This is a genomic window from Taylorella equigenitalis ATCC 35865 (assembly GCF_000276685.1).
Taxonomy (GTDB): Bacteria; Pseudomonadota; Gammaproteobacteria; order Burkholderiales; family Burkholderiaceae_B; genus Taylorella; species Taylorella equigenitalis.
Map to the genome: position 1 here is coordinate 1,095,759 of NC_018108.1, position 57,671 is coordinate 1,153,429.

Sequence of the window (57,671 nt, forward strand, 5' to 3'; positions counted from 1 at the left end):
CTTTTCCAAGATATCGCGATTTATCACCATCACGCAATTCAATTGCCTCACGAGATCCAGTAGAAGCCCCAGATGGCACTGATGCACGACCCATGGCACCTGATTCCAACAGTACATCACACTCGACTGTCGGGTTTCCGCGCGAATCCAAAATCTCACGACCAATAATATCTACAATTGCACTCATTTCGTATCCTAAAAATGTTTTAATTATTTTATCAATATCAAATTACTAACGGTTTGAACGACTTCACTACATCGTCCACTGCTTTCACTCGTACCAAAAATTCCTCTAATTTTTCAAGTGGCAATGCCGAAGGTCCATCACATTTTGCTTGTTCTGGGTTGGGATGTGCTTCCAAAAATAAGCCCGCTAAACCTACAGCCATTCCAGATAATGCAAGTTCTAAAACTTGCTCACGACGCCCACCAGAAGCAACTGACCCCGGATCTCTCCTTTGTAACGAATGAGTTACATCGAAAAACAAAGGTATACCTTCGCATACTCTTTTCATCACACCAAATCCGAGCATATCTACTACTAAATTATCGTAGCCAAAAGCAGAACCTCGCTCGCATAAAATTAAATTATCGTTACCTGATTCTACAAATTTCTGCACTACATTACCCATCTGCTCAGGGCTTAGAAATTGAGGTTTTTTAATGTTAATAATGCGACCAGTTTTAGCCAATGCATCGACCAAATCCGTTTGACGTGCAAGAAACGCAGGCAACTGCAGAACGTCCACATACTCAGCTACCACTACAGCTTGTGCTGGTTCATGAACATCTGTAATTATTGGGACAGTAAATTCATTCTTTATCTTCTCAAATATTCGCATACCCTTTTCAAGCCCAGGTCCCCTATAACTATGTATAGATGATCTATTGGCTTTATCAAAAGATGCTTTAAATATAAAGGGAATGCCAAGCTTTTGCGTAACAGTTACGAAGTGTGCACATGTAAACATTGCCAAATCAAGAGATTCAAGGACATTCAAACCTCCCATCAAGACGAATGGAATATTATTTGAAATTTCAAAATCATATAAAGATATGGTCTTAGACATCACTTCACTTTATTTGATTGATGTTTTAATGCGGCTTTCAAAAAGCTTGTAAACAACGGGTGTCCATCACGAGGTGTTGATGTAAATTCTGGGTGGAACTGAACTCCCAAAAACCATGGATGACCCGGAATCTCCATAATTTCAGGAAGATGGTCTTTAGGCGTTATGGCACTGATAACAAGTCCTGCTTTTTCAAGCTTATCTATGTAATTTGTATTTACTTCGTAACGGTGACGATGTCTTTCGTTCACCATATCTCCATAAATACTATAAGCCAATGTTCCTGATTTTACAGGTACTTCTTGTGAACCCTTACGCATGGTACCACCAAGATTTGATTCCTGCGAGCGCTGTTCAACTGAACCATCTTTATTTGTCCACTCTGTAATTAAAGCCACAATAGGATAAGGTGTATTAGGATCTAATTCCGTACTACTAGCACCCTCAAGACCAGCTACATTACGGGCATATTCGATTGTTGCTAATTGCATACCCAAACAAATACCTAAATATGGGACATTGTTTTCTCGAGCAAATTTAATAGCAGATATTTTTCCTTCAGTACCACGCTTTCCAAAGCCACCAGGAACCAATATAGCATCCAAATCACGAAGTATCTCAATTCCAGAATTCTCTATATCTTCTGAATCAATATATTCGATAACAACTTTAGTTTTATTTTTAATTCCAGCATGATTTAGAGCTTCGATAAGTGATTTATAGGATTCAGTTAAATCAACGTATTTTCCAACCATTCCTATACGAACTGAGTGTTCAGGATGCTGAAGGTCATGTACAATCCCATCCCAAACTGACAAATCGGCGGCAGAGGCTTTTATATCCAAGGCCTCACAAATAATATTATCCAAACCTTGCTCATGTAGCATCTTAGGTATTTTGTATATTGAATCAGCATCCCAGACTGAAATTACGGCTTCTTGAGGAACATTAGAAAAAAGAGAAATTTTTGCTTTTTCATCTTCTGGGATTGGCCTGTCTGCACGACAAAGCAATGCATTTGGATATATACCAATTTCGCGCAATTTTTGGACAGAATGCTGCGTAGGCTTAGTTTTAAGTTCGCCTGCAGATGCAATATATGGTACGAGAGTCAGATGAATAAATGCCGCACCCGTACGCCCGAGTCTTAGGGTCATCTGACGAACAGCCTCTAAAAATGGCAATGACTCTATATCCCCGACTGTACCACCAATTTCTACTATGGCAATGTCCGCCTGCCCATCATAAGCAGATTTCGCACCACGCTCTATAAATTCTTGAATTTCATTTGTGATATGAGGAATAACTTGAACAGTTTTCCCAAGATAGTCTCCTCTACGTTCCTTGCGGAGAACAGACTCATAAATTTGACCAGTAGTAAAGTTGTTAGACTTATGCATTTTCGCTGATATAAAACGCTCATAATGCCCTAAATCCAAGTCAGTCTCTGCCCCATCCTCGGTCACGAAAACCTCACCGTGCTGAAGGGGGCTCATAGTGCCTGGGTCTACGTTAATGTAAGGGTCAAGCTTAAGCATCGTAACTTTAAGACCTCTAGACTCAAGTATCGCTGCCAATGAAGCTGCCGCAATCCCCTTTCCTAGGGATGAAACGACACCACCCGTTACAAAAACATATTTAGTCATAGCATTACCTTCTGGGAAATAAAAATTATATCAATTTTCTAGATTCGGTTATTGATTTTTAAATGATAAAAAAGTCCCTAGTTAAAGCATTTTTTCTCAATTAGGGCATAAACTATTATTTAACTTACAGGACTTGGAATCATTGTATAAGTGGCTTAAATAACATGGGACTACTTTTAAAAATATTGCTATCCCTTCCACTCCTTCTTAGGACAGATGGATTAAGTAATGTTTTTTCTCAAATAGTACATACTCAATGCAATTCAATCCCCTACTCAGGGGCAAACAGCAGTTGCTACTACTTTTACAACGAATTACTTGAAAATATATATACAGAAAAAATATCAACTTTTACAAATGACCCTAACTATGAATCTATAAAATTCTATAAAAACAACTTGGATATAGCTTGCAAATATAATGCTAATAACTATGCTATAGATGGCTACGATGCAAACTGGTATGCATATGAAAACTGTTCTTTCACTAATAATTTGATTCTTTTAAAAAATATATTTATAAATTACAAAAAGGATCCCGATTCTACATTCAGCCCTAATTGCAATTCGTATAAAAATAAAGAAGATATTGCCAAAATACAATATTTGATAAATGCAGAAAAACTTCAAATTGCTGAGGATATAGGTTTTCTTAGGGATGAAGATAACAATGATGTTTATATTGATCAAGAATGGTATGAAACTTACAAATTAAGTCTTCAATATCTAGAAGATATTAAAAAGGATTTGAATAAATTCTATAAATTAGGATGTTTCAATTCCAATATTGAAACACTGATTAATATATTGAGGTATGCCTACAATGATAGTTTAGGGTTATTTTTACTGAACAACGATAAATTTGAAGATCTAGACGAATTAACCTCTCAGCTTTACTTCCCTTGTGACTCAAACTGTAAAAAATTTGATCCTGATATTTGGGTTAAGAATATGAATAATCCCAATATTTCCAAAAGTTGGGTCCAGTACAGTGAGCAATATTGCACCCTTCTAACTGATACATTAGATGGATTTGATGCTCAGGATAAATTAAAAAGTTGTACTTATTCAAAACTCTATCGGTTAAATAATTTTGATGATTATTTAAATCAATTTAAAACTGATGAAACTCTAATTTACACAATAAATAATTTACAGCCATTCATAAATTTAGATATCAGCTACTTTAAAAAGAAAGAAGAGGATTGGATTAATCCATTAAAAAATGCTTTCATAGAGTTTTTCGAACATTACTGCTTAAATAATTCAACTTGCGAAAATAAATTACTTAATATTTTTCTTGAAGACCTATTTGAAATACGCGTGCTTTATAGAAAACTCATTTTCAAAGAAATTGGTTTGAATGAAATCAAATACTAGTCCATTTATAAGAAGCTTGTAGATTTATAATTATGGTTTCTCGATTAGGTACGATTGCCATAGTTGACACCATGCGAAAAATAGCCGTTTCTCAATTGCCTTCAATAACATCCTTACGATGTTTTGAAACCGCCGCCCGACATTTAAGTTTTACGAGTGCCGCTAAGGAATTATTCATGACGCAAAGTGCTGTCGGAAAGCAGGTTGCATTGCTAGAAAGAGTTCTCGATTGTGAACTTTTTATTCGGCACAAGCAACGAATAGAGCTTACCCCGATTGGTGAGAAATTCCTCTACGATACGCAGGATATATTAAAAAAAGTTGAAGATGCTGTTCTTAATGTTCTCTCTCATGGTAATGCAGTTGCTACACTCAATATCATTGCCAACCCTACGTTCTGTGCTCGATGGTTGGTTGTGCTTTTGAAGGGTTTCGGTAAAGCTCATCCAAACATTCACCTAGAATTTCACGATCATTTAGGAGAGTTGGATTCTACAACCATTAGTGACATGGATATAGGCTTTCTGCATGGTTCGGGTGATTGGCCTGGTATGACTAGCATAAAGCTTTTCGACTGTAAATTTGTTCCTGTATGTTCACCAGAACTTGAGACTGATGATTTTGATAAACCTAAATGTTCCGATGGGGTTACTCTAATTCAGACCCGTTTAAGCCCTAGAGCTTGGAATGAATATTTTCAATCCGCAAATGTGAAATGGGAAGGTTTATTTACAGGACCTCGATTTGATTCTTTTTATGATGCAATTCATGCTGCGGTTTGTGGATGTGGTGTGGCCTTAGTTCCTGATGTATTAGTAAAGGAAGAATTACAAACTGGGAAACTTAAGTATGCATGGAATCATAAATTGGATAAAAATTGGGCTTACTTTATGGTACACCCGTCAAATAAAACGGGAGTACCTCATGTAAAAACACTGATAGATTGGATAATTCACAGAATCCAAGAAGATTAAGATACTATCTTAAGTACTTGACCTGCATGATAAATTGCAATACCCGCATCATACAAACCAGAACGCAAACCTCTCATTGAAATCGAATTCTCTTCCATTTTCTTAAATGGCAATGGTATAGCTTCCCGGTTGTCTGTATCAAGGTACTCAGCAAAACATTTGCCCATCATGGTTCCAGTTGTTATGCCACGACCATTGTAGGCAGTTGCCGTTACTATGCCAGGTGCTGGTTCAAAAACTCTCATAATATGATCTTGCGTGAAACCAAATCGACCAGACCATCTATATTGCCATTTGGCTTTAGGGGCTAACTCTGGATAGTATTTTTTAAGCACTGCATTAGCCCATGAAACATAAAGTGATTCTTTACCCTCATGAAAGCCAACTGTACCTAGAAGAACTCGATCCTCCTTATCTCTACGAAATGTAGATAAAGCTAATCGTGTATCCCAAGAGCCCGTGCGATAAGGCATAACTTTGTCAGCATCTGGATCTCCAGACATGGGCTCAGTAGCTATCTGATAGTAACCAACGAAATATATGGATTTCAGGATTTCTGTCCATTCGCCTTCTGTATAGGCATTTGTCCCTATAACTACTTTTTCAGAAGTAACCGAATTAGATTCAGTTTGTACCTGCCATTTTCCATCGGATTTTACAATAGCTTTGACAGAAGTGTGTTCATATATTTTTACACCTAAATTTTTAGCAGCTTTAGCTAATCCCGTAACGTAGGCATATGGGTTAATAGTTCCTGCACGCCTATCAAGCAAAGCTTTTTTTATCGCAGTGGTACCAGTGTACTCAAGACACTTGCTACCTGTGAGAACCTCACAATCCACACCTCTACTAGAGAATTGTTTATATCGGTCATCGACATCTGCTTCGCCTGCAGCATTATGTCCCATATGTAAGTTACCGACCCGCACATCCTGTGCATCAATTTGGAAGCGGTCAATCGTATTCCATACTAGTGATGGGGCATCTCCTAATGCTTTATTCAATATTTCGCCTTGAGTTTCGCCTAAGAAATTATTTAAATCCCTAGGAGTAGCCCAAGTGCCAGCATTTACATAACCCACATTACGTCCAGACCCACCACTTCCGATAATATTAGCTTCTAAAAGAACAACAGAATACCCTTTTTCAGCAAGGTGAATGGCTGCTGATAGGCCAGTATATCCTCCACCAATTATACAAACTTGTGTAGTCTCATCAGTTGAGAGCTTTGGAAAACTCTCAACTTGAGATTTATCAACTATTTCAGGCCATAAATTTTTATCTTCTAGCATAATAATCCCATACTATAGACCTTCCCATTTAGCAGGCTCACGATGACGTAACCTATCGCTTTCTTTAATTTTAGGGAAATATATTCCAGTCACAGCCCATACTAATCCGATTAAAGGACAGAGCCAACAGAAAAATGCATATGGTGCGTAGGATAAGGTAGCTATACCAAGTGTACCCGCCACGAAGCTACCACCCATATTCCATGGAATTAACGGTGAAAGCAATGTACCACAGTCCTCAATTTGTCGAGTAAGATTGGTTTTTTTATATCCTAACTCTTCAAACTTATCTTTATATAGGCGGGCTGGTAGTACTAAAGTAGTAAATACATCACCGATTAGTGCACCTGTACCGATAATTGTTGTGTAGGAAGCTGCCGTAAGTGAAACACGATTCTTAATCCATTTTTCGATTTTTTTCAAGATAGCATTCAGTGTGCCATAGTACTCAACAGCACCAATAAATGATAGGGCTAAGATAGTTAGCAATGTCACCCAAGCCATAGACATAACCCCACCTTTTGAGAGAAGATTGTCTACAACTTCCATGCCAGTAGCACTTTTTACACCATTTTGAAGGACATTAAAAAGCTCTTGAACACTAACGTCTTGAACAAAAATTGCAACTAAACTTCCACTCAAAACACCCAAAAATCCAGCAAATACGGCAGGCATTTTAGTAACAGCTGCGACGATTACTACTAGAGCAGGAATTAATGTGATGATACCTAAATTATAGTTTTTATCCAATGTCTCCTGCATTTCAGTGATTAGGTTCATATCCGCACCAGAAGTGTCATATGTACTTCCAAGCCAAGCATATAAAATTAGAGAAATTATTAGACTAGGTATTGTCGTTGGAAATAAATTAGTTATGTGATCCCATAAATCAACCCCAGTCGCTGCAGGTGTAAGGTTTGTGGTTTCAGAAAGCGGAGACATTTTATCGCCGAAAAAAGCCCCCGACACTATCGCACCGCCTGTAACTTCTGGTGGTATATTAAGCCCTGTACCGATACCCATCATAGCTAAACCAATAGTACCTGTAGTACTCCATGATGAGCCTGTAGCAAGAGATATGACTACACAGATGATGGTTAAAGAAACTAAAAAGTTAGAAGGTGTGAAAATTTTAAATCCATAATATAGAATCGTAGGAACGGTACCGGCAGCAATCCAAACTCCAATAACCATACCAATAATCAGCAGAATAAGTATTGCGGGCAATCCTACACGTACCACTTTTAAAAAGTGGTTTTCCATATCAATCCATCTACCCTTTCTTACATAAATAAGTAGACCAGTAATAGATAGACCAAAAGCCAAGGGAACATGTGGTGTAAAGTCTTTAAAGACTAGAAACTGAATCATCAACAAAATAGTTGTGATGATTAGTGGCAATACATCTAATAAAAAGTTACCACTACTGGGAAGAATCTCTTTTTCTGGATCCGTGGCTTGAATTGGGTTATTTAAGCTACTCAATGCATTCTCCTAAGAGTTAGGTTGAGGGAGAGCCTCAAGATAAGATATCCCGAGGCTTACGTAGCTACTAGCCGAAGTTAATACCCTGGGCTAGAGGAAGCTCTCGTGAATAATTGATGGTATTTGTCTGTCTGCGCATATAAGCCTTCCATGCATCAGAACCAGACTCTCGACCTCCACCTGTTTCTTTTTCTCCGCCGAAAGCTCCGCCAATTTCAGCACCACTTGTTCCGATATTAACGTTAGCTATGCCGCAATCACTTCCTGTAGCAGAAATAAATGCTTCTGCCTCACGAATATCATTTGAGAATACGCAAGATGACAAGCCCTGAGGTACGTTATTTTGAAGTTCAATAGCATCCTCATAATCTGAATAAGAAATTACATACAAAATCGGTGCGAAGGTTTCAGTTTTAACCACCTCATTTTGCTCATCCATCTCAACAATTGCAGGTTCTACATAATAAGCATCAGGATACTTATCCTCTAAAACTCGCTTACCTCCAAATACTTTACCGCCTGCCTCTGTAGCCTTTTTAAGAATGCTTTGCATTTGATTAAAAATATGCTCATCAATAAGCGGACCTACAAGGTTGCCCTCTAGAGGATTTCCAATAGAAACAGAACCATAAACCTTTTTAAGTTTTTCAACAACTTCATCTCGAATGCTCTCGTGAACAATTAGACGACGAAGAGTTGTACACCTTTGACCTGCAGTACCAACAGCAGAGAATAATATCGCACGAACAGCAAGATCAAGGTCCGCACTTGGGGTGAGAATCATCGCATTATTCCCCCCTAATTCAAGAATGCTTCGACCAAATCTTTCTGCCACTTTGGGACCAACAATCTGACCCATTCGTGTAGAACCCGTAGCACTAATAACAGGAATGCGTGGATCTGTAACCAACATATCCCCTACTTTTGCATCTCCTATCACAACTTGAGATAAATTTTCTGGAGCATCATCTCCAAATTCCCTTAGTGCTTTTTCAAATAAAGCCTGACATGCTAATGCAGTTAAAGGTGTTTTTTCTGATGGCTTCCAAATAATAGAGTCACCGCAAATCAAAGCAAGTGCAGCATTCCAAGACCATACTGCCACAGGAAAATTAAACGCAGAAATAATTCCTACAATTCCAATCGGATGCCATGTTTCACGCATGTGATGCATATTACGTTCTGAGCTTATAGTTAGGCCATAAAGTTGGCGAGATAGACCAACTGCAAAATCGCAGATATCAATCATCTCTTGCACTTCGCCCAATCCTTCTTGGGTGATTTTTCCAGCTTCAAGGGATACCAATTTTCCTAAATCTTCTTTGTGTTCACGAAGTACATTACCCAAAATACGTACTAACTCTCCGCGACGAGGTGCTGGAACCTTTCTCCATTCTTTAAATGCTTGATTAGATTTTTCAATAATTCCATCTACTTCTTCAGGTGTGTTAACAGCTACATTTCCGATATTTTTACCATCAATAGGCGATCTTACAGCTAAGCCTCCACCTTGAAATTTAGACTCGCTAACACCAAATTTTTTCATAAGTTCTTGAATCATAGATACCCCTAAATTACTTCATTAGATTCACAAATACTATTTAGATAATTGATTTAGGTCAAACGAAAATTAGTTTAAACCTAACTACTTTTTTTCTTGATTAGGGATAATCCTCAATTAATTTTTCTCCCTTTCATTTATAAAAATAAAAATAATTCTAGGGAGTTAGTGGTGAAGATCTATGACTTTGAACAAACTGATAGAGCATTGCCATACGCAAAATTAATAGACAAATTGGAAGAATTTTTCCGCTTAGATGTCACTGTACCCTTGCGACATATCCATGAGATAAAAGATGCTCATAAAACTTTGGGATCTTTCATACTTATGCCCTCATGGATTGCAGGAAAGTGGATTGGTCTAAAAACCGTTAGTGTTTTTCCTAATAACAAAGAGCGAGACCTTCCAGGCTTGCATTCCGCTTACATGCTCTATGATGGGCAGACTGGAGTACCTGTTTCCTTACTTGATGGAAATGTAATTACATCTAAACGGACTGCTGCGGTTGCTGCCCTAGCTGCAAAATATCTTAGTAGAAAAGATTCATCCACTTTACTCTTAATCGGATCTGGCCAAGTTGCTCGTCTTGTACCTGAAGCCTTAAAAGCAGTACGACCAATTCGCAAAGTCTTAGTATGGAGTCCAACTAGGAAACACGCAGAAACATTGTCTTCCGATTTATACAAGTTAGGATTCGAATCTTACTACGTTGAAGATCTTCAAAAAGCATGTTCAGAGGCAGATATCATAAGTTGTGCGACATTGTCCACTGAACCAATTATTCTTGGTGATTGGTTGAAACCTGGAACACATCTTGATTTGATTGGCTCTTATACACCAGATATGCGTGAAACTGATGATGCTTGTTTTTCGAGTAGTTCTGTATTTATTGATACTGAAGAAGCCCTAATGAAATCTGGCGATCTACTTAAACCAATTGAAAGTGGCGTGTTTTCAAAGGAGACGGTTAAAGCAAATCTTTTTGACTTGTGCACAGGAAAGCACATAGGTCGAACAAGCTTAGAAGAAATAACTATTTTTAAAGCTGTTGGCAATGCTATTGAGGACCTTGCGGCAGCCACATTAGTAATGGAGTCTTACTAGGACTTTCCCTAGTAAACAAATAATTTTTACAAGGAAACATTGCCACTCTAATAGAGAAATTTTTTAACCATTCCAAAAAGGAATTAGAAAGTTAATATTTTTCCTTTGTAGTTTAAGAGGATGTGATTTAGATTTTAAAAAAGAGTGGATTTTTTTAGGAAACATTAAGTGAAATTTTTTTCTTGGTATTTCAATAAATCCTTTATGTTCAAGATGACTGCAGGTTTTATTATCGGCATTGTACTTGGGTTTATTCTTGGAGAAGATAGCAGTTTTTTGGCTCCATTAGGAAAGCTATTTCTTAACCTTTTAAAGATGATAGTAATTCCTCTTGTTGTTTTATCTTTAATGGTTGCTGTTAACCACTCAAGCCCTAAAGAACTTGGTCGTATTGGGGCCAAGATTTTTCCACTTTATTTATTTACGACTGCGGTAGCTATTTTTGTAGGCATAGGTGTTGCATTGATTACAAACCCAGGTGAAGGGTTAACATTGCCAGCAGATGCCACGGTCAAAGCTCCTGAGAGTCCTAGCTTTATAGATACTCTAATCAATATGGTGCCTAGCAATATCTATATGGCTTTTTCTAAGGGTGATATTTTGGCCGTAGTTTTTGTAGCTATAGTTTTAGGTTTAGCTATATTGTTTATGCGTCACTCAAATGATGCACGCCAACGAGAGATGGGCGACTTAGTTTTTAAAATTACTGAAGCTGGTAATGAAGTAATTTCCAAAATTCTATCAGGGATTTTGCAGTATGCCCCTATAGGGATTATCGGTATCACGGCAAATACTATTGGCACTCAAGGTATGGACACTGTAGTAGCTTTAGGTATGTTTATACTCACAGCTTATATAGGCGTTGCCTCTTTGATTTTTATTGTCTATCCCCTTTTGCTGAAATTATGGGGCGTAAATGTTTTTGATTTCTACAGCAAAATTAAGGAAGCCGTTTTTACTTCGTTCGCAACCAGCTCTAGTTTAAGCACACTACCAATCACATTAAAAGCCGCAGATAAAGCAGGTATCGGTGAGCGCGTAGCTAAACTTACATTGCCTATTGGTGCTACTGTCAATATGGATGGCACTGCTTTGAGATTTGGTATGGCAGTTATTTTTGCTGCTGAAATTATGGGTATATCAATTTCATTTAGTGAGCTTGTAACCATTGTTGTTATCGGCACTATTGCAGCTATTGGCACAGCTGGAGTTCCGGGTGCTGGGCTAATAGGTATGTCTATAGTGTTCACACAAGCTGGCCTACCGCTTGAAATCGTTGCACTTACTGCAGGTATTAACGCACTCGTTGATATGATTTTCACATGTGGCAATGTTACTGGAGATCTCGTAGCTGCTAAGATTGTTGACCAATCTGAACGTAAAGCTCATCTGAAAGCAGGCATTGACTACGATCAACCATTAGATTAATTGAGAGGATTATGAGTAGAAAAGGCATTAGTAAAGCATTAGGGCTAATTCACCCTGTCACGCTTTCGCATGGCAAAAATGCAATAGTTTGGGATGTAGACGGTAAGGAATATATAGACTTCGTAGGTGGCATAGGTGTGCTGAATTTTGGTCATTGCCATCCAAAAATAGTGACGGCTATTAACGATCAAGCATCTAAACTCACACATTATGCATTTAATGCTGCTGAGCATGAGCCATACAAAAAGCTTGCTGTGGCACTGACTGATTTTGTACCAATTGATGGCGACTTGTCCTTAATGCTTACAAATTGCGGGGCTGAATCCACGGAAAATGCTCTTAAAATTGCTCGTATTAAAACTGGTCGTACGGCAGTTATTGCTTTTGATGGTGGCTTTCACGGCAGGACATTAGCAACCGTGAATTTAAATGGTAAAGTCGCTCCATATAAACAAAAACTAGGTCCACTTCCAGGACCTGTCTATCACATTCCTTATCCGAGTAAAGATTCTGGTGTTACAAAAGATGAGGCTATCTCTGCCTTGAAACGTCTATTAGAAATTGAAGTAGACGTAAAAAATGTTTGTGCTGTCATTGTTGAGCCCGTCATTGGTGAGGGCGGTTTTCAGTGTTTGGATATGGAATTTGCAAAATATCTGCGTGAATTCTGCACAGAAAATGGCATAGTTTTGATTTTTGATGAAATTCAATCTGGATTTGGTCGCACTGGTAAACCATTTGCATTTATGCATTTTGACGTTCAGCCTGATTTGCTTTTACTAGCAAAAAGCATTGCTGGTGGATTGCCTTTAGGGGCAGTTGTTGGTCGTACTGAATTTGTTGATACACCTCATTTAGGTAGTTTGGGAGGAACTTATTCAGGCAACCCTATTGCGTGTTCAGCTGCCCTTGCTGTTCTTGAGATAATTCAAAGCGAGGAATTTGCAAAAACTAGTCAGAACTACATTGCCACCCTAGAAGTTGTTTACGAAAAATGGAAATCTTCTAATATAAATCCATGGATTTCAAAACTAACAGGTATAGGAGCTATGCGTGGTATTGAATTATCGCATCCAGAATATGGACCAGGCACTGCTTTGTTAGCCGAAATTCTGAAGCTTGGACGTGAGCGAGGATTGCTACTAATGCCGAGCGGAAAATATAAAAACACTATCCGTTTATTAACGCCATTAACAATCGAACCAGATGTGCTTGATCGCGGATTTGAAATTCTAACTTCTATTTTTGCTGATACAGCTAAGTTTAAACCTTGATATTTTTAAAAGGAGTCAAGTATGTCTCAATTTGTATGTAAAGATGAAATACGTTTGAAATTCTCTCGGGCAATGTCTGATATGTACCAATCAGAAGTTCCACTTTTTGGGGATCTTCTCAATCTGGTCAATGACGTTAATAATAAAGTTCTTGAAAGTGATGCAGAGCTTAAGCAAAAACTTCAAGAGACTGGGGAGCTTGAACGTTTAGAACAGACTCGTCACGGTGCAATTCGTATCGGTAAAAAAGAAGAGTTGCATACTATGCGTAGGATTTTTGCTGTTATGGGTATGTATCCCGTTGGATATTACGACTTAGCCCCAGCTGGAATACCTGTTCACTCTACTGCATTCAGACCTATAGATCCAGATTCATTGATCAAGTGCCCATTCCGTGTATTTTGTTCCCTTCTTCGTCTTGAGCTTATTGACGATGCTGACCTACGCAAACAAGCTGAAGAGATTTTGGCAAAACGAAATATCTTCTCTAAACGCTCCATTGAATTAGTAGAGAAGTTTGAGAAGGATGGTGGTCTTGAGCAAGCAGATGCTGATGAATTCGTGAAAGAGGTTTTAGAGACTTTCCGCTGGCAGTCTGAAGCTGCAGTTTCTAAAGAAACCTATGATGCACTTCATAATCAACACAGGCTAATAGCTGATATTGTTGCTTTCAAAGTTCCACATATCAATCACTTAACTCCACGTGCACTTGATATTGACGCAGTTCAAAAGGGCATGTTCGAAAGGGGTATTCCAGCAAAAGATATTATTGAGGGGCCGCCACGTCGCAAATGTCTAATCCTACTCCGTCAAACAAGCTTTAAGGCATTAAATGAAGATGTTATGTTTGTAGATGGAGATCAAAAAGTTCCTGGCCATCATACTGCACGATTTGGCGAAATTGAGAAGCGTGGCGTTGCACTAACTCCTAAGGGAAGAAAATGGTATGACGAATTGCTAGCTAAAGTGCTTGAAGAAACTAGCAATATTGATATCAACAAAAATGCTGAAGCATATTATGAAGTACTTAAGAAACACTTTGATCAAATCCCTGACTGTTATAAAGAACTTCAGGCTCAAGGTCTAGCTTACTTCAAATATAAATTAGCTAATGGTGCCACACTTGATAAAGAAGTTACTGGGGATAATGTATCTGAACTAGTAGCTTCAGGCGTTTTAGAGTTAGACCCTATCACTTACGAAGATTTCTTACCTGTATCAGCGGCTGGTATCTTTAGATCAAATCTCGGTGGAGCTGAGAAACGTGAGTATGATGAAGCTTCAAACCGAGCATTGTTTGAACAGAATCTTGGTGAAAGCGTATTAGATCAATTTGAAATTTATAGCAAAATACAAAAAGATTCTATTGATGCTTTGAATAAAAAAGCATAGATAGTATTAAGTCAATTTGAATTTAATCTGGTGTCTAGACACCATCCATTTGTAAAGCCCGAAAACGTTAGTTTTTGGGCTTTATCTTTTTTATGTCATAGATCTTCTTTAAACTTCATTTGAGTATAGGAGGGGCCATGGACAATAAATTTAAAATTAACCAATCAGTTGGTATAAAGGGTGTAAACAACCCAAAAGATGTAGAAGAAATCCAATTACTGTTGCAAAAAAATGGCTACTGCAACATTGGAATTGATGGGAAGGTAGGAAATAAAACAATTCAAGCAATAAAGGATTTTCAAGCAAAGAATAATATTAATACATCTGGCCTAATAGTACCAAACCAAAAGATTTTAAATGAAACACCTCCTGAACCTAGATATTTGCCAAAACAATACAACGACTCCCCTATTCCAGTAAAAAGCGGACAATTTACTTTTGATCAGGAAGGAATTGACAGAAGAACAAGTGTTTTATTTTCAAGAGTTATTCACCAACCTACTTTGGAATCTGGAGTAACAATTGGAAGGGGTTATGATATGAAATACAGAACCCCTTGCGAAATTAGAAAGGATTTAGAAAGAGCAGGAATACCTTCTGAGCAAGCTAAACTAATTTCAAAAGCTGCACTAATGTCAGGCATTGAAGCAAAAATATTTGTAAAAAATAACAAACACAAAATCGGAGAAATATCTAATTTGCAACAAACAAATTTATTTAATTTAATCTACCCTTTATATGTAAAAGAAACAAAAAGATTTTTCCTAAATAAAATTCGAAATCTTTCTTTAGTTAAAGCAACCACTAACAATCTAAATAATACTACATCTAATATACATGAAGAAATCTGGGATTTATTAGATGAAAATATAAAAATTGTATTAATAGATATGAAGTATCAAGGAGTTCTTTACAGTAACTTTATGCGTGAATTTGTAAATTCAGATGAACGAAAAAAATATCTATATAGTTATTTAGAAAGACAATATATGGGGTCACACGAAAATAGATGGCTTAATAGGATGAAATTATTAAAATAATATGAACTTTCTTTTTTCCGTATTGATCTCTTTAGTTATTTTTGGCTCTAACTCAGATTTAAGTATAGATATTTTATTTTCATCTATACACAACAAATGTAACATTCCATCCTGGTCTGGAGGATATGGTAATTGCATAAGAAATAATACTGTTTTCATAAACAAACTCTCAAATAAATATATAGAAAATTTGTCAAATGAGCTAATTCGTAGAAACCTTCTTGCTTATAACAATTCTATTAACACTTTATGTAGGTATCATGCAAATTCAATAGCAATTCATGACTATCCAAGTAATGCTGATGCTTATGGGTCTTGCTTTATCAATAATAAAAAGGATTTTTATAAGACTCTCGTTAAGAAAGACCTCAATTCTTTAATAGATAAAAATTGTAATTCAGAAAAAAACATTATAGCTCTGTCCAAAATAAACTTTTTGATTATTAAAGCCAAGTACAAATTAAACTATTTAATTAGAAACGAAGACGAGCCTGTAGATTTGTATGATAATCAAATGTATAGAACTTATGAGTTAAATTTAGATCAACTAAAAAAAATGGAAAAGCAAATTGAAAATTTTTCTCAGGACGGATGCTTTGAATCGAACATAGATTCGATTTTAAAAGTTTTCAAAAATAATTATTCTGAAGTTTCTTATTATTTTATTCCAATCAATATTTACAAAAGATTAGACAATATAGCAGACCAAGCTCTATTAACGTGCGATTCTAATTGCCAACGTTTTGATTTTAATAAGTGGATTAAAAACTCCAAGACACAGGACCTCTCAAAAGCATGGTTTAAATACAACGAGCAATTTTGTACATTGCTAACCAGCACTCTTAATGAGCCTGATATTGTAGATTACAAAAAAAGTTGTCTTTATACTAAGGCTTATCAACTAGAAAATTTCGACTTTCAGTTATCAAAATTTCAAACAAATAATTTAGATTATTATTCCATCACCGATCTTGAATCACATATAGATATGGATACCAGCTATTTAATGAAAACTAAGAAGGATTGGACAAAACCTTTACATAAAGCCTTCAAACACTTCTCTAATATGTATTGCCATAATAAGGCAAGTATTTGTAAAAGCTTTTTAGAAATGATTTATCTTAAAGACTTAATTGAGATTCATGCACATCAAAGAAAAATCTTATTTCGTAAATTGGAGGTTAACCCCTTATTTTCCTAAGAAAAAAATACTAAATTTTCCTCAATACAAATCCAAAATTAATTATTTTAGATAAGATGTACATCATTCTTAACTTTACTTTTTTGGTCTTAACGAGGTTCCTTAGCTGGGATACTACATCTCTCTTTTTTCAGAATTTAGCTAATCTTCAATGTAATGTTACTTACGACAAAATTGATTGCTATCATACACATAATCGGTTTTTAGAAAATTATTTATACAAAATTGCAAATTCCAGAAACTCTATAGATAAAAATATTCCCGTAAAGGATATTCAAAATACTATATCTCAATTGTGTGGGTACTCATCAAGCAAAATAGCTTTTATTGGATATGTATCAAATATTGAGTACAACGAAATATGCAAATACGAAGAAACTTTAAATCTTGTTAACGATATTCATAAAATAAATTCTAAAAAAATAGTCCCGAACAAGATATCAATTCAAAAAGAAAACCTTCGTAAAGTTGAATATCTACTTGAATATTTCTCTATTGAAGATAACTTATTACTAAGCAGATTTGAAATTGAAAAAAATCCACTTGATTTAGATTATCGAGAAACTTTACGCTACTCATTAAGAACAGCCAAAAAAATTAGAGGCAATTTAACTATTTTTTTATCTAACCCCTATTTATTGAGAACCTCTACATCTTTTGTCAATGAACTTATTAATTTACATTCTGGAATACCTATTGAGTTCTTGTTGGGGTATGAAGATATATATCAAACTAAAGTAAAGCAAAACTTACAAAAGTGTGATTCAAACTGTGAACATTTTGATAAAAAAACATTGATTGAAAATTTAAAACCCCAAGAATCCTCAAATGCATGGCTTCAATACAGCGAGCAATTTTGTTCATTACTTACAGCATCACCTAGTGACAAAGTAAACAGTGATTATGTGAAAAGTTGCCTATATACAAAACTTAACCAATTCGATAAATTCGAATCTGAATTAAAAGTCCACAATAATTATGAAGAGTACGATTACGCTATAAACAATCTTCATTTAATTATTAACAACGATACTAACTATCTAATGAAAGAAAATAGAGATTGGACAAAACCTTTGAATATTGCTTTCAAAGAATTCTCAAGTAAGTATTGCCAAAACAACGATAGAAACTGCATGAATATAATTCAGTTTATACACCTTAAAGACTTAATTGAGATTCACGCATATCAAAGCAAACTTATTTTTAAAGATTTGGGGATTGAACCCATAGAATCTGGATTAGATTAAGTTGTGCAAAATCCTCTGTCAACGAAAATTTAAAATTGACCCCGACATTCCTTAATTTAATTAACCATTTTGGGTACTAAACCATTTTTATTTTAATCACGCTTGATATTTACCAAGTAACACTACTTCGTTCATTAAATGACCTATGAATTCATAAACTGGTGTAGCCATAAAATTTTATTTAGATCAAATCTCGGTGGAGCTGAGAAACGTGAGTATGATGAAGCTTCAAACCGAGCATTGTTTGAACAGAATCTTGGTGAAAGCGTTTTAGATCCGTTTGAAATCTATAGCAAAATTCAAAAAGATTCAATTGATGCATTGAATAAAAAAGCATAGATAGTATTAAGTCAATTTGAATTTAATCTGGTGTCTAGACACCATCCATTTGTAAAGCCCGAAAACGTTAGTTTTTGGGCTTTATCTTATTTATGTCATAGATCTTCTTTAAACTTCATTTGAGTATAGGAGGGGTCATGGACAATAAATTTAAAATTAACCAATCAGTTGGTATAAAGGGTGTAAACAACCCAAAAGATGTAGAAGAAATCCAATTACTGTTGCAAAAAAATGGCTACTGCAACATTGGAATTGATGGGAAGGTAGGAAATAAAACAATTCAAGCAATAAAGGATTTTCAAGCAAAGAATAATATTAATACATCTGGCCTAATAGTACCAAACCAAAAGATTTTAAATGAAACACCTCCTGAACCTAGATATTTGCCAAAACAATACAACGACTCCCCTATTCCAGTAAAAAGCGGACAATTTACTTTTGATCAGGAAGGAATTGACAGAAGAACAAGTGTTTTATTTTCAAGAGTTATTCACCAACCTACTTTGGAATCTGGAGTAACAATTGGAAGGGGTTATGATATGAAATACAGAACCCCTTGCGAAATTAGAAAGGATTTAGAAAGAGCAGGAATACCTTCTGAGCAAGCTAAACTAATTTCAAAAGCTGCACTAATGTCAGGCATTGAAGCAAAAATATTTGTAAAAAATAACAAACACAAAATCGGAGAAATATCTAATTTGCAACAAACAAATTTATTTAATTTAATCTACCCTTTATATGTAAAAGAAACAAAAAGATTTTTCCTAAATAAAATTCGAAATCTTTCTTTAGTTAAAGCAACCACTAACAATCTAAATAATACTACATCTAATATACATGAAGAAATCTGGGATTTATTAGATGAAAATATAAAAATTGTATTAATAGATATGAAGTATCAAGGAGTTCTTTCTAATTTTATTCTTAAAAAATTTATATCTTCTGGTAAGTCAAAAAAAATATTGTTAGAACATACTAAGAATGAATATAACTCTACAAAAAAAATAGATGGTTAAAAAGATCTGAATTATTAAAATAATATGAACTTTCTTTTTTCAATCCTAATTTCCATATTTACTTTTAGCTCAAACCCTAACCTATCAATAGATATTTTATTTACATCTATTCACAACCTGTGCACAAACTCATATTGGTCTGGCAAATATGCGGAATGCATTTATAGAAATACCAACTTCATAAACATACTTTCAAATAGGTATATAGAAAATTTGCCAAATGAGCAAATGCATAAAAACTTTCTTGCTTATAACAATACTATTAATACTTTATGTAGGTATCATGCAAATTCACATGCAATATTTGATTACCCAAGCAATGATGATGCCTATGCATATTGTTTCATTAATCTATACAAAGGTTATCTTAAAACTGTAGTTAATATTGAGCAAAATTCGTTTTACGATAAAAATTGCAAAACAGATAAAAACAAATTGGCTCTACATAAAATTCGGTATCTAATTAAAAAGGCGAAAATTCTTTTATTTATCTTAAACAAAGATTCAAATGAAGCAGTAGATTTGTATGATAAACAAATGTATAGAACTTATGATTTATCTTTAGAACATCTTAAAAATTTAGAAAAACAGCTCTATGAATTTAATAATAATGGGTGTTTTAATTCAAATATCAGTTCAATTTTAAAAATTTTAGTTGATAATTTTTCTGAATATTCATTTTTATACATTCCCAGTAGCTTTTACAAAAAATTTAAATTAATAGCCGAGCAAGCCCTTTTGCATTGCGATTCTAATTGCAAACGTTTTGATTTTAATAAGTGGATTAAAAGCTCCAGGACACAGGTACTTTCAAATGCATGGCTTCAATACAGCGAGCAATTTTGTTCATTACTCACCAGCACTCTTAAGGAGCCTGATACTGTAGATTACAAAAAAAATTGTCTTTATACTAAGGCTTATCAACTAGAAAATCTCGGCATTCTGTTATCAAAATTTCAAATAGATAATTTAGATTATTATTCAATTGCCGATCTTCAAACACAAATAAATATAGATACTAACTATCTAATGAAAGAAAATAGAGATTGGACAAAACCTTTAATCAATGCCTACAAACACTTCTCTAATATGTATTGCCATAATAAGGCTAGTGTTTGTAAAAGCTTTTTAGAAATGATTTATTTAAAAGACTTAATTGAAGTTCACGCATATCAAAGCAAACTTATTTTTAAAGATTTGGGGATTGAACCCATAGAATCTGGATTAGATTAAGTTGTGCAAAATCCTCTATTATTTTTAATATTTACAGTTAAAATAAATTAGAACTTAACTTAAGGAGAAGATATGTTTCCAGAATACCGCGACTTAATTAGTAAACTTAAAAATGAGGATGCACACTTCACTCGCTTATTCGACTTACACAATGAGCTAGATCATCAAGTTGAAGCACTTGAAGCTAATCCTATAACTCAAGGTCGTGAAGAGATTGACCTACTTAAGAAAAAGAAACTTCAACTTAAAGATCAAATCTACGAATATCTTCGTAACGTTGCTCAAAAAGACTAATCTACACTTACTTCACTAAAATAGATAAGCCTTCCATCATATAGGAAGGCTTTATATTTTGCTCATCTATTTTTCAGATATTTCTTTATATCGTACTCAATTGGAATCGTAAAACTAAGAGTTTCCCCGTTCATCATTGAATTTGGTGGCTTTGGCAATGGCGAAGCTTTCATAAACAAATCCCTAGCCGCTTGATTTAAAGCTACATATTTTGAAGCCCTTTTAACTTCTGCAGAAAGAACATTGCCACTAGCATCTATGACAATACGAACTGCAACCACACCCTCTTCTTTGTTTATCAAAGCTGATTGTGGGTACGTTTTATGCCTATTCAAATGTGCAAAAAGGGAACTTTGATAGCTTTTACTATTTGAGCTACCCACACCTGTAGAGGGCGAAGAAACCTTATTGCCACTACCACTGACAGGTGCACTAGCTGTTGAATTTACAGATGCCCCTGCAATGGAATCGACTGCAGAAGGTTTGTCATTAGTGTTATTTGAGTTGTTGGTTTGCGTAGAAGGCTTCGGTTTTTTTGAAGATTTAGGTACTGGTTTTGGCTTAGTTTTAGGTACTGGTTTTGGCTTAGTTTTTTCTTTGGCAATAACCTCTTTTTTAATATCCTTTTGAATATCAGCATCCTTATTGCTTTCGACTGCAATTACCTCTGATTTTGGGGCTTCAGAATTTACATCAATATCCTCAGACGGTAGCTCTTCTTGTTCCTCGATTTTCTCTTCTAACATCTCCTGCTTTTCTATCTGAGTTTCAGGCTCTGCTTTAGAACTTTGAGATGACTTAATTGAAAAATCTTTTAATTCTCCTACTGGTAACTCTGTCAAAATCGTAATGGATTCAAAATCCCCTATCTCTCCCCCAAATCCTCCTAGTTCAAACGAATCTGAGTGCTTGTAATTGAGATATATGATAACAAAAACATGAAGGGCAATTGATAACATTGCCCCCCAAAAAGTACAGCCTTTATCTTTTGTTTTCACTAGAATCTATACTCTAAACTTGCCTTGTAAGTGCGTCCACGAGCTTTATTATCGAATAAAGAAATATCATTTCCTTCTATATCATAAGAAGCTTGGGATGTAGTACCATTAAACGCATTTAAAGCATCTAGATAATTTTTATCAAAGAGGTTTTGTACCTCAAATTTGAGTGTAAGATTTTCTATAGGTTGATATGATGCATATAAATCGAAAATACCAGGTATTTTAGGTAATTTCTCAGTTTTGAGTTCAGGATAGAAGTCATCAGGATCATTAGTATCAACTCTATTTTCATGAACGCTAACTCTGTAAGCATCTCCTGTATATTTATAAATCATACCCACAACTAGTTTTTCATTTAAAAAACGAGCACCCACGTCAAGATTTGCATATACTTCTGGCAATGTAGTTATTTCCGTATAACCTCCAAAAGAATTTGCCCCAACCCCACTTGTCTCATTAACTACCTGATTGCTATGTTGGTTTGAGTAACTTCCGCGTATATAAAACTTTCTTGCATCGTAGCTTAACTCAACTTCCATACCTCTAAATCTTGTAACTTCCGATTGGTTTAAGTGAAGCATAAAAGCATCGCTTGTATAAAATGATTTGTTATAGATATAGTCATCTACATTAGTACAATAATGAAGAATTTTGAAACCTAACCTATCATCGTCGAAAAATACTTTTTCTTTAAAAGCATTAAAACCGATTTGCCAAGTTTTAGCTTTTTCAGGTTTTAAAAATGGATTAACACCATTTCCTTCGTTAGTCGAGAAAAACATCTCCTGAACATTAGGTGGTCTAGAAGTTTTAGAATAGCTAACAAATGGCATAAACAAATCATGAATCTTTGCTGACAGCATGAATGAATAATTAAAATCAGTTCCATCTTTATTTATGTCAGCTGCAGCCTTAGGGAAGCAAAATTGATTTGCATCGCAAGGTGGTTTATAGCCTGATATATTCCACTTAGAAAGGTTTAAATTGGCATCCAGATTAAAGATATTGTATGCAAAACTATTATCCAAATAGAAATTTGTTATTTTTTGACGTCCCTTAGGCTGAAATGGTGTGGATGTAGCACCTGGCAAATTCATATCCATGGTATTTTCATATTTGTTAGATAAGAAATTTACTCCATACCGATGAGAAATATGAAGACCACCCAAGTTATAAGACGAACCATTACTCAAGTCGAAGGTAGTTGATTTATTTTCAGCTTTTAATCCACCCTTACTCGCTAAATCATGACGTCCAAAAAATACTGCATCATCCAAATAGAGTTGTTCACCACGTCCATAAGCAGCTAACAGATGCAAATCAACCAAATCAGATTCGGGCTTAAACTTGTAATCAAACTGATAGTTATTATGTTTTATTTCTCGACCAGCCAAGACATTTTTATAACCTCGATGGCTAAGAACAATATTATTTTGAATATCAGGATTGATTTCTAATTTAAATAAAGTGCTATATGGACTTTGAGTTAATTTTTTTGGATCGTATGGAGCAGTTTTTTCGTATTTATAATTTGATTCATCTTCAGGTAGGCTCGGATCATAGTTAGGATTTGGGATATGCTGGTCTGCAAAGGATTCCCCTCCTCCTATCTTATAATCCTGAGATATTTTATTTCGTGCATATCCAAATAGTGCACCTATGGAACCGCCATTATTCAGTTTATATTTTCCAGCAACGGCACCCATATAGTTGTATCCAATACCATTTGTACCATGAGAGTATCGTCCTAGAAAACCATACGATTTACCTTCACGAATAATATCGTCAACGCCTATAGTTCTAAAACTAGCACCTCCTAACAAGCCATTATGTCCAGAACTAAAAGTACCCTTTGTTACATCAACAGAAACAAGAAAATTTTGATCTACAAGAGCACCATAAGATGAAGTGGCAATATTACCGCCACCACTATGAAAGCTTCCAGTATCTGCAGAAGTACCAAAAAATGTTTGTGTTACACCATCGACTTTTGTACTGACACGACCCAAGCCAGTTAGTCCACGAATATTAACTTGAACTGTACCTTGAGTAGGATCAGTATTTGTATAACTGCCAGGCATACTTCTAACTATACTATCTATAGATTGCGTACTTCCAGAAATGTCTCCCCTGGAACTTACTGCTCCTGGAGTTGCAAATTGTTTTTCACTTTCTTTGACTTCTTTTGCAGATATTTCTAATGTATCAAACTCTAGTTCTTGCGCATAAAGACTACTAAATGCAAATAAAGATAGAATTGATAATGCTTTAATTCTGTTCATTTTCTCTATAATCCTTGACTTTCCCCATAGAAGATGGTTGTTAGTCATCTAAACACAGGGGATTTTTATAATTTGATGGATCATTATTAAAATTTTTAACAAACTGTAAGTAACCCTCTATAGTATAAAAATAACAATGATAATGCAAATAATATTAATTATCATTATTTCAAAATAAGGCCCTATTTAACATAGGGCTACTTTATTTGTATCTACTTAGAAATTTTAGGGTCAATGTAGAAGTCCGTAAATTTCGAATTCCTAATTTCTGGGGCATCCGATTCGTCACCTAAAAATATAACTTTATATTTTTTAGTCTTATCGAACTCTATTATATGTAGAGGTACACCTACAGATTTATTTGTATGAAGTCTTCCAGCAATTAATACAGATAAATTTTTGGATTTAACTAATTTGTCAGCCATTCGCCTATCTTTATATTGCTGAATCTCAACTAGCTTATTTGCTTGTGATTGGTCTGTGATTTGATGAGTTTCCAAAAGACTTGTTTTAATTAAATTTCTTACTTTATCAGATGTTGAAATCGTTCCATATATAGGCTCTGCTCCGTTATAGATTGTCTCTATCTCTGATGGGCTTAGGTTTCCTGCTATCGGTGTCATATTAGAATAAAAAATCTCTTCCACAAGACTTTTATATAGAGAATAATCCCATTTATTGTCCCACTCAATAAATTTAGGCAATTGATCTGTACTTACTTGAGTACCCTGAGACTTAACTCTATCCCAAATTGACTGCTTTGTAACATCTCCCATTTCAAGAACTACAGAAGTTTTTTTATGTTTAGAAATATCAACTAACAATTGCCTTTCTATTTGATGATGAGAATTATCTGTATGTATTTCTCCAATAAGTACTATGTCTGAATTTATAAGTTCATTTATAAATTGCTGATATTCAACGTATTTTTTTGAATTTGAGTCATAAACTTTTAATTCATTAGTTCTTTCAGATGAAACATGATTAGTGGCGGTGTCAACTGCAGTACAAGCACTAAGAAACAGTGTGGCAATAATTACAAATACTTTCATTAATATACAGCTTTTAAAAAATAATGAGAATCATTATACTTTAGTATAAGAATTGCATATAGATAGCAAAAGCATTGCCACCTAGAAGCAGTTTAAATTTAGTTACATATAAAGAGGATATATGAATAATTCCGTTGAAAAACAAAATGAAAAAATGCAAAAATTAGAAACTTTTTTACTTAATCTGATAGATGGGCAAAAAAGTGTAATTATCTCTAGTTTTGATGAAGGTTGCGTATCATCTTATGCACCATTTTTAAGACGTGGAGATGAAATCTATGCAATTTTATCAAGCGTGGCACCTCACTATCATGCAATTAAAAAGAACAAAGATTTAGTAAGCATTTTGTTTATCGTTGATGAGCAAAAGGCACATACAATTTTTGCTAGAGTTCGTGCGAGTTTTAAAGTTGAAGTTAGTTTTGCGGATGAAAAAAGAGAGGAAATCTTTAAGGAGCTACGGGAGAAATATGAAGATGATGCTGTTATAGACATTATCGAGGAACTTGCTGATTTTCATATTCTTAAATTCAAACTCAAAAAAGGAAGATTTGTGAGAGGTTTTGGAGCTGCTTATGAGACAGATGGATTAAAAATCGTAAGCCCATCTAAGCCAGAAAACCTACACGGCACTCCAAACTTATAATCCCTATACACCCGAAAAACCAAAAACCCTCTCGATAAACGGGAGGGTTTTAAATTTGGCTGCCCAAACTGGGTTCGAACCAGTGACCTGCGGATTAACAGTCCGTCGCTCTACCGACTGAGCTATTGGGCATTATATTAGGAGAACAATATGCAAATTACTAATATGGCTGCCCAAACTGGATTCGAACCAGTGACCTGCGGATTAACAGTCCGTCGCTCTACCGACTGAGCTATTGGGCAACAAAATTTAGTAAAAGACGATTTTAACTAAATTTCAAATTCTTTACAAGCCCATTGCCAAAATAAAAGTATAGGCTGTATTAATTAAACACCCTCTCGAGCTGCTTTACGTCTTTCGTGCTCTTGCAGGTATCTCTTACGTAAACGAATATTTTTAGGTGTAACTTCAACAAGCTCATCATCATCGATAAATTCAACAGCATATTCTAAAGTAAGCTTAATTGGAGGCACTAAACGTACAGCCTCATCAGTGCCAGATGCACGAATATTGGTCAGTTGTTTGCCTTTGATAGGGTTTACAACCAAATCATTGTCCCTGCTATGAATGCCGATAATCATACCTTCATATAATGCTTCCCCAGGTGACACAAACATACGACCGCGGTCCTGAAGTTTCCACAAAGCATAAGCAACGGCATCACCATTGTCCTGAGAAATCATTACCCCATTTCTGCGCTCTCCTATAGAACCTTCTCTTACAGGAGCATAATCATCAAAAATATGGCTCATAAGACCTGTGCCACGTGTCATAGACAAAAAGTCGCCCGTAAAACCTATCAACCCCCTTGCTGGAATACGATACTCTAAACGAGTACGACCACGACCATCAGATTCCATATTAAGAAGCTCACCTTTGCGACGGCCAAGTTCCTCCATAACACCGCCTTGATGCTCATCTTCCAAATCGATTGTTAAAAGCTCCATAGGCTCATGCTTAACGCCATCAATTTCCTTAAACACAACGCGTGGACGCGATACCGCAAGCTCATAGCCCTCGCGACGCATATTCTCCAAAAGAATTGTTAGATGAAGTTCGCCACGCCCGTTTACTTCGAATACGGTATCATCGTCAGTGTCATTTACACGCAAGGCTACATTAGATTTAAGTTCTAGGTTAAGACGATCTCGCAATTGACGTGAAGTCACAAATTTTCCTTCACGACCTGCAAGCGGTGAAGTGTTGACCATAAAGTTCATTGTTAGGGTAGGCTCGTCAATTTTAAGCATAGGCAATGCTTCTGGATTATTTGTATCGCATAGAGTGCATCCAATACCAATTTCTTCGATACCATTAATAAGCACGATATCACCCGCTTCAGCAGAATCTACTTTTTCGCGCTCAAGACCCTTAAATTTGAGAACTTCATTTATACGACCATTAAACGTTTCACCGTCTTCGCCAAATTTAACAATGACATTCTGGCCAGGTTTCACACGTCCCCTGTTAATACGTCCAATACCTATTTTTCCAACATAGCTGTTATAGTCAAGAGATATAATCTGCATCTGGAAAGGTCCATCAGCATTGTCATTGCGTTGAGGCACATACTTTAATATGGTATCGAACAACGGTCTCATGTCACCAGAACGAACATCCTCCGTCAAACCCGCATATCCATTTAGTCCTGAAGCATAAACTACTGGAAAATCTAATTGCTCTTCTGTGGCACCTAATTTATCAAATAGATCAAAAGTGGTATTTAATACATAATCTGGTCTTGCACCCGGACGATCAATTTTATTCACTACTACAATTGGCTTAAGACCAAGTGCCAATGCCTTTTTCGTAACAAAACGTGTTTGTGGCATAGGTCCTTCAACTGAATCCACCAGTAGCAAAACACCATCAACCATAGAAAGAACACGCTCTACCTCACCGCCAAAATCCGCATGTCCCGGTGTATCGATAATATTAATATGAGTATCTTCGTATTGCACGGCACAGTTTTTAGAAAGAATCGTAATTCCGCGTTCCTTCTCAATGTCATTTGAATCCATGACACGCTCAGCAACTTGTTGATTTTCCCGGAAGGTTCCAGATTGTCTTAAAAGCTGGTCCACTAATGTTGTTTTTCCGTGGTCAACGTGAGCGATAATCGCAATATTTCTAAGAGCTTTGCTCATAATTTTCCTTAGTTAAATTGTTTTAATTGGTACAAGTTCTACAGGTAATTCACTTAAAGAAATCAAAACATCCACAGGTTGTTTAAGGTCTTTAAAATCGCCTAATGTAATTGAATTCTTAATATCAAAAGGACCAACAGAAGTTCTTCTAAGAGCCTCAAGATGGGCAAAGCAACCCAAATCACGACCAATATCTTGTGCAAGTGTCCTTATATAAGTCCCTTTACTGCAATTAATATGCAAAATTAAATTAGGATACTCGTATTTAATTAACTGAATATTAAAAATAGTAACTTTTCTGGGTGAACGTTCAATTTCAATACCTTCACGTGCATATTTATAAAGCGGTTTACCATCCTTTTTAAGAGCTGAGTGCATGGGAGGAATTTGCTCAATTTGTCCTGTGTACTTATTTATAGCACTCATAATTGAGTCGATTTCAGGCACTATATCTATATTTTCTTTTGTGGCAATGCCTGTCAAATCCCCACTATCCGTCTCTACCCCCAGCTTCAATGTCGCAAGATAAGATTTATCTGCATCAAGCATAGTTGCACAAATTTTTGTAGCCTTGCCAAAACAGCAAATCAACAAACCTGTAGCAAATGGATCGAGGGTTCCCGTATGCCCTCCTTTTTTTGCGTCAAGATGCCTTCGTGCCTGTTGCAATGCAAAGTTGCTCGACATACCCTCAGATTTATCAAGCAACAAAATCCCATCAATATCTTGTCCTTTTCTACGAGCCATAAAAATAGATTTATAAACCTCGTATTTTTGGAGGGGCAAACTCTACTTCATCATCTGCTGAAATTTCGCAAGACTCAACATTATTCGCTTTATCAATTAGCTTACTCATCTCAATTACATGAGAAAGTTGATCGTCATGAAAAAATCTCAAAGTAGGAACAGTATGTATATGAAGCATCTTATAAAGCAATGAATGCAAATATCCTGCTTTTTCATTAAGCACTTCCTGTGCATTCATCGCCTCAGCTCCAAGCACGGAAAAATAAACTTTTGCGTGAGCATAATCTGCAGATAAATCCACACGAGTTAAAGTAATCAAACCATGACGCGTACCTAGTTCTCTTTGAATTAAAAAAGCTAAATCTTTTTGTATTTGGTCGGCAATGCGTATCTGTCTGCTAGGCCCTGTTTTTGTTTTATGTCTGCTCACTTTAGCTTACAAGGTCCTAGCAATTTCACGGATTTCAAATACTTCAAGTTGATCTCCAACTTCGATATCGTTATTATTTTTTAATGATATACCGCAATCAAAACCTGATTTAACTTCTTTAACATCATCTTTAAAGCGTTTCAGTGAATCTAAATACCCAGTCCAAATAACAACATTATTACGAAGCTGACGCACTTGAGCTTCACGTCTTACTAGACCTTCAGTAACCATACAACCTGCAACTTTACCGACTTTAGAAATTGTATATACTTCGCGAATTTCAACAAGTCCAATAATCTCTTCTTTCTTATCCGGAGTGAGCATACCTGAAAGTGCACTTTTAACTTCATCTACAGCATCGTAAATGATGTTGTAGTAACGAATGTCAATGCCATTATTTTCAGCAAGTTTTTTCGCACCTTGATCGGCACGAACGTTAAAGCCGATTATGACCGCTCCAGAAGCTGTCGCTAAGTTTACGTCTGACTCAGAAATTCCACCTACTGCGGCATGCACAACTTGAACTCGAACTTCATCACCAGATAGTTTTAGTAATGACTGTACTAATGCCTCTTGCGAGCCCTGAACGTCAGTTTTAATAATAAGAGACAGAGTCTTAACGCCCTCATTATTTTGGAACATGTTTTCAAGATTTTGAGCTTGCTGACGAGCAAGTTTCACGTCACGGAATTTACCCTGACGGAAAAGAGCAATCTCACGAGCTTTACGTTCATCTAAAAGTACAAGAACTTCATCTCCTGCATCAGGCACCTCAGATAAACCTTGAATCTCAACTGGGTATGAAGGTCCAGCTTCATCAATTGTTTTACCATTTTCGTCAAGCATGGCACGAACACGACCAAAACTTGCTCCAGCCAAAATTGCATCACCCCTATGAAGCGTACCGCTTTGAACTAATATAGTGGCAACAGGACCTTTACCTTTATCCAATCTAGCTTCAATTACTATACCTTTTGCAGGCGAATCAACTGCAGCTTTTAGCTCTAATATTTCTGCTTGAAGTAAAACGTTTTCTAAAAGCTCTTCTATACCTTCACCAGTTTTTGCCGACACATGAACAAAAGGAACATCCCCACCATATTCTTCAGGGATTACCTCTTCAGCAACCAATTCCTGTTTAACTCTTTCAGGATTTGCTTCAGGCTTATCTATTTTGTTAATTGCAACTACCATAGGAACCTGTGCAGCTTTGGCATGGCTAATAGCCTCTTTAGTTTGAGGCATTACACCATCATCTGCCGCAACTACGATAATTACAATATCAGTTGCTTTTGCTCCCCTTGCACGCATTGCTGTAAAAGCTTCATGTCCAGGTGTATCTAAAAATGTGACTACGTCCCCAGATTTAGTCTTAACTCTATAAGCACCAATGTGCTGGGTAATGCCACCAGCTTCTCCAGAGGCAACACGTGTTCTCCTAATGTAATCCAACAAAGAAGTTTTACCGTGATCAACGTGACCCATAACAGTAACAACAGGTGCTCGTGTAGACATCTCATAATCACGTGATTCATTTTCAGCATCTAAGAATGCTTCTGGATCGTCTAATTTAGCTTGTATCGCCGTATGACCTAGTTCTTCTACTACAATCATGGCGGTTTCTTGATCCAAGACTTGGTTTATGGTAACCATTTGACCAAGGAGCATGAGTTTTTTGATAACCTCAGCAGCTTTAACTGACATTTTGTGAGCTAAATCAGCGACTGTAATAGTCTCAGGAACATGGATTTCGCGGGCGATAAATTCTTGTACTAGAGGTTGTTTAGTTTCTGATGATTTATTTTTAGGCCTACTGCGACCCCCACCAGCTCTCCATGTTTCCTCTCCAGAGTCTGTATAGTTTCGTTTATCATGTTTTTCATTAGCTGACGGTTTCTTAGTTGGTCTAATCCCATCATTCCAATTTTTTTCTGACTTGTCTGAACCTTTAGTTGATTTAGCTTTACTACCTTTTTTCTTATTATCGGAATCGTCTTCGTCTACAACAGGTTTCGCTTGGGTAGAAACTGTTTTAGTTACGTTTGGAGTATTAACTTTTTTAGCAGAAGGCTCAGCAACTGAAGAACTAGGTACACTTGGTGCAGGAGTAGCCTTTTTAGCTGGCTTAGGATTTCTAGCATATTGAGTTAATGCTTCAGCTTCACTCTGAGCTTTTTTACGGGCATCTTCTCTATTTTTTTCTGCTTCTTCAGTTGATTTTTGAGATTTAACTGGTTGAACAGATTCAACCTTTGGTGAAACCGCTTCAGGTATTGGTATTTCTTTTTCTTCTTTTGGCAATACCTTTCTCACATCCTGCTTCGGAGTTTCAACCTTAGTTTCAACCTTTTTAGGAGCTTCAGTTATATCTTGTTTAGCTTCTTTTTCAACCACCTCAGATGTTGCAACTTTTACTTCGACCTTAGGTTGCTCCTTAGCCTCAATTTTTTCAGAGGCTGTTGCTGGAGCAGTAGCAGGTTTTGGTGCAGGAGTCTGTGCAGGTGAAGCTTTAAGCTCAGGTGCACTTTTAGGCTCATGTACAACTTTTGATTCATGTGCAACTTTAGGTTCAGGTCTTGAAGGCTTAGCTGTAGCAATAGGCTTAGATTGCAGTTCAGGATTTTTAACTTTATCCTCAACTTTTGGAGTAGCTGATTTGACTGATTCTTGTTTTTTGGCTTCACTAACTACTACAGTACGTTTCTTTCTAGTAGTTACTGAAACAGTAGAACCGTCAGCCTGCTTGATCTTTGAATGCTCATTGCGTTTCAAAGTCAATTTTTTCTTTGTAGTGTTATCAGTTGTTTTAACTGTATCTTGGGACATTAAAATTCCTGTTTTAAATTATTCAAACCAATGAGCTCTTGCTTTTAAGATAATGTCATAAGCTGTTGCTTCATCTACATCTAAAATCTCTAAAAGCTCATCAGTAGCGAGTTCAGCTAAATCATCTCTAGTTGAAATATTATTTTCCACAAGCTTAGATACCATCTCCGTAGTAAGACCGTCTATATCTATCAAGCCTTTTGATGAAGCAACCCTCTCATCTCTTTCTGCTGCAGCTACAGATAAACTATGTCTAGCCCTATTTCGTAGTTCGTGTACTAATTCTTCATCGAAACCTTCAATCTCTAATAGCTCTTGTTCTGGTACATACGCAATTTCTTCAAGTCCAGTAAAACCCTCTTCTATAAGTACCGTCGCAATTTCTTCATCAATATCTAACTTATCGGTAAATAATTTCATGATGCTTTGGTCTTCTTCCTGCTGTCTAGCTTGACTTTCTTCTGGTGTCATGATATTTATTTGCCAACCAGTTAAATCAGAAGCTAATCGAACATTTTGACCACGAGTACCAATTGCTTTAGCTAAATTTTCATCATCTACAACAACATCCATAACATGTTTTTCTTCATCAACAATAATTGAAGATACATGTGCAGGAGAAAGAGCAGAAATCACAAACTCCGCAGGTTCATCTGACCATAAAACAATATCAATTTGTTCGCCATTAAGTTCATGTCTCACAGCACCTACTCTAGACCCACGCATACCAACACAAGTACCGATTGGGTCTATGCGTTTATCATAAGCTTGTACAGCTATTTTTGCTCTAATGCCTGGATCCCTAGCAGCTGCCTTTATTTCAAGTAATCCCTGTTCAATCTCTGGCACTTCATATTCAAAAAGCTCTCTTAAAAATTCAGGGTCAATTCGAGATAATTGTATTATCTGACCTTTAGCTTCCTTATCAATTTTTTGAACATAAGCCCTAACGCGATCACCGATTCTAAACGACTCTTTAGGAATCATTTCAGCTTTAGGTAAGCGTGCTTCAAGTTTACCTACCTCTACAACAACATCGCCTTTATCGATGCGTTTCACAACCCCAGATACGATCTTATCGTTTTGTGCAACAAATTCATCTATCCACTGTTTGCGTTCAGAATCACGCATTTTTTGTAAAATAACTTGTCTAGCAATTTGAGCACCTATACGACCAAACTCTTGAGGCTCTAACGGCTCCTCGATAAAATCACCAACTTTAATATCTGGATGATCTTCAACTGCATCAGAATAAATTTCTTCTCTTTCTGGTTCTTGAATACCGTGTTCATCTGGCACAACCTCCCATCGACGAACACCCACGTAGTTACCAGTATCACGATCAATCCGAACTACAACATCCGCACCTTCTTTAAACTGCTTTTTCATAGCTGAGGCAAGTGCACCCTCAATCGCAGCAAAAATTTCTTCCACGGGAAGATTTTTTTCGTGTGCCATTGCATCGATAAAATGGATTATTTCGCGACTCATTATTTTTTACCTTTGAAATTTAAAATAGGGTCTAATTTCGCTCTGTCAACATCAGAATAATTAAATTCAATAATCTGATTTGATTGCTCTTGAGCACTCTCAACATTTTTAGTTTTTTTGGATTTAGAGTTTTTAATTTCTGGATCTAAAACCAAACGAAAAGGGTTATTAATATCCTGGGTAACCTCTAAAACCCCTTTAAATACTTTCTTACTGGCAATGGCCTCGTGAAACTTCACCTCAACCCTTTGTCCAGCAAACCTATGAAAATCATCTTCTTTTTTTAAGGGTCTATCAGTACCTGGAGATCCAACTTCCAAACGAGCATAATCAACATCTTCAACTTCATAAATCCTAGAAAGAAGTCGTGAAACCTCCTCACAATCTTCTATGGTAATACCTCTATCGATATCAATTGTTACTCTAAGTAGCCCCTGAGCCGCTCTTTCAATATCTACTAATTCATAACCCAGTCCCTCAATCGGACCACGGCTAATTTCAAAAATGTCTTTCATAATCAATAAAAAAATGGGCTTAAATTAGCCCATTTCAATCTAAAAATGCTATGTAGTAAAAATACTAAATTAACTACTAATGACAAATTTTAGCAGTAATCATATGATTTAACAAGAAAATTAACGATTAGTGGTATTATTGCGTGTACTTCTACCTCGTCTCTGGCTAGGGACACCTCTACCCGTCAACCCCCTTTGAGGACCACCTGCACTTTTACGAACTTTGTGAATCGAAAAATCCTTACTTGGGTCTATAGATTTTTCAAACCCAGGTGGCAATGCATTTCCATGCGACACTGGTCCACGCCTTCCCTTACGACCATCTTCATCATTTTTCTTATTAAGGCCCAAACATTCCATTAAACCTAGAACTTGAGATGGGTCAAGTTCCTCCCACCTTCCTCTTTTTAAATTTCGGGGGAGATGAACATCTCCAAATCTAGAACGGATAAGACGACTAACAGTTAAGCCCAAAGCTTCGAACATACGTCTTACCTCTCTATTTCTGCCCTCTTCAATAGTTACTCTATACCATTTATTACTACCATCCCCACCTATATAATCAATGGATCCAAATTTTGCCAATCCATCTTCTAAGTGGATACCTTCGGTCAGAGTTTTAAGTTGAGTTGAATCAAGCTCCCCAAGAATTCTAACGGCGTATTCACGTTCGTTGCCATATCGGGGATGCATAAGTCTATTAGCCAAATCTCCTGATGTAGTAAAGATTAGTAGACCCTCAGTATTAATATCAAGTCTACCCACAGATACCCATTTAGCAGTCTTCATCTTTGGAAGACGTGCAAAAACTGTTGCTCTGTTTTTAGGATCATCCTGCGTAACTATTTCGCCAGCTGGTTTATGATAAAGAATTACTCTAGGCACTCTATTAGATTTAGGTCTATTGATAATTCTGCCGTTTACTTTAACCACATCCTCATCAGAAATTCTTTGACCAATATGTGCAGGTACACCGTTAACAGATACACGACCCTGAATAATTAAGTCTTCCATATCTCTACGAGATCCAACACCCGCATCAGCCAATATTTTATGAAGTTTTGGTTTGCTAGAGTTTTCAGCAACCTTTGCAAGTTTGCTAATTTTTTTTGAGAACTTTTTATGATCTTCTGTTAGAAATTCAAATACATTTTGATCTTCATGTTCAGAAGCCCTAGTATGCTCGTCTATTTGTTGATCATCTATTTGGAGCTCGTTATTAAAATCAGCCGAATCTTCTGACTTTTCAAACTTTGAGCTAGTTTTATGCCTTGGTGTTGGGCTTAATTTGGTATTGGTGTTTTGTCTTCTTCGAAATGGACTGCGAAGCTTACGTGGTCGGGATTCTGTTGAAGTATTTTGATTTTCAAATGTCATATAAAAATGAATCTAGCTTGATTCTTGTATGTTTAGTTGAGAGTTATTGTTAAGTGGAGGAGAAGAATCAATCAGGTTTTCTAAACTACTTTCTCCTAGTTCTTCTATAGGAGGAAGTTCTGAGAGAGACTTAAGTCCAAGGTCATCTAAAAATTGTTTTGTGGTACCCAATAATGAAGGACGTCCAGGTCCATCACGGTAACCAACAACATCAATCCAACCACGCTCTTCCAATGTCTTAATTATGTTTGAAGATACGGTAACACCCCTGATATCTTCTATATCCCCTCTAGTTACTGGCTGTCGCCATGCAATGATAGATAAAGTCTCTAAAACAGCTCTGGAATACTTTGGTGGTTTTTCTGGATTGAGTCTTTCTAAATATATTTGCATCTCAGGAGTAGATTGAAAACGCCACCCCGTCGAAAGCTCAACTAATTCTAACCCACTATTAAGCCACTTTTCCTGAAGCCCTTTAAGTTGTTGCTCAATGTCAACAAATTTAATATTATCTGAGCTTAAAAATAAATTTTTTAACTCACTAACTTTTAAAGGAGAACTTGAACAGAGTAAACAGGCCTCTAAAACTTTAGAAATTGTTTCGCTTTGCATATCTAAGAAAAAGTGAGGTGCGAGCTTGAATTGTATATGTAAGTTTATATTTAAAAAATAATTAAAGTCAAAATATTAAATTTTTTTTACAAAAACTATTGAAGTTAGAAAAAAATACTTTTATAATCTTAATTTACTTGACGCGGGGTGGAGCAGCCTGGTAGCTCGTCGGGCTCATAACCCGAAGGTCGTAGGTTCAAATCCTGCCCCCGCAACCATCTTCATATCCTCTGCTACATCACATCTAAAGCATAACCTTTCCCCAGACACTGGATCATTAAATTGAAGCTCATATGCATGAAGCATTTGTCTTAGGTTTTTAAAAGTTTTTAATTTAATTCCACCGTACAATTCATCTCCAACTAGAGGATGATTAATTGAAGCCATATGAACCCTTATTTGATGAGTACGTCCAGTTTCTAACCTACAATTAATCAAACTTATATTTTTATCCTCTATATATCCGTGCCTAATAGTCTCATAATGCGTAATAGCTTCTTTTGGGGATATGGGTTTAACTATTTTTGAAGAAGCCATCTTTATCGGATTTCTAGGGTCTCTACCTATTTCATCAGCTATAACACCCTGATCGGATGTAGTACCGGAAACTATGGCTATATACTTTCTACCCATAGTTCTTGCTTGCAGTTGCTTTATAAAATTGAATTGCGACATTTCATTTCTAGCTACTACAAGTACCCCAGAAGTATCTTTATCTAGTCTATGAACAATACCAGCCCTAGGTACATGTTTAAGTTCAGGAAATCTGTAAAGCAAACCATTAAGAAGAGTTCCAGACCAATTGCCAGAGCCAGGATGAGTAACTAGTCCAGCTGGCTTTCCAATTACAATCCAGTCTGTAGACTCATCTATCACATCAAAATTAATATCTTCGGGTTGAAAAGCCCTAGTGTGCTCATCTGGCTGTATATCGACTTCTATAACATCTAAAGGACCTACGACAGTTCTTACTTTTGATTCATTTGCTGACTTTGAATTAATCCTTACATGCCCTTCCTCAATCCAATTTTGGATTCTACTTCTTGAATATTCTGGCAATAACTGAGCTAACACTTTATCCAACCGATCTGCTTTAGTCGTTATATCCAAGGTAAATATGCGTTTTTCTAAATTTTCATCCAGCATAAACTTAATTAATTTAAAGTTATTATTGTTTCTTATGTATAGAGCTAGTTAATGTTATTATTAATCGTTTAGTTTTAAGATATTCTTCTCATAATAAAATGAAAAAAACACTAAGGAACATTTTAATCTTATCCTTTACAGCTATCTTGTCTGCTTGTGGTATTTTTGACCGAGAAATTGACGAGACTGCAGGTCTTCCAGCAGATAAACTTTACGATACCGCTCGTACCTACGTGCGTGGACGAGATTGGGATAGTGCAAGAAAGTATCTTGCTGCTATCGAAAACCGTCATCCATACAGTTCTTACGCTCAACAGGCTATGATTGATGAAGCCTATGTTAACTGGAAGGATGAACAACCTGAACGTGCAATTGCAGTAATCGACAGATTCCTTCAGATATATCCTAGCCACCCAGGTACAGAATATATGCTTTACCTAAAGGGTCTAATCACATTTACACCCCCAACTCACTTTTTAACTAGTTTTGCTGGACAAAAGCCAAGTGAACGTGATCCTAGAGGTTTAAGACAATCTTATACTGCTTTCAAAGTTCTAATTGATAATTATCCAAACAGTAGATACGCTGCGGATGCACGTCAGCGCCTTGTTTGGTTGGTTACTACACTAGCTGAACATGAAGCAAATGTAGCTAAGTATTATTATGAGAAAAAAGCATATGTAGCTGCTATTAATAGAGCTCAGGTAGTTCTGACTGAATTCTCAGGTGTTCCTTCTGCTGAATTAGCTCTATATGTATTAATGAAATCTTATGAGGCTTTAGGGTCTGAAGATCAAGCTGCTGATGCCAAAAGCGTGTTAGTTAAAAACTACCCTAATAGTCGATATTTGACCCATGGATTTAAAGGCGAAGGAGGTATTATGAAATACCTTTCACCTACAAACTGGTTTAACTAAATACTTAATTATCAGGACCTATCAAAGGTCCTGATTTTTTATCTAGAAACCATCAAGAACAAACCAATAAATCATTAAATCTTGTAGTAAAACAAGGGCTAAGATAATTTCTCTGCATATGCCATCGTGAAGACAATAATGACTGGCTTAATTTCAATGCCCCTTTACCAAATCTTTGATTTGTCTCATCGATTGTCTTCATAAGCTCTTTTCTTCTATCGAACTCCTCTAAGTGTGTCGCACTATCCCATAGTGAAAGTTGATGACTAGTGGGGGCTGGGGTAATTTCACCTAAAGTTATTCCAGCTTTTTTGTAGTTGTATCCGCTTCTGTAGACGACCTTCAGAAGTTCCTGAGCTTTTGAATTTAAGGTCAAAGTATCATCCGTAGCTTCAATCAATCTAGCCATCTTGTAACCGCCATACTGCTGGTCTTGCTCTCTATAACGATTTGTCTTTATGAATACGGATAATTCTTTAGTAAAGCTATTTTGTTTGCGAAGTTTGCGAGCACCCTCAGCTATATGCTCTGATATAGCAGACTGAAGTGAATTTAAATCTGTAATTAACTCTCCAAAACTTCTGCTACATACAATTTGTTTTCTATCCTGCAATTCCTCAAGATCTGCACAGGGGATTCCTTTTAACTCAAGCTGAGTTCGCTCCATAACTACAGAAAAATGCTTACGTAAAAGCCTAGAATCCGCATTAACCAAATCGTACACCGTATCGATACCCATAGTATGTAACTGCTTTGAAATACGTCGACCAATACCCCATATTTCTGATACATCCATAGACTTAAATGCCCTATCCCTAATGGACTTTGACCAATCAGACCAAACCACTACACCCCCGAAAGATTCAGGATATTTTTTTGCTAAATGATTACAAAATTTAGCCAATGTTTTAGTCGGTGCTATACCTATACAAGTTGGGATACCTACCCACTTTAAAACTCTGTCTCTAATTGTTCTACCAACCTCTTTATAAGACCTGCGTGAATCAATATAGGCAAAGCACTCATCGATAGAATAAACCTCTATATCTGAAACTACTGAAGAAATAGTATTCATCATACGCGAAGAGATATCGGCATATAACTCATAGTTGCTTGAAAACGCATAAACTTCACCGCTTTCAACTAAATCTCTAATCTTAAAAAAAGGAAGTCCCATAGGAATGCCTAGAGCTTTTGCTTCACGTGTACGAGCAACCACGCAACCATCTTGATTTGAAAGCACTACTACAGGAACTTCCTTCAAATCAGGACGGAACACACGCTCACAGGAGCAATAAAAACTATTACCATCTATAAGAGCAAACATAACTAGTTTCTAAAGTCCTTAATAACATGTAAAAGCACACCAACTATCCGTAATTGCTCCTGATCACGAAATTTGATTGGAGTATAGATTCCACTTCGATTTTCTGGTCTAAGCTCAACAGACCCGTCTGGCAATATGCATAATCTTTTGATTGTGTACTCATTTCCGATATCTGCCATAACAATATCCATATGCTTAGCGGTGACAGATCTATCGATTATTAAAATATCATCTTTTGATATACCTACATCAATCATAGAATCACCACCGCTACGTACCGCAATAGTAGCCATGGGGTTCTGAACAAGGTATGTATTAAAGTCTAAATAGTCAGCCACGTAGGATTCAGCTGGGGATGGAAAGCCTGCAGGAATCCTCTCTAAGGCTAGAGGAATAGCCAACTCAGGCACACGGCTTTCAGACCATGAATCAGGGAACTGCTGTAACTTTAAATTCTCGATAAGAGTATCAATAGTAGGTATAAGGCTAGCAGGTACTCTTTTAACAACCATAGCCTCACCTAAAACTGACTTACGTCCAGCCCCCTTACGACAGCCTCCCCTGGAACCAGAATTATGTACGATTTTTAATTTAGGATCAGGCATAGCATCAATAAAATTTGATTTCGTTACGAAATCATAGTTTATATCGATAATACTGTCAAAACAATTTTAAAAATTATAAAAATTAAATTATTGAGAGCTTTGCAACTGACAGAGAAAGTGTTTTAGTTCCCACAGAGAAAAATTGAATCTGGGCTTGAGCATCATCACCTTGCCCTATTATTTTAATAATAACACCTTCACCAAATTTAGGATGAGATACACTCATTCCTATCCTATATGGTGAGTCGGAATGATAAATTTTCTCTTTTGTTTTTGGTGAGGCAAACTCTTCAAAGCTATCTAGACTATATCTAGAGTCTGAATACAGTTGAGGCTTATCGGTAAGCCATTTGACATGGTCTTTAGTAATTTCATCTAAAAATATAGATTTTTTGGTTGGATGAGTCTTACCGTATATTTGTCGTGACATTGTGAATAGCAAGTACAACCTTTTGCGTGCACGCGTCATTGCCACGTACATAAGACGTCGCTCTTCTTCTAATCCGCCAGGCTCAGAAATACTATTATCATGTGGAAATAGACCCTGCTCCAAGCCTGCAATAAACACAGCATCAAACTCTAAACCTTTTGAAGAATGTACAGTCATCAATTGAACGGCATCGAGGTTTCGCTTAGATTGATTGTCCCCCGCTTCTAGACTTGCTGTACTTAGGAATAAAGCTAAAGGAGTCATATTTTTGGCATCCACGCCTTCAATTACTTCAATAGACTTTAGGAAGGCAATACCCTCTTCCTTGCAGAAAACTTTTGCAGCATCAATAAGCTCTGACAGATTCTCCAAACGCTCTTCACCGTCTTGCTCGTTGTTATAGTACTCATCGATACCTGTCTGCTCAATCACAGCCTCTACCAATTCAGGCAATGTAGATTCAGCTGCGACTTCTTGCAATCTCTTAATAAGATAGATAAAACCATTTACTTTTTTCGCAGCCTCTCCATTTAAGCCACCAGCAGCCAAAGCGAGGCTACAACCAACGCTTTTTGCAATCTCATCAAGCTTTTCAATTGTGCGGTTTCCAATACTACGTGCAGGAAAATTAACAACTCTCAAAAAAGCATTATCGCTATTTAAATTATGAATAAGTTGAAGATAGGCTACTACGTGTTTAATCTCTTGACGTTCATAAAATCGTAGCCCTCCATAAACCACATATTTGACTCCAGCCCTTGCAAAGCTGTGCTCTATAGCCCTAGATTGAGCATTGCTTCTATATAAAATAGCAATTTGTCTATGATCGAAACCTTCCCTAATAAGCTGTTTGGTTTCTTCAAGTATCCATTGAGCTTCTTCATTTTGATCATAAAGGCTGGCAATGCTTATTTGTTCGCCCTGCCCTTTATCTGACCACAAATTTTTTCCTAAACGATTTGTATTATTAGCAATAAGTTCATTAGCCGCACACAAAATATGGTTATAGGACCTGTAGTTTTGCTCTAGACGAACTAAATTCTCCTTTGCATATTTACGTTCGAAGTTTCTCATATGCTCCACATTTGCTCCGCGGAAGGAGTAAATGGATTGATCATCATCACCAACAGCAAATATCGAAGTACTTGGTCCTGCAAGTAAATTTAACCACTTATACTGAAGAAAGTTAGTATCCTGAAATTCGTCTATCAAAATATGCTTAAATCTTAAGTTATAGTGTCCTATTATAGTTTTATTATTTTCTAGCAATTCAACTGTTCTTAATAGTAGCTCTGCGAAATCGACTACCCCCTCCTTCTGACACTGTTTTTCGTAGGTTTTATATATTTCAACATATGTTTCGTCAAATTCATACGTTGGGATAACCTGTTCTGCCCTTAATCCAGATTCTTTTTTATTATTAATGCCATATTGAACTTCCCTAATTGGATATAACTTATCATCATCCAATTTCATGCTTTTCAAAATTCTTTTGAGCATAGATTTTTGATCAGCCATATCCAAAATTTGAAAAGCTGCTGGTAACCCAACTTCCTTATGATGAGCCCTTAGAATCCTGTGACAGATACTATGAAATGTACCCACCCACAGACTCTTTGGATTTACGGGAATATATTTTCCTATGCGCTCCATCATCTCTTTAGCAGCTTTATTAGTAAAGGTTACAGCTAAGATCCTCTCAGGAGTGGCAATGCCCTGCTGAACCAACCAAGCTATTCTAGTGGTCAATACCTTTGTTTTTCCACTGCCAGCACCAGCCAACACTAACAAATGCTTAGCCTCGCTAGTTACCGCAGCTAGTTGTTGCTTATTTAGAGAATCTAAAACCGAACTCATCACTAATCAACCTTCTCCATAACTGCCGCAAAGAAACCGTCCGTCCCATGAATATCAGGTCTAAGAACTAGCATATCATCTACGTCTTCCAATCCTGTAATCCTATCTCCTAGAACTTTTTGAGGATTTATCAATTTAAAATTTGTGTTGATTTTAAGAAACTTGTTTATTTGTTGTTGATTTTCTTCTTCTAAAACACTACATGTTGAATAGATTAGTCTTCCACCATTTTTTACGCATTTTGAAGCAGCAGTAAGTATATTGAATTGCAACTCTACTAGCTCACTTAAATCTTTTTGAGTTTGTCTCCACTTCAAATCTGGGTTTCTTCTTAAAGTACCTAGACCAGTACAAGGAGCATCTACTAAAACCTTATCGGCTTTTCCGTGAAGTCGCTTCACCCGCTCCGCATTTTCAGATTTTATCGGTATTAGAGTTACATTACTTAAACCACTTCTTACAATTCTTGGTTTAGCTTTGCCAAGTCTATTACTTGAAGTATCTAATGCATAAAGCCTCCCCTTAGAGTGCATCAATGCCCCAAGTAACAACGTTTTACCACCTGCTCCAGCACAAAAGTCAATTACCCAATCACTTCTCTTAGGGCTAACTAACTGACATAAAATTTGGCTACCTTCGTCTTGTACTTCAACTTTGCCATCAATAAATAAATCCCATCTGTTAATCGAAGGATTTGTTTTTATGCGAATTCCCCAAGGTGAAAATTTTGTGTTTTCGTACTCTTGATTATCAAGTAATCCCCTTGATTTTATCTCCTGAAGAACCTCATCCCGACTTGCTTTCAAAGGATTAACCCTAATATCAAGCGGTGCCTTTTGATTAAGAGCTTCAAGTAAAGACTCATAATTTGGTAGTTTAGAAACCTTATTAAAAAACCAATCTGGCACACTATATTTGATTAAGTCATTTAGAGTTGAAGTGTCTATCTTATAAATTCTTTCAAACCACTCTGCTTGCTCTTCCTTAAGCATAGCAACCACAGACTCCCTAGAACAAACAGAATTAAGCCCTAGAATGGCAAGCCTTTGATTTTCAGGACCTACACCACTTTGAGCAAAATTTCTATACATCCTAAGATTTCTAAGAATATCAAACACCGCTTCGGCAACGATAGCACGATCGCCATGCCCTAGTTTCTTATTAGATTTAAACCAATTTGATAGCACTGAATCTGCTGGATACTTGAATTTCAATACTTCTTCAAGGACTTCAGCTATTTGAAAAACTTTAAGATAGGATAATTTTGCTTTCATATTTCTTCTGAATAAAATGTGGTTTTAACTTCTTTATCAAACTTCACAACCCTATCATCTATTCTTACTATTCCTTGAGTTAAATATTCCACTACTGTAGGATATACCTGATGTTCTACCTTTAAAACTCGATCTGCTAGAGTTTGAGCTGAATCTGATTTAAATACTGGCACGACCCCTTGAGCAATTATAGGACCATCATCAAGTTGTGGATTTACAAAATGAACGGTACATCCATGCACGCATACACCAGTTTTAAGTGCTCTCTCATGAGTATCAAGTCCAGCAAAACTTGGTAGCAATGAGGGGTGTATATTGATTAGCCTGCCCTCAAGCCCATCTACAAACGATGAATTTAAAATTCTCATGTACCCTGCAAGTAAAACATAATCAGGGCTATAAGCAAGAACTTTGTTTAGAAGTTCATAATCAAATTGTGCTCTGTCATATCCTTTTTCCTGTGGCAATGGCACATATTCCACGTGAATTCCATTTTCCTTAGCCCAATTTAGACCTAATGACTTTGAGTTGTGGGAAATAACTGCAACAATCTCAATATTTTTATTAATTTTTGCGCGTTCTACTATCGCTTTCATATTTGATCCGCGACCAGAGATTAAAATAACGAAACGCATTGATATTCCATATCCTTACTAATAAATCAAAAATTTTAATATTTTAGAAGTGTTTAATTCTATCAATCTTCCGCATATTTCTAGAAATCTTTTATCTAATTCGTCGACCTGTCTTACGGTAGGTAATTTTGACGGGGTTCACCTTGGACATCAGTCTATTTTAAAGCTGGTATCACAATCCGCTATAACTAAAGAGTTAGTCCCAAGTGTTCTAACTTTTGAACCGCATCCACGTGAGTATTTTGGAGTAACTGGAAATCGTCCCGAACTTATACCTACAAAAATTCAAGGTCTTAGAGATAAGGTTTTATCCCTTGGTCGATGTGGTATTAGCGAAATTTTTATTCAACGTTTTAATAAAACTACTGCATCCATGCTACCAGAGGATTTTATAACAAGCATATTAGTCAAAGGCTTAAAAGTGAAATCACTTTTTGTTGGAGCTGATTTTCGTTTCGGATATAAACGTAAGGGCGATTCCGAAATGCTTAAATCTGCCTCTAAAAAATTTGGTTTCGATGTTAATTTTATAGATGACATTCTAGATACCAATCAAATTAGATATTCAAGTTCTGAGCTACGTAATGCCCTTGCCTACGGTAATATTTCTCAGGCTTCTCAAATCATGGGTCGGAATTATCATTTCACTGGTCGTGTTATTCATGGAAAAAAACTAGGGGCTAAAATCGGAACTCCAACCATGAATATGAGAGTACCTCAAAGATTTGCTCTTAGGTCGGGGATTTATATTGTTACCGTTAGCGGTTTAAGTGCTGAGCCTCTACAAGCTGTAGCTAATTTAGGAATCAGACCCACAGTAGAAAGTAGTGGTGAAGTATTACTCGAGGTCCATATTCTCGATAGAATCATCTCTGCTTACGGTAAAATTATTAACGTTTCATTTCTCGATTTCATCAGGGATGAAGAAAAATTCCCTTCAGTTGAAGCTATGGCCATTGCCATCCAAAAAGATATAGAAAAAGCAAAAAATTATTTTAAAAAACATGGAATATAAAGATACTTTACAGTTACCAATAACAGATTTTCCAATGCGAGGCAATCTTTCAAAACGTGAACCGCAATGGATAAAAGAATGGATGGATAAGGGTGTCTATCTAGCAATTAGAAAAGCTAGTGCAGGTAGACCAAAATTTATTCTTAATGATGGACCTCCATACGCTAATGGAGACATTCATATTGGTCATGCTGTAAATAAAATATTGAAGGATATTATTATTAAGAGTAAATCCATGGCAGGATTTGATGCACCCTACATTCCAGGTTGGGACTGTCATGGCATGCCAATTGAAATTCAAATAGAAAAGAAATTCGGAAAAAATCTGCCTACTTCTGAAGTACAGTCAAAAGCTCGCGAATATGCTTCTTTACAAGTTCAAAAGCAAATGGAAGGATTTCAAAGGCTTGGTGTTCTAAGTGATTGGGAGCATCCTTATCTAACCATGAACTATCTAAATGAAGCAAATGAAATTCGTGCGTTGGCTCGTATTATCGAACATGGGTATGTTTTCCGTGGATTAAAACCAGTTAATTGGTGTTTTGATTGTCAGTCAGCTTTAGCAGAAGCGGAGGTTGAATATCAAGACCGTACCGATCCAACTATTGATGTTGCCTTTCCTTTTGCCGAACATGAAAAACTAGCACAAGCATTTGGAATTGAATCTGTAGCTGATGGTGCCATAGTAATTTGGACCACTACTCCATGGACTATACCTTCAAATCAGGCTCTTAACGTTGGTCCAGAGACTGAATATGCTTTAGTTAAATTATCTGAAGCACGTCAAGGTACAGGTGAGTTACTGCTCCTAGCCAAAGAACGAGTTCAAGCTTGCTTAGAAAATTGGGGACTTGAAGGGGAAATTATTGCCACATGCATGGGATCTTATTTGGACGGAATCGCTTTTCATCACCCACTATATAAGGCTCACTCTCAATATAATCGACTTTCTCCTATTTACGTAGCCGATTATGTAACGACAGATACTGGTACTGGTATTGTTCACTCTGCACCTGCTTATGGTGTGGATGACTTTATATCATGCAAGTCTCGTGGCTTAACTGATGAGCAAATCATTAGTCCTGTTATGGCAAATGGGGTTTATTCATCCAAACTAGCATTATTTGGCGGTTTAAAGATATGGGATGCAAATCCTAAAATCGTTGACACGCTACACGAACAAGGTGTACTACTAAAAACGCAAAAACTTCAACATAGTTATATGCATTGTTGGCGTCATAAAACACCTGTTATTTATAGAGCTACAAGTCAGTGGTTTGCAGGTATGGACGTTATGCCAAATGACAATTCTGGAACTTTACGCCAAAAGGCTCTTAAAGCGGTTGAGAACACTAATTTCTATCCTTCTTGGGGGCGTGCACGACTTCATGCGATGATTGCAAATAGACCTGATTGGACCTTATCGCGTCAAAGGCAATGGGGAGTTCCCATGGCATTTTTCGTGCATAAGGAAACGGGAGAATTACATCCTAATACAGTAGAACTTTTGCTTAAAGTTGCTGATTTAGTTGAAATAGAAGGTATCGAAAAATGGCAGTCAGTTGAAGTTACTGATTTATTGCCACCAGAAGAAGCAAAAGATTATATTAAAAATTCTGATACCTTAGACGTTTGGTTTGATTCTGGATCAACTCATATAACTGTTAACGGTGGCCGTGATCAGGAATTTAATGGCTCGCATAAGAATGACTTAACTTGGCCAGCCGATCTATATCTTGAGGGTTCTGATCAACATCGTGGATGGTTTCACTCTTCATTACTTACTTCTTCTATGATTTATGGTAGGGCTCCATACAAATCTCTACTTACACACGGATTTGTCGTAGATGGACAGGGACGTAAGATGTCCAAATCTGTAGGTAATGTTATTGCACCTAAGCAAGTTGCTGATACTCTTGGTGCTGAAATCATTAGGTTATGGACTGCTGCTACGGATTATTCAGGCGAGCTTTCTATTTCAGATCAAATTTTAAAACGTGTTGTTGAAAGTTATCGTCGTATACGAAATACGATTTGTTTCTTGCTTGGTAATCTACATGATTTTGATGCTAGTAAGGACTTGATAGATACAGATAATATGTTGGAAGTTGATCGGTATGCAGTTGCTATAGCTTCCCAATTAAGTGAACAAATTACCTCTCTTTATGAGAAGTTTGAATTCCATCCTGCAGTTTCTCGATTTCAAACTTACTGCTCCGAAGACTTAGGTTCTTTTTACTTAGATATCCTAAAGGACCGCTTATATACATGTGCAGCTGACAGTTATGCTAGAAGATCGGCTCAAAGTGCACTCTATCATATAACTATGAATATGATTAAGCTTATGGCACCTATCTTATCCTTTACAGCTGAAGAAGCTTGGAGTGAGATGTGTAAGACTTTTTTACAAAACTCTAACTCAAAAAGCGAATTAACAATCTTTACGCAATTGTTCGAAACATTGCCACAAGTAAATAATAAAGAAGCATTAGTTGAAAAATGGAATCGTATTCTAGAAATTAGAGATTTACTTAATAAAGAACTTGAAAATAAGCGTGAGGCTGGATTAATTGGTTCTTCTCTACAGGCTGAAGTTGTTATAAACGCTCCTAGAGATGATTTTGAGCTGCTCAGTTCATTAGGCGAGGATTTGAGATTTGTATTTATGGTTTCTTATGTTACTTTAAAACAAACCGAGAGTTCAGAAAATTCGTTTGAAATTACTCCATCTACGCACCAGAAATGTGAAAGATGTTGGCATTACAGAGAGGATGTTGGGGCTAATGCTGACCATCCAACTATTTGTTCACGATGCGTAAGTAATTTGTTTGAGGGCGGTGAAAACAGAAAGCATGCATGAGACTTCAAAACAAAATATTTCAAAACTAAATTTGAACGAGAGAGCTCGTAAACTAAAGTTTTTTTATGTGATTTTAGTTTTAGTATGCTTTTTAGTAGATCAATTAACTAAATTTTATTTTGAAACTAATTATGAGCTCGGCGAAAGAGTAAATCTATTTGCGTTTTTTGATTTTATTCTTGCTCATAACAATGGAGCGGCCTTTAGTATGTTTTCAAATGCTGGAGGCTGGCAGAAGTACCTATTCTTAGGACTGGCATTTGGTGTGAGTGCATGGTTAATTTATATGATTAGGAAAAATGTTCTTGATAAGTTCGCCTGCATATCTATGAGCCTTATTATTGCTGGTGCTTTGGGAAATGCCATAGATAGAATTGTTTATGGTTATGTCGTAGACTTTTTACTGTTTTATTGGGATGATTGGAATTTCTACTATCCAGCATTTAATATTGCAGACTCATGCATTACTATTGGCGTTATTCTTCTTATTTTTAATGAATTTTTTTTGAGCAGAAAAAAGCGAGAAATAGATGAGGCTGGAAAATAAAAAAATTTTATTAGGTATGACAGGAGGCATTGCCTGTTATAAGGTGGCCTATCTTTGTCGCAAACTTAAGTCTGAGGGAGCAGATGTAACTGTAGTAATGACTGAAGCCGCAAAAAGCTTTATCACTCCTACCACGATGCAGGCTTTAAGCGGTCACCCTGTTTTTTCTGAGCTTCTTGATCCAAACATGTCTGACTCCATGTCTCACATACACTTAAGTCGTGATTGTGATTTAGTGCTTATAGCTCCTTGCACTGCCAACTTTATCGCTAAATTAGCACATGGTATAGCGGACGACCTTTTAAGTAGTATATGTTTGGCTAGCAACAAAAGTATTGCCATAGTTCCAAGTATGAATTCATATATGTGGACAAATCGAGCTACTCAAAAGAATTATTTTGAGATCACATCGAATGGGATATTTGTTTGGGGACCAGATAGCGGATTACAAGCATGCGGAGAGGATGGATACGGACGCATGCTTGAACCTGAGCAAATTACAGAAGAAGTTGTAGCATTTTTTAAACCTAAAATTATGGAGGGATTACGTGTACTAATTACTGCGGGTCCTACTCAGGAAGATATAGATCCTGTTCGTTATTTAGGTAATAGATCCTCAGGAAAGACTGGCTATGAGATTGCAAAATCGGCATATGAACATGGGGCTGAAGTGCATTTAATTTCTGGTCCTACGTGTCTGGATATCCCCTATGGTGTGTCATCTACACAAGTTTCAACGGCTGTTGAGATGCATAAGGAAGTAATACAAAGAGCTAAGGACTATGATATTTTTATTAGTGTTGCGGCGGTGGCTGATTGGCATCTACCTTATCCGTCTGAACAAAAAATTAAGAAAAATGATGGTGTTGATACTTGGAAGCCAAATTGGGAGTTTCAAAAAAACCCTGATATTTTGGCTGAGGTCGCTTCAATTCCTGACGGTCCATGGTGTGTAGGTTTTGCTGCTGAAACTGAAAATTTAGAAGAATATGGTTCTATAAAAAGAGAACGAAAATCCATACCTCTTCTAGTGGGAAATCTGGCTCAATATTCTATGGGTAAAGATACAACAACATTTTTATTGTTTGATTCAGATGGAATTGAGAAATTTGAAACTCTTCCTAAATCTGAAGCAGCTGATAAATTGATTACTGCCATACATAAAAGATTTAACAAAAATGCATGATTTTCTAATGGTAGCTCAAGAGTATATTTCCAATCATAAAGAGTGGGCGGGAGTTATTATATTTCTTACTTGCATTTGTGAAGCTCAACTTGTTATTGGATTATTTATCCCAGCGACTGCTTTGATGTTATTTACAGGTGGATTGATTGGACTAGAAATTTTAGACCCCGTTGAAATTGTTCTTTGGGGCGTTGCTGGGGCAATTGTTGGAGATGCTATTTCCTTTTATATTGGAAGATGGCTTGGGTGGGATATCACTAAAAAACCACGACTTGCTAGATTCAGACCCATGTTTGTTAGAGCTAAAATGCTCTTTAGAAAATACGGCACTATGTCTGTATTTTTAGGTAGGTTTATGGGACCTATAAGGTCGACCATACCAGCTATTGCAGGAATTATGGGGCTATCTCAAGGAAGATTTCAATTTGCAAATATTATATCTGCAATAATTTGGGTGCCTGTCATGCTATCACCAGGTTACTTTTCAGCTAAAGCCTCCAAACATGTAGTTGAAAATAGTGGTAGTGATATTGGAACTTACTTGACTTATCTTACTGTTATTTTGGGTGTGGTACTTGGTATATTTTTATTTTGGCCATCAAAAAAAGATAACAAAACAAAGGCAAAAATTTTACATTCCAACCTTAAGTCTAAGGAGATTACAGATGACTTTAAAAAAGATTGATATTGTAATTTTAGATTCTAAAATTAAGGATCAATTACCAACTTACGCCACATCGGGATCTGCAGGACTTGATTTAAGAGCATGCATTGATGAGCCTTTAACTATAGAGCCAGGTCAAACTCATTTGGTTGCGACGGGCATTGCCATCCATATAGCTGATCCAGGATATGCTGCTATGATTCTGCCACGTTCTGGTTTAGGTCACAAACACGGCATTGTTTTGGGAAATCTTGTTGGACTTATTGATTCAGACTATCAAGGTCAATTGATGGTTTCTGTGTGGAATAGAGGTTCTGAATCATTTGTTCTAAATCCTTTAGATCGTATGGCTCAACTTGTTGTAGTTCCAATTCAACAAATTGAATTTAATGTTGTAGATTCTTTTGAGACCTCTGAGCGTGCTACTGGTGGCTTTGGAAGTACTGGAGCTAATTAACATCCTTTGTGGCTTCCTATTGATGCCCTATTTGGCATCTAAGTACCCTAAGGGAGAGGAAAAAAATTCATTAAAAAAACCCGTTATAAAAACGGGTTTTATTTTTAATATTTAACTTCTAGACTAAGTGTGAAATTTCTGCCAGGTGCAGCATAACGTGCATAATTAACATTTGTATGTCTATTTATAGCACCATCAGCAGACTGACGTACCGCCTCCCAAGTTAGATACTTATAATCAAATAAGTTATAAACACCAGCTCTAAAAGTTACCAAGTCTTTTATCTTATAGTAGGCACTCAAATCCACTGTATACCAAGATTTAGTAGTCTTTTGGGCTGCTGTTTTATATATAATTTTGCCCTCATAAGCAACTTCTTGCGATAACAACTCATTAAGATTTTTTTGATTTGAAAATGTTGATGTCACATTAAATCCCCATATACCTGCTGGATGGTCATATCCTAGTCCGAAAACCACTCTAGAAGGTTGTAGAGCATCCAGAGCGGCTAAGCCCACATGAATAAATCCAGGGTTATTAAATACTTTATCTGCTTTTATATATGAGTAAGCAATAGTTGCATACGCACCTTCAGGGATTTTTGAATATAGACCATTTAAATCTATCCAGCCATTAACGTTAAACCCATGAAGATTGAAATTTTGAACGTTATAAAATCCGTAAGTTCTTTCTTTTGGACTTTTAGCTATGGATATTAAATCCCTATATTTATCCTTAAAGTAAGTAAATTCGAGGTATCCTGCTTTTGAACTTAATGCTAACCCTACTTCTTGGTTAAAGGATTTTTCTGAATTAAGTTTATGAGCTGTATTGTATCTAGTTGAAGAAGCATCTAAACCAGTTACACGATAACCAAACATCTCCTGAAAAGTAGGTACTTTAAAACCTCTTGATAATCGATAAGTAAAAGCCAACCAATCTAGAGGTCTTATTTCTATACCAGTATCCCACGTAAAGTTTTTAAATTTACCAGCTGATACAAAAGAATCAGACGACTTATAATTGTGATAATCCCATCTAGCCCCAAAACTTAGATCTAAATATTTATTGAATTTAATACTGTCTCTTAACCCAATAAATATATTTCTACCTTCTATGCGTCGAGGTCTACAGTCATTTTCACCAAAAGACCCATCGTACCTGCAGAAATGATCACTGATAAATCTTGGATTAGTCATCTTATAAATAATTGGGTCTTCTTTTGTACCTTGGTAGGATTTTTTTTCATCCGCATACTTCCAGTCGACCATAAAATATTCGCGATATAAATCCTTTATTTCAAGCACAGATTCAGATTTATCAAAACCAGTAGTTATACGAGCATCATGTTTAGTTTTAGCAATTTCAAACTGCTTTGCCAAATCTAATAAAAATATATTGTGCTTTTCTTTATATACATTTCGCTCAGAAAAATATGAAGAGAAGGGCTTGCTTGAATTAGGTCTACAATTCTTATCAATATTTGGATACTGACTGCAATTATGGTCATGTCTTAGGGTATCCAGTTCTATATCCTGAGTGTTATATGAAAAATTTACATTATTTATAAACGCCTCAGGGTTATAGAATTTATATTCAAACCCTAATCGCTTCTTCTCATGATGCTCATCAAAAAAGCGTGATTTCGCCCAATTAAAAGATGTAGCACCCTCACTATCTCCATATGCCAATGCAGATAAAGGCCCCAAACCTGGAACTGGTATACCCTTAGTTACGTTAACTGCTGATCCGTACTTTATACCATCATGATTAGACCAATAGGACCTATACGTCATATCACGAGTATCATAGTTTTGTTTTGTTTTTTCATAAATCGCCCCAACATAATTTTGAGAATTTATATTGAAACCCAATTTAAGAAGCAACGAATTGGTTTTATACTCCATAGGATCAGGCACTACTCTTCCTGGACCAGTATATTCCCCAGATTTAACCCTCAGTTTCTCATCCCACGAGTTGTAGTATTGAGCTATCTCCTCTGGAGTCATATCTCTATTTGGCAATGTGAAAGGCGGTTTATTCAAAGATAATTTATAAGCATGAAATACATCATCGGACCCATCAACCTTAAGCCAACCATATTTAGACTCTGTGTTTGGAATTGGAGATGAAAAATCGTAAAGATCCGTATAAGAACGAATTCTTGTGAAGTTATGTTCCATATCATAAATCGCTTTATGGGGTTCCGTTTCCTTCCCTCTTCGATTTGTGAATATAGCCAAACCTTCAAAACCCTTAAATTTTCCTGCTAATGCTACAGAATTTAATAGCTGCTTATTTTTACTACCATAGCTGGATTTTGTCTGTAATCCCCAATTTTTGCCTGGCTTAATTACATCACTTGCATCTTTAGTTTTAAAGCTAACTGCACCACCTAATGAACCACTCCCGAATTCAGCAGAGCTTGCTCCTTTACTGACAGTAACGGCACTTACATTTTCAAATTCAATCTCATTAATTGATCCGCTACCATGAATTTGAGCATTATATGTGTGCATATTAGCTTTATTATTGTAGGATTGAATTTGAGGAATGCCATCCACAATAACAGCTACTCGATTCTTATCCACACCACGGATAGAAAAGCCACTACTAGCTCCTCTACCCTGTTCAACAATAGAAATTCCTGGGTCATATCTTGCTAAATCACGAATTCCTAATACTTGTTCTTTGCTTAGCGATTCGTATGATTTAACAACTTTTCCTAGACCCGTAACCTCATTGTCTTTTTTTGTAACTGTCTTCGTTCCAACAACTTCAATGGTCTCAAGATTAGCCGAGTTATCTTTGTTTTGTCCAAACGCAGTCTGACTAAAGAATATAGAGGCAACTAAGCTTATTGCAATAGGATTTAAATAACGGCTCATCTAAACTCCTATTTAAGCGTTTGACGCTTAGCACCAAAAACAACGGCAGCTTTACCGTTACTCTTATCGTTTGAGTTAAATGACCCACCCATTTCTGATGCATCTGGACCGTAGAAAGCACCTGTCACAGTAGCATCCACGACTTTAATTCTATCTGAAGCACCAGTTGAAAGTGGATCTATATTTAACCCATTAGTATCAACGGTATTAGCTTTACCTGTAAATCCATTTTTTTCAATATCGGCTGTAATTTTGAAGGCTGCTGAAGTACCGTTTGTAGCAATAAGAGATCCGTTAATTTTTCTATCTGCAAAATTAACATCAAATTCAGCTCTGTTATTTCCTGCAACTGCACCTTTTGGATTAGGATGATCTCCATTTACTTTTCCAGAACTACCCTCATAGAATGAATCCCACGCACCTACATATTTAACTTGTCCTTCTGACGGGATTTTTGAAGTTGGTGTACGTTCGCCTTGAATATATAAATTGCTTTTAGTTTCTTTATCTTTTTCAACAATATCTAAGCTACCAAACTTAACGTAATCGAGGTTAGTACAACAAATACTTTTATCTAGTTTTAATTTATCTGAAACTTTAATATTTCTATCATCTTGAAGTAGTGAAAAAGAACGACCATCAATTACGATTCTAGTTGCATCTCCAAAATTATCAATATCTGTAACTTCAAGCGATTTTTTATTTATTAATTTTGCATCCAATATCTTATCTAGACTTATATCCTTAGATTGATCTTTTAAATCTGGATGATTTCTACTTGCTCCAAATACTCCCACTAAAGATTCATCAGTAGTTGCAAATCTCCCACCTAACTCTTCAGCGTTTGGACCATAAAAGCCACCCTCTAGAACTGCATCTTTTCCAAAAAGAGGATGTTCTTTTTTACTTGCAACAGCATCACCTACAAATCTATTGCCTTTAACATCAGCTTTAACTGCATATCTTAGAACTTTCTCCTGAGCATTGTCTTTTACAATGGAATTTCTATATAAGTTACCTGTGAGTTTTTTAGTTCCAAAATTTACTTCAAATTCACTGGTATGACCGTACTCTACCTTCTCGTAACTGTTTTTATCGTGCTGGACGGCCTCATGAAATGACAAGGCTCCTACACGATCACCTGGTTTGTAGGCAAACTCGCTATTAAATTCATACTTTATACGACTTGAGTCATCTACTGCATCAGTAACATAGTCCCAAGTACCCTTATATTTAATTGTTTTCTCTACTGGCAGATTAACTGATGGATTATCCCCTTGCATAAATAAATAAGCCGTAAAGTCATAAAAATACTTTTCAGGAGTTTTTCTATTTATGCCTGAACCCTCTGCAAATGCATAACCTGCAAATACATGATTCATATAATCACGTTTTCTAGATTCCTTATATTTATCATGAGAGTGCAAGAAAAACGTATAGTTGTCCTGTGCTATTTTCTTAAGTTCAGCTTCATGAGGAATATTAGTTAAAGAGCCGTCTTCTTTCTTTTTAATATTATGTTTTTTGAATACTAAGCTGTCTAATTTTATGGGTGCTCTTTTCTCAACTGTTTTAGGATGAAAATTTCTCAATGGCACCTTTACTTCAAACCCTGAAACTGGCTCGGATAATTTAGTTAACTCTTTTGCATCTGGTCTTTTGATTGCATTAGGGTCATCTTGAAATTTCTTTGGCTTAGGTGGTTGTGGTGGCAATAAATCCTTTGGGTAAAAGGCGTCATTTGCTTTAAAACTTCCACCCCCACAAGCTGTCAATATAGCAATAAATGGTAAAGTTACTACATATTTCATAAATAATTGTTTCAGTTGATAATAATAAGAACTATTATCATTATTATTCATAAAATTGTCAAGAAACTGTAAAAAACCCCAATTTCGGCTCTACACCTACTTTTGGGGCTAATGAAGTATTAAGGTTTGAAATATTTCTATTGGGTTCCGCCAAATACAAATTTGCCGTCTTTAATAGTACCCATAACAGCCGCCCTATCATCAAACCCTTGATGGTTTTTTGAGCTTATGTTTAGAACACCATTTGGTACAGTAAGTTCTTTAGTATTTTGGATTTCATCCCTAAGTTTAGTTCTAAATTCAACTGTCCCTGGTTTCATCCCTGAATCTAAAGCACGCTTTACAGCACCATCAAGCACCATATAAGCTCCATATGCATCTCCAGCAAATTGAGTCGTAGTATTAAGCCCATTAACTTCTTCGAATTTAGTTGTAAAATCGAGGGCTACTTTTTTAACTTCATTTGAATCTGGCAGTGTACGAGCAACAACTCCAGGACCCGTTGGAAACAGAGTATTTTCTACGACTTTTCCACCAATTTGCAAAAATTCTAAAGTTCCAATTCCATGAGTTTGATAGATTTGACCCTTATAACCTCTTTCATGCAAAGCACGTTGAGGAAGAATAGCTGGAGTGCCAGCACCTGCAATTAATACAGCCTCGGGGTTTGATGCAATAAGTTTCAAAACTTGAGCGGTCACAGATGTATCTGTTCTTTGGAAAGCTTCTCTAGCTACTATTTCAAGTTTCCCCTCAGATAATTTCGAAAATTCTTTAAACCAATTTTCTCCATATGCATCTGCATACCCTATGAACCCTATTTTTTTATAGCCTCTACTAAGCATGTCTTTTACTAAAACATCAGCCATAAGTGTATCGTTTTGAGGCATTTTAAAAGCCCAAGTTCTGTTAGAATCACTTTGAGGTTCAACGATTGTTGAGTTAGCTGCCAAAGCAATCATAGGAGTTTTTGTCTCTGCCAATGTCTCAAGGTATGCTAAAGCAGAGGAAGTTAAATTAGGTCCGACTATAACATCTACCTTATCCTCGTTAATTAACTTACGAACATTTTTAACAGAGCGACTCACATCTGAACCATCATCTAAGATAAGCCATCGAAGCGGTTCTCCACCAACAGTTTTTGGCCACAAGTTGATGGCATTTTGAGATTGAATACCGATAGCAGCAGCTGGACCAGTATTAGACAAAATAACACCAACAGTAACCTCTGCAGAAACTGCAAGAGGAGTAAGCATCACAGCAGTGATACTTAATCGCTTCATAAAAGACTTCATCCTTTCTCCTAAAAGGTGGTTAAAAAATAAGCTCGTCTTTATTAAAAGACTCACTTGAGAAATTAAAAACATACTTATCAAATTCATCGAGATCAACAGATACGTACCCTCCTTCTGACAATGAGCCAAAAAGTAACTCATCAGCTACAGGTTTACGTATATGTTCCTCAATATATCTATACATCGGACGAGCACCTAAAAGCTTGTCGTACCCATTTTTAGCGATGTATTTTCTAACTTTATCAGAAAAAATTATATTTACACCCTTATCTTTTAGTTGGTGGGTAAGTTCCAACAAAAATTTATCCACTACTCTAAGAATTGTCTCTTCATCTAAATGGGCAAATGGAATAATTGCATCTAAACGATTACGGAATTCAGGAGTAAAGAACTTATTAACCTCAGGGATTACATCTATTGCGGAATTGTTATTTGTAAAACCTATATTATTTGTTAATTTTTCAGAACCTAAATTGCTAGTCATAACTAAAATGCAATGATTGAAATTTAATTTCCTACCAACACTATCCGTTGCATACCCAGTATCCATAATTTGTAAAAGTAAATTAAATATCGATGGATGGGCTTTTTCAATTTCGTCTAAAAGCAAAACTGAGTAAGGATATTTAAGTATTTCTTTTGAAAGCAAACCCTGG

General features: G+C 36.2%; 48 protein-coding genes and 3 tRNA genes (2 of these 51 cut by a window edge). 22 read left to right on the plus strand and 29 right to left on the minus strand.

The genetic code is table 11. From position 1 onward, the window contains the following. The 3 genes in view from eno to KUI_RS05025 are tightly spaced (at most 37 nt apart) and all read right to left on the minus strand, a layout consistent with a single transcriptional unit that may run on beyond the window. Positions 1 to 187: the 5' portion of a phosphopyruvate hydratase gene (gene eno, locus KUI_RS05015; protein ID WP_013521206.1), read on the minus strand. It extends 1,100 nt beyond the left edge of the window; only the first 187 of its 1,287 coding nucleotides appear in the window; it begins with the start codon at positions 185 to 187; its stop codon lies beyond the left edge, outside the window. 37 nt (positions 188 to 224) lie between these two features. Next, on the minus strand, positions 225 to 1,070 hold the full coding sequence (gene kdsA, locus KUI_RS05020; protein ID WP_013521207.1) for a 3-deoxy-8-phosphooctulonate synthase: 846 nt from the start codon (positions 1,068 to 1,070) through the stop codon (positions 225 to 227). After that, complete coding sequence (locus KUI_RS05025) at positions 1,070 to 2,716, minus strand: CTP synthase (protein ID WP_014840446.1); 1,647 nt, start codon at positions 2,714 to 2,716, stop codon at positions 1,070 to 1,072. Before KUI_RS05025 ends, kdsA begins: the two co-directional genes overlap by 1 nt. Positions 2,717 to 2,880: 164 nt before the next feature. On the opposite strand from KUI_RS05025, the gene KUI_RS05030 reads away from it, so the two are divergent. Continuing rightward, positions 2,881 to 4,095: a hypothetical protein gene (locus KUI_RS05030; RefSeq protein WP_013521209.1), complete on the plus strand. Its 1,215-nt coding sequence runs from the start codon at positions 2,881 to 2,883 to the stop codon at positions 4,093 to 4,095. Between the two features lie 32 nt (positions 4,096 to 4,127). Then, positions 4,128 to 5,069 (plus strand): LysR substrate-binding domain-containing protein, encoded by a 942-nt coding sequence (locus tag KUI_RS05035; RefSeq protein ID WP_013521210.1) that lies wholly within the window; start codon positions 4,128 to 4,130, stop codon positions 5,067 to 5,069. Here the strand turns inward: KUI_RS05035 and amaA are convergent. The 3 genes from amaA to amaB all read right to left on the minus strand — a co-directional run bounded on the left by amaA (position 5,066) and on the right by amaB (position 9,407). Then, complete coding sequence (gene amaA / locus KUI_RS05040) at positions 5,066 to 6,361, minus strand: L-pipecolate oxidase (protein ID WP_013521211.1); 1,296 nt, start codon at positions 6,359 to 6,361, stop codon at positions 5,066 to 5,068. The two genes, KUI_RS05035 and amaA, sit on opposite strands and share 4 nt — an antisense overlap. 12 nt (positions 6,362 to 6,373) lie before the next feature. Continuing rightward, on the minus strand, positions 6,374 to 7,846 hold the full coding sequence (nhaC, locus tag KUI_RS05045; RefSeq protein WP_013521212.1) for a Na+/H+ antiporter NhaC: 1,473 nt from the start codon (positions 7,844 to 7,846) through the stop codon (positions 6,374 to 6,376). 67 nt (positions 7,847 to 7,913) lie between these two features. Next, complete coding sequence (gene amaB, locus KUI_RS05050) at positions 7,914 to 9,407, minus strand: L-piperidine-6-carboxylate dehydrogenase (protein ID WP_013521213.1); 1,494 nt, start codon at positions 9,405 to 9,407, stop codon at positions 7,914 to 7,916. Positions 9,408 to 9,578: 171 nt separating this feature from the next. On the opposite strand from amaB, the gene lhpI reads away from it, so the two are divergent. From lhpI to KUI_RS05105, 11 genes are all read left to right on the plus strand, one after another. Further along, entirely contained in the window at positions 9,579 to 10,511 is a 933-nt protein-coding gene (gene lhpI, locus KUI_RS05055; protein ID WP_044953986.1) for a bifunctional Delta(1)-pyrroline-2-carboxylate/Delta(1)-piperideine-2-carboxylate reductase, read from the plus strand. A gap of 204 nt (positions 10,512 to 10,715) precedes the next feature. Beyond that, positions 10,716 to 11,939 (plus strand): dicarboxylate/amino acid:cation symporter, encoded by a 1,224-nt coding sequence (locus KUI_RS05060; RefSeq protein ID WP_014840448.1) that lies wholly within the window; start codon positions 10,716 to 10,718, stop codon positions 11,937 to 11,939. Between the two features lie 11 nt (positions 11,940 to 11,950). After that, on the plus strand, positions 11,951 to 13,213 hold the full coding sequence (locus tag KUI_RS05065) for a 2-aminoadipate transaminase (protein WP_014840449.1): 1,263 nt from the start codon (positions 11,951 to 11,953) through the stop codon (positions 13,211 to 13,213). Positions 13,214 to 13,234: 21 nt separating this feature from the next. Then, on the plus strand, positions 13,235 to 14,605 hold the full coding sequence (hglS, locus tag KUI_RS05070) for a 2-oxoadipate dioxygenase/decarboxylase HglS (protein WP_014840450.1): 1,371 nt from the start codon (positions 13,235 to 13,237) through the stop codon (positions 14,603 to 14,605). A 137-nt stretch (positions 14,606 to 14,742) separates the two neighbouring features. Beyond that, on the plus strand, positions 14,743 to 15,645 hold the full coding sequence (locus KUI_RS05075; protein ID WP_014840451.1) for a peptidoglycan-binding protein: 903 nt from the start codon (positions 14,743 to 14,745) through the stop codon (positions 15,643 to 15,645). 1 nt (position 15,646) lies between these two features. Beyond that, positions 15,647 to 16,846, plus strand: coding sequence for a hypothetical protein (locus KUI_RS05080; RefSeq protein WP_014840452.1), 1,200 nt, complete (start codon positions 15,647 to 15,649; stop codon positions 16,844 to 16,846). A 56-nt stretch (positions 16,847 to 16,902) separates the two neighbouring features. Continuing rightward, positions 16,903 to 18,093 (plus strand): hypothetical protein, encoded by a 1,191-nt coding sequence (locus KUI_RS05085; RefSeq protein WP_014840453.1) that lies wholly within the window; start codon positions 16,903 to 16,905, stop codon positions 18,091 to 18,093. Between the two features lie 138 nt (positions 18,094 to 18,231). Further along, complete coding sequence (locus KUI_RS05090; RefSeq protein ID WP_013521221.1) at positions 18,232 to 18,432, plus strand: hypothetical protein; 201 nt, start codon at positions 18,232 to 18,234, stop codon at positions 18,430 to 18,432. Between the two features lie 137 nt (positions 18,433 to 18,569). Next, on the plus strand, positions 18,570 to 19,448 hold the full coding sequence (locus KUI_RS05095) for a peptidoglycan-binding protein (protein WP_014840454.1): 879 nt from the start codon (positions 18,570 to 18,572) through the stop codon (positions 19,446 to 19,448). A 24-nt stretch (positions 19,449 to 19,472) separates the two neighbouring features. Next, positions 19,473 to 20,681: a hypothetical protein gene (locus tag KUI_RS05100; RefSeq protein ID WP_013521223.1), complete on the plus strand. Its 1,209-nt coding sequence runs from the start codon at positions 19,473 to 19,475 to the stop codon at positions 20,679 to 20,681. Between the two features lie 72 nt (positions 20,682 to 20,753). After that, positions 20,754 to 20,975, plus strand: coding sequence for a YdcH family protein (locus tag KUI_RS05105; RefSeq protein ID WP_013521224.1), 222 nt, complete (start codon positions 20,754 to 20,756; stop codon positions 20,973 to 20,975). 62 nt (positions 20,976 to 21,037) lie between these two features. Here the strand turns inward: KUI_RS05105 and KUI_RS05110 are convergent, their stop codons facing one another. The 3 genes from KUI_RS05110 to KUI_RS05120 all read right to left on the minus strand — a co-directional run bounded on the left by KUI_RS05110 (position 21,038) and on the right by KUI_RS05120 (position 25,310). Further along, positions 21,038 to 21,973, minus strand: a complete 936-nt coding sequence (locus KUI_RS05110; RefSeq protein WP_014840455.1) for an energy transducer TonB family protein — start codon at positions 21,971 to 21,973, stop codon at positions 21,038 to 21,040. Continuing rightward, positions 21,973 to 24,258 (minus strand): TonB-dependent receptor domain-containing protein, encoded by a 2,286-nt coding sequence (locus KUI_RS05115; protein WP_013521226.1) that lies wholly within the window; start codon positions 24,256 to 24,258, stop codon positions 21,973 to 21,975. Before KUI_RS05115 ends, KUI_RS05110 begins: the two co-directional genes overlap by 1 nt. Positions 24,259 to 24,470: 212 nt before the next feature. Then, entirely contained in the window at positions 24,471 to 25,310 is an 840-nt protein-coding gene (locus tag KUI_RS05120) for a ChaN family lipoprotein (RefSeq protein ID WP_013521227.1), read from the minus strand. Between the two features lie 121 nt (positions 25,311 to 25,431). On the opposite strand from KUI_RS05120, the gene KUI_RS05125 reads away from it, so the two are divergent. Further along, positions 25,432 to 25,956 (plus strand): pyridoxamine 5'-phosphate oxidase family protein, encoded by a 525-nt coding sequence (locus tag KUI_RS05125; protein WP_013521228.1) that lies wholly within the window; start codon positions 25,432 to 25,434, stop codon positions 25,954 to 25,956. A 56-nt stretch (positions 25,957 to 26,012) separates the two neighbouring features. On the opposite strand, the gene KUI_RS05130 is transcribed toward KUI_RS05125, so the two are convergent. The 10 genes from KUI_RS05130 to scpB all read right to left on the minus strand — a co-directional run bounded on the left by KUI_RS05130 (position 26,013) and on the right by scpB (position 36,101). Continuing rightward, positions 26,013 to 26,088: transfer RNA gene (locus KUI_RS05130), tRNA-Asn, on the minus strand. A 34-nt stretch (positions 26,089 to 26,122) separates the two neighbouring features. Continuing rightward, positions 26,123 to 26,198 (minus strand) — tRNA-Asn (locus tag KUI_RS05135). Between the two features lie 84 nt (positions 26,199 to 26,282). Continuing rightward, entirely contained in the window at positions 26,283 to 28,103 is a 1,821-nt protein-coding gene (gene typA, locus KUI_RS05140) for a translational GTPase TypA (RefSeq protein WP_013521229.1), read from the minus strand. Between the two features lie 12 nt (positions 28,104 to 28,115). Continuing rightward, positions 28,116 to 28,850 carry a tRNA pseudouridine(55) synthase TruB gene (gene truB, locus KUI_RS05145; protein WP_013521230.1) on the minus strand — a complete coding sequence of 245 codons (735 nt, stop codon included), beginning with the start codon at positions 28,848 to 28,850 and terminating at the stop codon, positions 28,116 to 28,118. Between the two features lie 10 nt (positions 28,851 to 28,860). Beyond that, positions 28,861 to 29,280 carry a 30S ribosome-binding factor RbfA gene (rbfA, locus tag KUI_RS05150; protein ID WP_013521231.1) on the minus strand — a complete coding sequence of 140 codons (420 nt, stop codon included), beginning with the start codon at positions 29,278 to 29,280 and terminating at the stop codon, positions 28,861 to 28,863. A gap of 6 nt (positions 29,281 to 29,286) precedes the next feature. Continuing rightward, positions 29,287 to 32,106, minus strand: coding sequence for a translation initiation factor IF-2 (gene infB / locus KUI_RS05155; protein WP_013521232.1), 2,820 nt, complete (start codon positions 32,104 to 32,106; stop codon positions 29,287 to 29,289). Positions 32,107 to 32,124: 18 nt separating this feature from the next. Further along, positions 32,125 to 33,597, minus strand: a complete 1,473-nt coding sequence (gene nusA / locus KUI_RS05160; RefSeq protein ID WP_013521233.1) for a transcription termination factor NusA — start codon at positions 33,595 to 33,597, stop codon at positions 32,125 to 32,127. Next, entirely contained in the window at positions 33,597 to 34,112 is a 516-nt protein-coding gene (gene rimP, locus KUI_RS05165; RefSeq protein WP_013521234.1) for a ribosome maturation factor RimP, read from the minus strand. Before rimP ends, nusA begins: the two co-directional genes overlap by 1 nt. Positions 34,113 to 34,232: 120 nt before the next feature. Beyond that, positions 34,233 to 35,489 (minus strand): 23S rRNA pseudouridine(2605) synthase RluB, encoded by a 1,257-nt coding sequence (gene rluB, locus KUI_RS05170; protein WP_013521235.1) that lies wholly within the window; start codon positions 35,487 to 35,489, stop codon positions 34,233 to 34,235. Between the two features lie 12 nt (positions 35,490 to 35,501). Further along, complete coding sequence (scpB, locus tag KUI_RS05175) at positions 35,502 to 36,101, minus strand: SMC-Scp complex subunit ScpB (RefSeq protein WP_014840456.1); 600 nt, start codon at positions 36,099 to 36,101, stop codon at positions 35,502 to 35,504. Positions 36,102 to 36,242: 141 nt separating this feature from the next. Between scpB and KUI_RS05180 the strand changes: the two genes are divergently transcribed. Continuing rightward, positions 36,243 to 36,319, plus strand: a tRNA-Met gene (locus tag KUI_RS05180). Here KUI_RS05180 and KUI_RS08145 read toward each other — a convergent pair. Next, a complete protein-coding gene (locus tag KUI_RS08145; RefSeq protein WP_014840457.1) occupies positions 36,276 to 37,247 on the minus strand; it encodes an RluA family pseudouridine synthase in 972 nt (323 codons plus the stop codon). The genes KUI_RS05180 and KUI_RS08145 overlap by 44 nt on opposite strands. Positions 37,248 to 37,345: 98 nt before the next feature. On the opposite strand from KUI_RS08145, the gene KUI_RS05185 reads away from it, so the two are divergent. Beyond that, the gene (locus KUI_RS05185; protein ID WP_014840458.1) at positions 37,346 to 38,164 is read left to right on the plus strand and encodes an outer membrane protein assembly factor BamD; all 819 of its coding nucleotides are present in this window, start codon (positions 37,346 to 37,348) and stop codon (positions 38,162 to 38,164) included. Positions 38,165 to 38,216: 52 nt separating this feature from the next. Here the strand turns inward: KUI_RS05185 and KUI_RS05190 are convergent, their stop codons facing one another. The 5 genes from KUI_RS05190 to purN form a co-directional block, all read right to left on the minus strand. Then, positions 38,217 to 39,491, minus strand: coding sequence for a Y-family DNA polymerase (locus KUI_RS05190; protein ID WP_013521238.1), 1,275 nt, complete (start codon positions 39,489 to 39,491; stop codon positions 38,217 to 38,219). A 2-nt stretch (positions 39,492 to 39,493) separates the two neighbouring features. Beyond that, positions 39,494 to 40,096 (minus strand): LexA family protein, encoded by a 603-nt coding sequence (locus tag KUI_RS05195; protein ID WP_013521239.1) that lies wholly within the window; start codon positions 40,094 to 40,096, stop codon positions 39,494 to 39,496. Between the two features lie 82 nt (positions 40,097 to 40,178). Next, the gene (locus KUI_RS05200) at positions 40,179 to 42,383 is read right to left on the minus strand and encodes a UvrD-helicase domain-containing protein (RefSeq protein ID WP_014840459.1); all 2,205 of its coding nucleotides are present in this window, start codon (positions 42,381 to 42,383) and stop codon (positions 40,179 to 40,181) included. A gap of 2 nt (positions 42,384 to 42,385) precedes the next feature. Further along, positions 42,386 to 43,657, minus strand: a complete 1,272-nt coding sequence (locus KUI_RS05205) for an RsmB/NOP family class I SAM-dependent RNA methyltransferase (RefSeq protein ID WP_013521241.1) — start codon at positions 43,655 to 43,657, stop codon at positions 42,386 to 42,388. Next, a complete protein-coding gene (purN, locus tag KUI_RS05210) occupies positions 43,654 to 44,292 on the minus strand; it encodes a phosphoribosylglycinamide formyltransferase (RefSeq protein ID WP_013521242.1) in 639 nt (212 codons plus the stop codon). The genes KUI_RS05205 and purN overlap by 4 nt, the downstream gene beginning before the upstream one ends. A gap of 49 nt (positions 44,293 to 44,341) precedes the next feature. Here purN and KUI_RS05215 point away from each other — a divergent pair, with 49 nt between their 5' ends. From KUI_RS05215 to dut, 6 genes are read left to right on the plus strand one after another with little or no spacing between them, the layout of a single operon-like run. Further along, entirely contained in the window at positions 44,342 to 45,307 is a 966-nt protein-coding gene (locus KUI_RS05215) for a bifunctional riboflavin kinase/FAD synthetase (protein ID WP_014840460.1), read from the plus strand. Beyond that, on the plus strand, positions 45,297 to 48,167 hold the full coding sequence (ileS, locus tag KUI_RS05220) for an isoleucine--tRNA ligase (RefSeq protein WP_014840461.1): 2,871 nt from the start codon (positions 45,297 to 45,299) through the stop codon (positions 48,165 to 48,167). Before KUI_RS05215 ends, ileS begins: the two co-directional genes overlap by 11 nt. Beyond that, positions 48,145 to 48,714: a signal peptidase II gene (lspA, locus tag KUI_RS05225; RefSeq protein WP_014840462.1), complete on the plus strand. Its 570-nt coding sequence runs from the start codon at positions 48,145 to 48,147 to the stop codon at positions 48,712 to 48,714. The genes ileS and lspA overlap by 23 nt, the downstream gene beginning before the upstream one ends. Then, complete coding sequence (coaBC, locus tag KUI_RS05230; protein ID WP_014840463.1) at positions 48,698 to 49,900, plus strand: bifunctional phosphopantothenoylcysteine decarboxylase/phosphopantothenate--cysteine ligase CoaBC; 1,203 nt, start codon at positions 48,698 to 48,700, stop codon at positions 49,898 to 49,900. The genes lspA and coaBC overlap by 17 nt, the downstream gene beginning before the upstream one ends. Next, positions 49,893 to 50,585 carry a DedA family protein gene (locus tag KUI_RS05235; protein ID WP_014840464.1) on the plus strand — a complete coding sequence of 231 codons (693 nt, stop codon included), beginning with the start codon at positions 49,893 to 49,895 and terminating at the stop codon, positions 50,583 to 50,585. Before coaBC ends, KUI_RS05235 begins: the two co-directional genes overlap by 8 nt. Then, positions 50,566 to 51,021, plus strand: coding sequence for a dUTP diphosphatase (dut, locus tag KUI_RS05240; RefSeq protein ID WP_014840465.1), 456 nt, complete (start codon positions 50,566 to 50,568; stop codon positions 51,019 to 51,021). Before KUI_RS05235 ends, dut begins: the two co-directional genes overlap by 20 nt. Positions 51,022 to 51,125: 104 nt before the next feature. Here dut and KUI_RS05245 read toward each other — a convergent pair whose 3' ends face one another. From KUI_RS05245 to KUI_RS05260, 4 genes are all read right to left on the minus strand, one after another. Then, positions 51,126 to 53,909 (minus strand): lactoferrin/transferrin family TonB-dependent receptor, encoded by a 2,784-nt coding sequence (locus KUI_RS05245; RefSeq protein WP_014840466.1) that lies wholly within the window; start codon positions 53,907 to 53,909, stop codon positions 51,126 to 51,128. Positions 53,910 to 53,917: 8 nt separating this feature from the next. Next, positions 53,918 to 55,771 carry a transferrin-binding protein-like solute binding protein gene (locus KUI_RS05250; RefSeq protein WP_225972082.1) on the minus strand — a complete coding sequence of 618 codons (1,854 nt, stop codon included), beginning with the start codon at positions 55,769 to 55,771 and terminating at the stop codon, positions 53,918 to 53,920. A gap of 86 nt (positions 55,772 to 55,857) precedes the next feature. After that, positions 55,858 to 57,015 (minus strand): ABC transporter substrate-binding protein, encoded by a 1,158-nt coding sequence (locus tag KUI_RS05255; protein WP_014840468.1) that lies wholly within the window; start codon positions 57,013 to 57,015, stop codon positions 55,858 to 55,860. Positions 57,016 to 57,034: 19 nt separating this feature from the next. Continuing rightward, positions 57,035 to 57,671: the final stretch of an AAA family ATPase gene (locus tag KUI_RS05260; RefSeq protein ID WP_013521252.1), read on the minus strand. 1,697 nt of this gene lie beyond the right edge of the window; the window shows 637 of its 2,334 coding nt (coding positions 1,698–2,334); its start codon lies beyond the right edge, outside the window; the stop codon is at positions 57,035 to 57,037.

What these genes read in the sequence shown, in the direction of transcription:
- typA (WP_013521229.1), bottom strand. Translation starts at nt 28,103, where the DNA reads ATGAGCAAAGCTCTTAGAAATATTGCGATTATCGCTCACGTTGACCAC.
- kdsA (WP_013521207.1), bottom strand. Translation starts at nt 1,070, where the DNA reads ATGTCTAAGACCATATCTTTATATGATTTTGAAATTTCAAATAATATT.
- ileS (WP_014840461.1), top strand. Translation starts at nt 45,297, where the DNA reads ATGGAATATAAAGATACTTTACAGTTACCAATAACAGATTTTCCAATG.
- purN (WP_013521242.1), bottom strand. Translation starts at nt 44,292, where the DNA reads ATGCGTTTCGTTATTTTAATCTCTGGTCGCGGATCAAATATGAAAGCG.
- KUI_RS05190 (WP_013521238.1), bottom strand. Translation starts at nt 39,491, where the DNA reads ATGTTTGCTCTTATAGATGGTAATAGTTTTTATTGCTCCTGTGAGCGT.
- KUI_RS05120 (WP_013521227.1), bottom strand. Translation starts at nt 25,310, where the DNA reads ATGAAAGTATTTGTAATTATTGCCACACTGTTTCTTAGTGCTTGTACT.
- dut (WP_014840465.1), top strand. Translation starts at nt 50,566, where the DNA reads ATGACTTTAAAAAAGATTGATATTGTAATTTTAGATTCTAAAATTAAG.
- KUI_RS05105 (WP_013521224.1), top strand. Translation starts at nt 20,754, where the DNA reads ATGTTTCCAGAATACCGCGACTTAATTAGTAAACTTAAAAATGAGGAT.
- KUI_RS05100 (WP_013521223.1), top strand. Translation starts at nt 19,473, where the DNA reads ATGAACTTTCTTTTTTCAATCCTAATTTCCATATTTACTTTTAGCTCA.
- KUI_RS05235 (WP_014840464.1), top strand. Translation starts at nt 49,893, where the DNA reads ATGCATGATTTTCTAATGGTAGCTCAAGAGTATATTTCCAATCATAAA.
- KUI_RS05075 (WP_014840451.1), top strand. Translation starts at nt 14,743, where the DNA reads ATGGACAATAAATTTAAAATTAACCAATCAGTTGGTATAAAGGGTGTA.
- KUI_RS05125 (WP_013521228.1), top strand. Translation starts at nt 25,432, where the DNA reads ATGAATAATTCCGTTGAAAAACAAAATGAAAAAATGCAAAAATTAGAA.
- KUI_RS05065 (WP_014840449.1), top strand. Translation starts at nt 11,951, where the DNA reads ATGAGTAGAAAAGGCATTAGTAAAGCATTAGGGCTAATTCACCCTGTC.
- scpB (WP_014840456.1), bottom strand. Translation starts at nt 36,101, where the DNA reads ATGCAAAGCGAAACAATTTCTAAAGTTTTAGAGGCCTGTTTACTCTGT.
- nusA (WP_013521233.1), bottom strand. Translation starts at nt 33,597, where the DNA reads ATGAGTCGCGAAATAATCCATTTTATCGATGCAATGGCACACGAAAAA.
- infB (WP_013521232.1), bottom strand. Translation starts at nt 32,106, where the DNA reads ATGTCCCAAGATACAGTTAAAACAACTGATAACACTACAAAGAAAAAA.
- KUI_RS05185 (WP_014840458.1), top strand. Translation starts at nt 37,346, where the DNA reads ATGAAAAAAACACTAAGGAACATTTTAATCTTATCCTTTACAGCTATC.
- KUI_RS05250 (WP_225972082.1), bottom strand. Translation starts at nt 55,771, where the DNA reads ATGAATAATAATGATAATAGTTCTTATTATTATCAACTGAAACAATTA.
- KUI_RS05245 (WP_014840466.1), bottom strand. Translation starts at nt 53,909, where the DNA reads ATGAGCCGTTATTTAAATCCTATTGCAATAAGCTTAGTTGCCTCTATA.
- KUI_RS05035 (WP_013521210.1), top strand. Translation starts at nt 4,128, where the DNA reads ATGGTTTCTCGATTAGGTACGATTGCCATAGTTGACACCATGCGAAAA.
- rluB (WP_013521235.1), bottom strand. Translation starts at nt 35,489, where the DNA reads ATGACATTTGAAAATCAAAATACTTCAACAGAATCCCGACCACGTAAG.
- KUI_RS05095 (WP_014840454.1), top strand. Translation starts at nt 18,570, where the DNA reads ATGGACAATAAATTTAAAATTAACCAATCAGTTGGTATAAAGGGTGTA.
- KUI_RS05030 (WP_013521209.1), top strand. Translation starts at nt 2,881, where the DNA reads ATGGGACTACTTTTAAAAATATTGCTATCCCTTCCACTCCTTCTTAGG.
- KUI_RS05205 (WP_013521241.1), bottom strand. Translation starts at nt 43,657, where the DNA reads ATGAAAGCAAAATTATCCTATCTTAAAGTTTTTCAAATAGCTGAAGTC.
- KUI_RS05080 (WP_014840452.1), top strand. Translation starts at nt 15,647, where the DNA reads ATGAACTTTCTTTTTTCCGTATTGATCTCTTTAGTTATTTTTGGCTCT.
- coaBC (WP_014840463.1), top strand. Translation starts at nt 48,698, where the DNA reads ATGAGGCTGGAAAATAAAAAAATTTTATTAGGTATGACAGGAGGCATT.
- KUI_RS05195 (WP_013521239.1), bottom strand. Translation starts at nt 40,096, where the DNA reads ATGCCTGATCCTAAATTAAAAATCGTACATAATTCTGGTTCCAGGGGA.
- KUI_RS05255 (WP_014840468.1), bottom strand. Translation starts at nt 57,015, where the DNA reads ATGAAGTCTTTTATGAAGCGATTAAGTATCACTGCTGTGATGCTTACT.
- amaA (WP_013521211.1), bottom strand. Translation starts at nt 6,361, where the DNA reads ATGCTAGAAGATAAAAATTTATGGCCTGAAATAGTTGATAAATCTCAA.
- KUI_RS05085 (WP_014840453.1), top strand. Translation starts at nt 16,903, where the DNA reads ATGTACATCATTCTTAACTTTACTTTTTTGGTCTTAACGAGGTTCCTT.
- KUI_RS05025 (WP_014840446.1), bottom strand. Translation starts at nt 2,716, where the DNA reads ATGACTAAATATGTTTTTGTAACGGGTGGTGTCGTTTCATCCCTAGGA.
- KUI_RS05090 (WP_013521221.1), top strand. Translation starts at nt 18,232, where the DNA reads ATGACCTATGAATTCATAAACTGGTGTAGCCATAAAATTTTATTTAGA.
- hglS (WP_014840450.1), top strand. Translation starts at nt 13,235, where the DNA reads ATGTCTCAATTTGTATGTAAAGATGAAATACGTTTGAAATTCTCTCGG.
- KUI_RS08145 (WP_014840457.1), bottom strand. Translation starts at nt 37,247, where the DNA reads ATGCTGGATGAAAATTTAGAAAAACGCATATTTACCTTGGATATAACG.
- truB (WP_013521230.1), bottom strand. Translation starts at nt 28,850, where the DNA reads ATGGCTCGTAGAAAAGGACAAGATATTGATGGGATTTTGTTGCTTGAT.
- rimP (WP_013521234.1), bottom strand. Translation starts at nt 34,112, where the DNA reads ATGAAAGACATTTTTGAAATTAGCCGTGGTCCGATTGAGGGACTGGGT.
- KUI_RS05200 (WP_014840459.1), bottom strand. Translation starts at nt 42,383, where the DNA reads ATGAGTTCGGTTTTAGATTCTCTAAATAAGCAACAACTAGCTGCGGTA.
- KUI_RS05115 (WP_013521226.1), bottom strand. Translation starts at nt 24,258, where the DNA reads ATGAACAGAATTAAAGCATTATCAATTCTATCTTTATTTGCATTTAGT.
- amaB (WP_013521213.1), bottom strand. Translation starts at nt 9,407, where the DNA reads ATGATTCAAGAACTTATGAAAAAATTTGGTGTTAGCGAGTCTAAATTT.
- KUI_RS05060 (WP_014840448.1), top strand. Translation starts at nt 10,716, where the DNA reads ATGTTCAAGATGACTGCAGGTTTTATTATCGGCATTGTACTTGGGTTT.